Raw genomic sequence first — 57,671 nt, 5'->3', positions numbered from 1 at the left:
GAAGGCCACCAGCAGGCCGTTGGTATAGCTTTGCCACATAACAGTTACTCCGCGTTGGCTGCGAGATCGCGCAGCACTTGCATGGCGCGTTCGGCGTCAGCCTGACCGACAAACAAATGGTCGTGGTAATAGCCGGCAATCACGTTGCAACTGATGTCGGCCTTGCCCAGTGCGGTGGCGAATGCGGCGGTCAGGCCGACGGCTTCCAGCGCCGAATGCACGTTCAAGGTGATCCAGGCCGCGACATAGTCGAAGCTGAAACCGGCACGCTCGGCGTGGGAGCGTTCGAGAATCACCGTCAGGCCTTCCTTTTCACGGAAACTTCCGACAACTTCCAGGCCGCTCGGCAACTGTCCGTCGCGCAAGGTGCAGAACACATATTCGCCGGCATTGAGCTGCGGGCTCATGCTGCGCAACAGGGTGGACAACGAGGTTTCGCCAGCCATGGGGGTGGTCCTTGATAAAGAGTGCTTGCTGGCTATTCTCCGGGTACACGCTGTATAAGAAAAACCAATAGTGCTGATCGCTCATTAGGAAAACTGATGTTCGACTACAAATTGCTTTCCGCTCTGGCCGCCGTGGTCGAGCAGGCCGGATTCGAACGGGCGGCGCAGGTGCTGGGCCTTTCGCAATCGGCGATTTCCCAGCGGATCAAACTGCTGGAGGCGCGGGTCGGCCAGCCGGTGCTGGTGCGCGGGACACCGCCGTCACCCACCGAGATCGGCCGGCGCCTGCTCAACCATGTGCAGCAAGTGCGCCTGCTCGAACGGGATCTGCAGACGCTGGTGCCGGCGCTGGACGAAGAGGGCCTGCCGGAACGGCTGCGCATCGCCCTCAACGCCGACAGCCTCGCCACCTGGTGGGCCGAGGCCGTAGGCGACTTCTGCGCCGAACAACACCTGTTGCTGGACTTGATCGTCGAAGACCAGACCGTCGGCCTCAAGCGCATGCGTGCCGGTGAAGTAGCCGCATGCCTGTGTGCCAGTGAACGACCGGTGGCGGGCGCCCGCAGCGTGTTGCTTGGCGCCATGCGTTATCGGGCGCTGGCCAGCCCGGCGTTCATCGAGCGGCATTTCCCCGATGGCGTGCGGGCCGAACAACTACCGCGCACTCCGGCGCTGGTGTTTGGCCCGGACGACTTTCTGCAACATCGCTACCTTGCGTCCCTCGGCGTCGATGGTGGTTTCGAACATCATTTGTGCCCGTCGTCCGAAGGCTTCATCCGTTTGACGGAAGCCGGGCTCGGCTGGGGCCTGGTGCCGGAATTACAGGTGCGCGAGCAACTGGAACGCGGCGTGTTGCGCGAACTGTTGCCAGATAAACCGATCGACGTGCCGCTGTACTGGCATCATTGGCGCAATGGCGGCCAGTTGCTGGGGTCGTTGACCGAGCAATTGGTGCGTTCGTCGTCGCAATGGCTGGTGGCCTGAAAGCAGCTACGAGCGTCAAGCTGCAAGCGGCAAGTAAAGCGCTTGCGTACTGTTTTTACCTTGCAGCTCGAAGCTTGAAGCTTGCAGCTGGTTTTGTTGGAGCTCTACATGAAAATTCTGGTCACCGGCGCAAGCGGCTTCATTGGCGGACGCTTTGCGCGTTTTGCCCTGGAGCAGGGCCTGGACGTGCGGGTCAACGGCCGCCGGGCCGAAGGCGTCGAGCATCTGGTGCGTCGCGGCGCCGAGTTCGTCCAGGGCGACCTGAGTGACCCGGACCTGGTGCGTGCACTCTGCACCGACGTCGAAGCCGTGGTGCATTGCGCCGGTGCGGTCGGGCTGTGGGGGCGCTATCAGGACTTTCATCAGGGCAATGTGCAGGTCACTGAAAACGTGGTCGAAGCCTGCCTCAAGCAACGGGTGCGGCGCCTGGTGCACCTGTCGTCGCCATCGATCTACTTTGACGGCCGCGATCACCTCGGCCTGACCGAAGAGCAGGTGCCCAAGCGTTTCAAACATCATTACGCAGCAACCAAGTATCTGGCCGAGCAAAAGGTCTTCGGCGCCCAGGAATTCGGCCTCGAAACCCTGGCCCTGCGCCCGCGTTTCGTCACCGGCGCCGGCGACATGAGCATCTTCCCGCGCCTGCTGAACATGCAACGCAAGGGGCGTCTGGCAATCATCGGCAATGGCTTGAACAAGGTCGACTTCACCAGCGTGCACAATCTCAACGAAGCGTTGCTGAGCAGTCTGCTGGCGGCTGGTTCGGCGCTGGGCAAGGCCTACAACATCAGCAACGGCGCCCCGGTGCCGCTGTGGGATGTGGTCAATTACGTGATGCGCAAGATGGAAGTCCCACAGGTCACCAAGTACCGGTCCTACGGGCTGGCCTACAGTGTGGCGGCGCTCAACGAAGGCGCATGTAAGCTCTGGCCGGGACGTCCCGAACCGACCCTGTCGCGCCTGGGCATGCAGGTGATGAACAAAAATTTCACCCTCGACATCAGTCGCGCCCGGCATTATCTGGACTACGATCCGAAAGTCAGTCTCTGGACGGCCCTCGATGAGTTCTGTGGCTGGTGGAAAGCCCAGGACATTCGTTGATACGAACTGCTGAACCCCGCGGCGGGTTGGGGGTCAATCCCTGCGGCTGCGGGGTTTATACTGCGCCGCAATCAGCCATTACCGGGTTTCACAAAGGTTGCCTCAATGTCCATGCGTAACGATGCCCACGACGATTTCGACGATGTTCCGAGCCTGCGCGCCGACACACTCGATGACGACGATTTCCCGACCAGCGCCCGCACCTCCGTGCACTCGCGCACACCGCCGGTGGTCAAGGTCAAGACTGCCAGTACCGGGCCGTTGTGGGCACTGGTTGGCGCGTTGTTCTTCGCCTTCATCGGCTTGGCCTGGTGGAGTTTCCAGCAAATTTCGCTGATGGAGCAGCAACTGGTGGCGACTCAGGAAAGCTTCGCGCGGATCAGTGAAGAAGCTGCGGGGCGCCTGCAGGACATTTCCGGCAAGGTCGTGGCCAGTCAGACCAACGTCAACACCGACAGTGAAGCGCTGAAACTGCAGATCAAGCAGTTGCAAAGCGCACTGCAGGATCAGAGCAAACAGCAGCAGGGTGTGGCCGGGCAGGCGACGGATCTGGACAAGCGCCTCGCGCAGATGACCGCCCAGACTACTGAGCAACAGAACGCCAACACTCAATTGCAGGCTCAGGTCAAAGCCCTGAGTGCAGAGCTGGCGACGCTGAAAAGCACACCGGCCGATACCAGCAAGGTCGACGCGCAACTCAAGGGCTTCGACGCGCAGTTCAAGAGCCTCGGTGCCGACATCACGGCGCTGAAGAAACAAGGCAGTTCGAACGCCGCCATCGAGCGTCTGGAGCAGGAAATCGTCGTGCTCAAGAGCGAGCAGGACAATCGTCCCGCCGCTGCCCAGGGCGGCTCCAGCACCGCCGAGTTCGATGCGTTCCGCGGGCAGATGACCCGCAACATCAACACCCTGCAGGCGCAGATCCAGAACCTGCAACAGCAGATCAACGCCCGGCCGTGAGCCCCTTCTGTGGCGAGGGAGTTTGCTCCCTCGCCGCAACCCCTCGCAACATTCAGAAGCTTTCTGAATATCCATACCAGCCTTCAGGCCGTCTACGCTCTTGAAACACCAACAAGAACGAGGGATGCGTCATGGGGTTTGTGCAAAAACTGGCCTGGCTCGGCGCGGTGCTGTTGTTGAGTTTCGGACAGGCCAACGCGGCCACGGAAAAGGACGACAGCAAGGCTGCCATCGCCCTGCTGGAAAAGGCTCTGGCCTACTATCACGACAACGGCGACAAGGCGTTCGCGGCATTCAGCCGCCAGGGTGAATTCGTCGACAAGGATCGCTACGTGTTCGTGGTCGATACCAAGGGCGTGATGCTCGCCAGCGGCGGGCCGTCCTCGGCGTTGATCGGCCGGGATGTGAGCGAAGTGCTTGGCCCGGATTTGCAGAAGGCGTTCAAGGACGCGTTGAAAGTGCCGGAAGGCAACGGCATCCAGCAGGCCGAGTACCGTTGGCAGAACCAGGCCGACGGCAAGGTCGAGCGCAAACATGTGTTCTATCAGCGCATCGGTCAGCGGATTCTGGCGGTCGGTTACTACTTGCCACGCGCGTCGGCGGCGCAGGCGAAATCATTGCTCGACAAAGCCGCCACCGATCTGACCAAAGACGAAAAGGGCACGCTGACGGCGATCAACTCGCTCAAGGGCGGTTACCTGCAGGATGACCTGTATGTGTTCGTGGTGGATCTGAACACCCAGCGCTACGTCGCCCATGGCACCAACCTGCGGTTGATCAACACCGACTTCGCCAAGGTCAAGGACCCTGAAGGCAAACCGGTGGGTGAGCCGATTCTGTCGATGATCGGCAAGCAGGATGAGGGCGAATACGAATACCGCTGGAAGAACCCGGTGACCGGCAAGGTCGAGGACAAACATGCCTACCTGAAGAAGGTTGGCGGGTTCCTGGTGGCGGTCGGTTATTACAGCGCTTGATCCCTGTGGCTCCCACGCATTGCGTGGGAGCCAATGCATCCGTCAGCGGGCGCCATGCTCACGCCCGCGCAACAAGCGGTTCGGCATGGCAATCGCCGCCGCCAGCCCGAGCAGCGACACCCCGGCGCTGACCATCAGCAAATGCCGGAACGTCACCAGCAACTCGGCGCGCAAGGCATTCTGTGCATCGCCGGGCGCCGCGTTCAGACCATCGAGCAGCACGTTGCCGGAGTGTCCTTCGCTGATCAGCGATGCGCCGGTCAGGTGGGCAAAGCTTGAGTCCTGCAACAACGCCAGCAGCAGCGCCGACATCAACGCCACGCCCACCGCGCCGCCCAACGAGCGGAACAGGTTGGTGGTGCTGGTGGCGACGCCAATGTCTTTTGTTCCACCGAGTTTTGCGTGCCGACCAGCGAGGTCGGGAACTGCATGCCGCCGGCGATGCCGCTGAGCAACATGAACAGGCTGCTGACCAGCGTCGCATCGGGCGGGCTGAAGGCCATGCCGAGGATCGAGATCGGCATCAGCAGCGCGCCGGTGAGAATCTGTGGTTTGTAGCGCCCGGTAATCGACGTGCGGCGCCCGGCGAAATAGGCGCCGATCGGCAGGCCCATTGCCAGCGGGAGCAAGTGGAGCGCCGCGCTGTCGGCGCCGGCACCGGTCACGCTCTGGAAGCGCAACGGCATCAACACAATCAACGAAATTGCCTGGAAGCTGCAGAAGAAAATCGTGCACCAGCACAGCAGGGCGTTGCGATTGGTGAACAGGTGCATTGGCAGCAACGGTTCACGGGCGCGGCGTTCATGCCAGACGAACACCGCCAGCACCGCCACCGCGCAAGCGAACAGACCGAGCACTTCACGGCTGCGCCACGCATGACCCTGGCCGACCTGAGTGATCGCCAGCAACAGCGCCGTCAGGCCGATGATCATCAGCAGTGTGCCAAGGTAATCGATGACCGGTTTGCGCTGGGGAATCGGCAGGCCGACCAGATTGCGTCGCGCCACCCAATACGCGCCGAGGCCCAGCGGCAGGTTGATCAGGAACACCCAGCGCCACGACAGATACTCGGTCATGTAGCCGCCGAGGACCGGGCCAGCCACGCTGGCCACCGCATACATGCTGCTGAAGTAACCCTGATAGCGCCCGCGCTCACGGGGCGGCACGATGTCGCCGATGATCGCCTGGCTCACCGAGATCATCCCGCCAGCGCCGATGCCCTGGAAAATCCGCGCCAGCACCAGTTGTTCCATGCTCTGGGCCATGCCGCAGAACAGTGAGGCGAGGGTGAACAGGCCCATGCCGAACAGCATCAGTTTGCGCCGCCCGTACAGGTCACCGAGCTTGCCGTAGATCGGCACCGCCACGGTCATCGCCACCATGTAACCGGAAATCACCCAGGCCAGCAGGCTGACGTCCTTGAATTGCGCGGAGATGGCCGGCATGGAAACGGCGACGATGGTCTGGTCCAGCGCGCCAAGGAAGATCGCCAGCATCAGCGCGACCAGCACGCTGCGAATGGCCGGTTTGGGCGTTTCGGGGTGGTTGAGATTGGTCACGGGCAAAACCTGCGGGCAGTGAGGGTCCCGCAGATCGTCAGGCGAGCGGGGATGCTCGCCAGTGTAAGTCGGTAGCAGGCTATTCGATAGCCTCATAAGGAAGTCCGACGTAATTTTCTGCAATGGTTTTTTGTCCCGCTTCTGAACTGACAAAGTAGTCCAGTTCCGAGGCACTGATGCGCTGACTGAAATCGTCGTGCTCATCGAAACGGTGCAGCATCGAAGTCATCCACCAGGAAAACCGCTCGGCTTTCCACACCCGGCGCAGGCAGATTTGCGAATACTTCTCCAGCAAGTCCGTGCGACCTTCGCGGTAAACCTTCAGCAAAATCCTGAACAGCGTGCTGACATCGCTGGCCGCCAGATTCAAACCCTTGGCCCCGGTCGGCGGAACGATATGCGCCGCGTCTCCCACCAGAAACATGCGCCCGTACTGCATCGGCTCGACCACAAAACTGCGCAGCGGCGCGATGCTTTTTTCAATCGACGGACCGGTCACCAGTTTCTGCGCCAGATCCTCCGGCAGACGATTGCGCAGTTCATCCCAGAAGCGTTCATCCGACCAGTCGTCGACGTTCTCTTCAGCCGGCACTTGCAGGTAATAACGGGTGCGGGTCGCCGAACGCATGCTGCACAGGGCGAAGCCGCGTTCGTGGCGGGCGTAGACCAGTTCATCGTGAATCGGTGGCGTGTCGGCGAGTATCCCCAGCCAGCCGAACGGATAGACCCGTTCGAAAATCTTCAGGCATTCGGCTGGAATCGACTGACGCGCCACGCCGTGGAAACCGTCGCAACCGGCGATGTAATCGCAATCGACGCGCCAGGTTTCGCCGTCCTTTTCAAACGTGACGAAGGCCTCGTCGCTTTTCATGCCACAGGGAACGACATCGCGTGCTTCGTAGATGGTCTGTCCACCGGTCTCCCGACGAGCGGACATCAGGTCGCGGGTGACCTCGGTCTGGCCATAGACCATCACGGTTTTTCCACCGGTCAGCGCCTGCAGATCGATGTGTACCCGACGCCCGTCGAGGGCCAGTTCGAACCCACCATGGACCAGCCCTTCGGCGTCCATCCGCTGACCCACGCCAGCCTCGCGCAACAGCTCTACCATGCCCTGTTCAAGGACCCCGGCGCGGATTCGGCCGAGCACATAGTCAGGTGTCTGGCGTTCAAGAATCAGGGTGTCGATGCCGGCGTTGTGCAGCAGTTGGCCGAGCAATAATCCGGACGGACCGGCGCCAATGATGGCGACTTGGGTTTTCAGCGTTTTCATTGTTTTTATGACTCGCAAGCTTCACGCGACAACGGCCGGTGAATGATTTTCAGGATTCGAGTGCTTGCATTTTTCCCTTGCGGGTCTGTCAATTGAAGGTGAAAACTGAGCCGATACCTGTACATTCTGCCAATCGGTGCGATTATCGCCCGCAACCTTCGAGGCCTGGATTGAAGTGATGAACAAGCCTGACCTGCCTTCGATTCCGGTGTTCAAGCTCTACGGTGAAAGCCTGGACTGGCCGACCCCTGACTTGCTGCACTGTGAAACCATTTCCAAACGCAGCCGCGAACATCAATGGGAAATCAAACCCCACCGCCACGCCGATTTGTGCCAGTTGCTCTTCGTATTCAAAGGTCAGGCAGAGCTTGAAATCGAAGGTCAACGCACGCAACTGAACGAAGCCGCTATCCAGATCCTGCCGCCGCTATCGGTGCATGGATTCCGTTTTTCCGAGGACGTCGAAGGATTCGTCGTCACCCTCGCCACACCGTTGATCAACCATTTGCAGGCGCAGCTGGGCAGCGCGGTGCAGGCCCTGGCCCAGGCCGAAAGCTATCCGGCGGGGCAGGACGCGGATTACCTCAACAGTCTGTTTGCCGCATTGCAGGCCGAGTACAACGGCCATCAACCGGCGCGGGAAATGCTCATGCATTCGCTGGTCAGCGTGATCATGGTCTGGGTCAGCCGTCAGGCGATCCGCCGGCATAACGCGAGCCAACGCCCGCAGCGCCAGCGCGAGTACCTCAACGGTTTTATCCAGTTGGTTGAAGAAACATACCGCCAGCATGTGAAGGTCGAGGACCTGGCTCATCGTCTGGGCATTTCCGTCTCGCACCTCAACGGCACCTGCCGCGAACTGGCGGGGCAGCCGGCGTTGCAGATCATGCACGAGCGTCAGTTGCTGGAAGCCAAGCGTCTGCTGACGTACACCAGCATGACGATTTACGAGATGTCCGAGGTATTGGGTTTTTCCGATCCGACCAACTTCACGCGCCTGTTCCGGCGCCGGGTGGGGATCTCGCCAAAGGCGTTCCGCGACCGCTTGAAGGCCGAGCAGAACGACGACGCCTGACGTCCTGTATCAGCGCAGGGCGTTGAGGGTGGCGTTGTGAGGGATGCAGCGTTCGAAGTTGCAGCTCGCGTACTCACGGGGCAGTTGCCGCAACTGCTCCACGCGCCATGCCGCGGTGCCGTATAGCGCCAGCGTGGCCGCGCAGGTGATGAAAATCGCGAGGTATCTTCTTGTTCTGGTGCTCATGATCATGGCGTTGACCTCTGAACGAATACCCTTGGGTACTACTTTCAGCATAGGCCAGAGGGAGCAGCTGCAAGCTTCGAGTTGAGAGCTTCAAGATTGAAGCGGGACGCAACGGGCTGTTCGCTTGCAGCTTACGGCTTGTCGCTTGCAACTGCCTTATCCCATTGCGGATTTTCGGGAAAGCGCAGTACCAGGAAATCCAGCATGCTGCGCAGTGCCGCCGGCATGTGCTTGCGTGAGGCGTACACCGCGTAGATGTTCATCCGCCGAGGTTCGGCGTTGGGCAGCAGGCGCACCAGTTCACCGCTGTGAATATGCACGCCGGCCTGATAGGTCGGCAGCATCGCCACCCCGGCGCCGGCCAGTGTGGCGCGCAGCAGGGTGCTGGCCTCGTTGGCGCTGATGTTGCCCTGCACCGGCACTGAAACCGGTTCGCCATCCTCTTCGAAATGCCACAGGCTCTTGCCGAAATAAGAGTGGGTCAGGCAGTTGTGCCGGCTCAGATCTTCTACCCGTTGCGGTTGTGGATGTTCCTGCAGATAGGCGGGAGCGGCGCAGACCACCGAGCGGCAGACCGTCAGGCGGCGGGCGATCAGGTTGGGGTCGAGGTCGTTGCTGGTGCGAATCGCGAGGTCGATGCGCTCGTCCACCAGGTTCACCGTGCGATCGAGCATTTGCAGGTCGATGTTCACCCCCGGATACGCTTTGACGAACGCCGCCATGGCATCGGCCAGTTGCGCCTGGCCGAACGAGGTGCTGACGCTGATCCGCAGCAGACCCCGTGGCGCATCGTCGGGTTCGCTGACGGCGGCCTGCATGTCGCTCGACAATTCCAGCATCTGCCGACAGCGCGGCAGGATCTCGTTGCCGGCCGCAGTCAGGCTCAGCTTGCGCGTGGTGCGGTGCATCAGGCGCGCGCCGACCCAGTCTTCCAGTTCCGCCAGATACCGCGACACCACCGGCCGGGAAAGATCCAGGTGATCGGCCGCCGCCGACTGGCTGCCCAGATCCACCACCGTGACAAACACCCGCATTGCTTGGAGACGATCCATGATTTGCCCGCTTTCAGAAACAAACTATGTTTAAGCATCGCATTTTTTGTAATGAGTCTGGCAACTAAGCTCTGTCCCCATCGCCAAGCACGGCATTCGAACAGCGGAGCAACCCATGATCGGCTTCATCACTCTCAAGCGCGTTTTACTGGCCACCGCCACCCTCGGCTTTGCTGCTCACGCGGCGGCTGCGAACCTGAGCCTCGACGTTTACAACCCGGGCACCAACGCGATCTTCCCGGTGACCTCGGTGCTGGTCAGCGGCGAGAAGGACGCGATTCTGGTAGACGCGCAGTTCGGCAAGTCCCAGGCCGAGCAAGTGGTGGAAAAGATCCGCGCCAGCGGCAAGCAACTGACCACCATCTACATCAGCCACGGTGACCCGGATTACTACTTCGGTCTCGACACCCTGACAAAAGCCTTCCCGAATGCCAAGGTGCTGGCCTCGCAGCCGACCGTTGATCACATCAAGCAAACCGTCGACGGCAAACTCGCATTCTGGGGCCCGAAAATGGGCGCCGACATGCCGGCCAAAACCATCGTGCCGGGCGTGCTCAAGGGCGACAGCCTGATGCTAGAAGGGCAGAAGCTGCAGGTGGTCGGCCTGGAAGGCAAGCAACCGGATCGCAGCTTTGTGTGGATTCCTTCGCTGAAAGCTGTGGTGGGTGGTGTCGTCGTTGCCGAGAACATCCACGTCTGGATGGCCGATACCCAGACTGCACAATCCCACGCCGACTGGCTGGAAACCCTGCACTCGATCGAGACCCTGAAACCGAAAACCGTGGTGCCGGGTCACTACTTGGGTGACAGCGCCCGTTCGCTGGCTGCCGTGAAGTTCACCGCCGATTACATCAAGGCCTTCGACGAGGAAACCGCCAAGGCCAAGGACTCTGCCGCGCTGATCGCCGCAATGAAAAAACGCTACCCGAAACTGGGCGAAGAAAGCTCCCTGGAGCTGAGCGCCAAAGTCGCCAAGGGCGAAATGAAGTGGTAACCCGATTCTGAAAAACGCAGCACTCTCAAGCCAACTGGAGAATGTCATGAGCAAGATCGCAATCATTGGTGCCACCGGCCGTGCCGGCAGCCAATTGCTGGAAGAAGCCCTGCGTCGCGGCCACAGCGTCACCGCCATCGCCCGGGATACCTCGAAGATCGGCGCCCGTGCCGATGTGGTCAGCAAGAACGTCGACGTGCTGGATGCCGCCGCGCTGCAAGCGGCAGTCGCCGGTAACGATGTGGTGATCAGCGCCGCGCATTTCGCCACGGTGCCGGCCAGCGCGCTGATCGGCCCGGTGAAACAGGCCGGGGTGAAACGCTTGCTGGTGGTCGGCGGTGCCGGTTCGCTGCTGCTGCCGGACGGCACCCGCGTGATCGACAGCGCCGGTTTCCCGGCCGAGTACAAGGCCGAGGCCAGTGCCGGTGCGGCGTTTCTTGATGCCCTGCGTCAGGAGAAGGAACTGGACTGGACATTCCTGTCGCCGTCGGCGCTGTTCTTCGAAGGCGAGCGCACCGGCAAATTCCGGGTCGGCAAGGATGACTTGCTGGTGAGCGCCGAAGGCCAGAGCTCGATCAGCTTTGCCGACTACGCGATTGCGCTGATCGACGAAGTGGAAACGCCGAAGCATTCGCGTCAGCGGTTTACTGTCGGTTATTGAGGGGTTGGGTGGTTTTCGGGATTTGTGTCTGATCCGAAAGCCGGCCCTCACCCTAACCCTCTCCCGGAGGGAGAGGGGACTGATCGTGGATTTCTTTGGAGTTACATCGACCTGAAAGGTCGCACCGAATCCATAATCGCCCAGATTTTTCAGGTCGATGTATTACGTAAGACACCTCGGTCAGTTCCCTCTCCCTCTGGGAGAGGGTTAGGGTGAGGGCAAGGCGTCACCGCGTATGAGCCTGCTCAACCAACCACCCCATCAACTCCTGCAATTTCGCCGACGGCTCCGACGCCGGCGCCACGATGTAATAGCCCAATCCTGTCTTAACCTTCAGATCGAACGGCATCACCAGTCGTCCGGCGTTCAAGTCATCGCCGATCAACGACCAGTCTCCAATCGCCACCCCGGTCCCGTGGGACGCCATCGACATCGCCTGATCCAGCGTCTCGAAATGCTGACCGCTGCTGATGTTGCTCAAGTGCAGTTCGGCAGCTTCAAGCCATAGCGTCCAGTCGTCATCGGTGTGAGTCGGATGCAGCAGCAGGTGTTGTTGCAAGTCTGCCGGCGTGTGCAGTGCCGGGCCACCGTTGAGCAGCGTTGGCGAACAGACCGGCGTCAGTTGTTCATCGAACAGATGCAGCGTGGCAGGGGAGTCGTGGGGCGCGGTGCCGTAGATCACTGCGGCGTCGAACTGCTCGCGATGAAAGTCCACGCCGTGTTGCAACGACGCCGTGAGTTTCACCGGCACGTCCGGGCGCTCGCGCTGCCATTGCAACAGGCGTGGCAACAACCAACGCATCACGCAGCTCGGGGCCTTGAGTTGCAGGGTCTCGCGCTTGGCACCGATCTGCTCCATCGAGTCGCCGATCAGGCTGAACACCTGCTGCACCCGTGGCAGCCATTCGCGACCTTCGGCCGTCAGTTCCAGGCCCCGGGCCAGGCGAATGAACAGCTCATAACCCAGATGCTCCTCCAGCCCGGCGATCTGCCGGCTCACCGCACCTTGGGTGATGTGCAACTGCTCGGCGGCCCGGGTGAAGTTGCAGCACTGCGCGGTGATCAGAAACGTGTGCAGGGCGGGCAGGGGAGGCAGTCGTTTCATGTGGATCCAAGGTATGACGTGAGGACATGGCTAGTATGAGCTTTTATCGATTGTTGCGGCTACGGGTCGCCCGTTTCAATGAGGCCAATCACCGGTTCCCTCAAGGCCCGGTGCCTCAACGAACAAGAAGGGCAAAGACATGGCGACGTGTGGCGAAGTACTGGTCAAGTTACTCGAAGGTTACGGGGTCGAGCAGGTGTTCGGCATTCCCGGGGTGCATACCGTGGAGCTGTATCGCGGGCTGGCCCGTTCGAGCATCAACCATGTGACTCCACGTCACGAGCAAGGCGCCGGTTTCATGGCCGACGGCTACGCCCGCACCAGCGGCAAACCGGGTGTGTGCTTCATCATCACCGGCCCGGGCATGACCAACATCACCACGGCCATGGGCCAGGCTTACGCCGATTCGATCCCGATGCTGGTGATCTCCAGCGTGCAGTCGCGCAGCCAATTGGGCGGCGGTCGCGGCAAGCTGCATGAACTGCCGAACCAGAGTGCACTGGTCGGTGGCGTGGCGGCGTTCTCCCACACGCTGATGTCGGCGTCCGAATTACCGGGCGTATTGGCCCGTGCTTTCGCGCTGTTCCAGGCCGGACGTCCGCGTCCGGTGCACATCGAAATTCCGCTGGACGTGCTGGTCGAAGAGGCCGACGAGCTGCTGAGCAGCGTGCCGGTCAACATCGACCGCGCCGGTGCCGCGCCGGCCGCCGTGAGCCGCATGACCGAACTGTTGGCCGGCGCCCAGCGTCCGCTGATCCTCGCCGGTGGCGGCGCCATCGACGCGGCTGCCGAGCTCACCGAACTGGCTGAATTGCTCGACGCGCCGGTTGCCCTGACCATCAACGCCAAAGGCATGTTGTCGTCCAGCCATCCGCTGCTGATCGGTTCGACCCAGAGCCTGGTCGCGACCCGCGCCTTGGTGGCGGATGCCGACGTGGTGCTGGCGATCGGCACCGAACTGGCGGAAACCGACTACGACGTCACCTTCGCCGGCGGCTTCGAAATCCCCGGCAAGCTGTTGCGCGTCGATATCGACCCAGATCAGACCGTGCGCAACTACCCGCCACACGTGGCGCTGGTCGCCGACTCGCGAAACGCGGCGCAAGCGCTGCTCAGCGCGCTGTCGCACAAGCCGCTGGCCGAGCGCCGCAACGATTGGGGCCAGGTACGCGCCGCCCGTCTGCGTGAAGACCTGGCCGCAACCTGGGACGCGCCGACCCTGGCCCAGACCCGTTTCCTCGAAACCGTGCTGCACGAACTGCCGAATGCGGTGTTTGTCGGCGACTCCACGCAACCGGTGTACACCGGCAACCTCACGTTCAACCCGGAGCGTCCGCGCCGCTGGTTCAACTCGTCCACCGGTTACGGCACCCTCGGTTACGCCTTGCCGGCGGCAATTGGCGCGTGGCTCGGCGGCCACCTCGAACACGGCGCCCGTCCGCCGGTGGTGTGTCTGATCGGTGACGGCGGTCTGCAATTCACCCTGCCGGAACTGGCCAGCGCCGTGGAAGCGCGCACGCCGGTGATCATCCTGCTGTGGAATAACCAGGGTTACGAAGAGATCAAGAAATACATGGTCAACCGCGCCATCGAACCGGTCGGCGTGGACATCTACACCCCGGACTTCATCGGTGTGGCCAAGGCCCTGGGGTGCGCGGCGGAAGCGATCAGCTCCGCCGAACACCTGCGCGGTGCATTGCGTGCCGCCACTGATCGTCAGGGCCCGACCCTGATCGAAATCGACCAGACCCAATGGATGAAGGCGGTGGCCAAATGATCAATTTCCCGACCACACTCGACGGCCTGTACATCAACGGCCAATGGTCCGCCGGTCGCGAACACCTGCGCGTGATCAACCCGGCCACAGAAGCGCTGCTGACCACGGTCAATGGCGGTGACGAAAGCGCCGTCAATCAAGCTGTAGCGGCTGCGACTGAAGCCTTCAAGGACTGGTCGAAAACCACCGGTGCCGAGCGCGGCGCGATCCTGCGCAACATCGCCAATGGCGTGCGCAACGGTCGTGATCACTTGATGAAGTTGCAGTCGAGCAACAACGGCAAACCGCAGTTCGAAGCGGGCATCGATGTCGATGACGTGATCGCCACCTTCGAGTACTACGCCGAACTCGCCGAAGGCCTCGATGCGAAACAGGACAGCGATGTGCCGCTGCCCAGCGACGACTTCAGCGCGCGCTTGCGCCGCGAGCCGTGCGGTGTGGTCGGGCTGATCGTGCCGTGGAACTTCCCGATGGTCACCACCGCGTGGAAACTCGCGCCAGCCTTGGCCGCCGGTTGCTGCGTGGTGCTCAAACCGTCGGAAGTCACGCCGCTGCCGGAGCTGGAACTGGCAGCAATCATCGCCGAGTCCGGCCTGCCCAAAGGCGTGTTCAACCTCGTCTGTGGCACGGGGCTGGCGGTCGGTGCGCCGCTGTCGGCGGACCCGCGCATCGCCAAGATTTCCTTCACCGGCAGCAACGCCGTCGGTGTGCAAGTGATGCAGCGTGCCGCCGAATCCGTGAAGGGCGTGAGCCTGGAACTGGGCGGCAAATCCTCGCTGCTGATCCTGGAAGATGCCGACCTTGATCTCGCAGTAGAGCTGGCTTGCGGCGGCGGTTTCTTCAATGCCGGGCAGATGTGCTCGGCCACCAGCCGGGTGCTGGTCGCCGATGAGCTGGCCGATGAATTCCTGATTCGTTTGCAGGCCCGTGCGGAAAAAATCCGTGTGGCCGACCCGTTCGATCCTGAAGTCGAGATGGGCGCGCTGGTCAATCAGGCGCAGTACCAACGTGTGCTCGGTCACATCGACCGTGGCCTGAGCGCTGGTGCCAAGCTGATCTGTGGCGGCAATCGTCCCGCCGATCTGCCGCGCGGATATTTCTTGCAGCCGACGATCTTCACCGAAGTGCCCCTCGACAGTGCGCTGTGGTGTGAAGAGATCTTCGGCCCGGTGATTTGCGTGCGCAGTTTCGCTTCGGAAGCGGAGGCGATTGCCCTGGCCAACGACAGTCAGTTCGGTCTGGTCGCCAGTGTGGTCACGCGCAATGCCGAGACCGCGGATCGGGTCGCCAACGCCTTGCAGGCGGGGCTGGTGTGGCTCAACGCACCGCAGGTGATCTTTCCGCAGACGGCGTGGGGCGGCTACAAACAGAGCAGCATCGGCCGCGAGTTGGGGCCGTGGGGCCTGGCGGCATTCCAGGAAATCAAGCACGTGATCCGCGCACTCTGAATGCCCGAAAAAGGTCAGCGCATGCCTCGCAACGAGGCATGCGCCGGCGTCATGGCTCCAATGAGTTTTTATCGATAGTCAGGTGTTTTGCACGACCTCAGGATGAACCCGCTGATCACGCTCAAACCCTTTGAAACCGGGGGCTTGAGCGGTTCCGATCACGCACGGCAAGGGTTGCGGTCAATCTCATACTTACAAGAATAATGGGAGTCCCAAATGGGCGAGCACGATCTGAACAGGCGTCAATTCATCAAAACCGTCGGCGTGGCCTCGGTGGCAGCGGCGGCCATGAGCATGCCCTTCATCCGGGCCAGTGCCAGCGACACCCGTTTTGCCGGCAAGACCCTGCGCCTGCTGACCTGGTCCGATGACACAGGCCTGGCCGCACTGCGCAACATCGCTGCAACGTTCGAAGCCAAGACCGGCGCCAAAGTGATTGCCGACCGCACCGGCAGTACGTCGGAAATGGTCGCCAAACTCAAGGCCGGCGGTGATCGTCCGCAGTACGACATCATTACCCTGGCCGGGGTCGGCGCCGAAGGTCTGGCCGCTGCCGGACTGCTGGAAAAACCCGATCTCAACCGTATTCCCAACCTGATCGACGTCCCGGAAAAATACCGCACCGGGGCCAACGGTCACGGCATCGGTTACCTGCTGTGGTGCAACAGTCTGGTCTACAGCACCCGCACCCAGAAGGAAGCGCCGGACAGTTACGCCGCGCTGTGGGACGCCGATCTGGCACCGAACATTTTCCTGCCACCGCCGAACTGGACCGAGGCGATGGACCTGATCATCATCGCCGCCAAACTGGCCGGTGGTGACGAGCACAACATCGAACCGGGCTTCAAGAAGCTCGCCGAACTCAAGGAACGCGTGGTGACCCTGGGCGAAAACCCCAACCAGATCGCCGAGCTGTTCCGCACCGGCTCCCTAGACATGGGCGGCCTCTACGCCCCGGCGTTTTTCCCCAAGCAGATCCGCGATCCGAACTACGGCCTCGGCGCCACGTTCGGCATGAAGGAAGGTTTCTACACCGACCTGATGCTCTCGGTAATGCCGAAGAACCGTCCGGGCGACACCGACCTGGCCTACGCCTTCATCGACCACTCCCTCGACCCGCTGGTGCAGGGCAAGATGGCCGAAGACATCTTCAACGGCCCGGTCAACGCCAAGGCGATCATCTCCGCCGAAGCGCGCAAGAGCCCGTTCATCCTCACCCCGGAGCAGATCGCGGAGAAGGCGATCATGCACGACAACGCCTTCCTGGCGACCGTGCATGACCAGTGGATTCGTCGCTACACGGAAATTTTTTCTTCCTGATCCGAAACACCACAAATCCAATGTGGGAGCGGGCTTGCTCGCGAATGCGTCGGCACATCCAACATCAATGTGACTGATACACCGCTTTCGCGGGCAAGCCCGCTCCCACAGGGTTCGCGGTGGTTTGGAGATCTGTGTTTGTCTGCTGCTTTCCATTGACGAGATCATTGCTATGGAACATCAATCCCTGACCCAACCGGTCGGCGCGGGTGACGTGCGCCCGGTGCGCGGTGTTTCACCGACTGCGCGGGCGTGGTTTTTCCTCACGCCGTCGATGCTGTTTCTCGGCGTGCTGATTGCCGCCAGCCTGCTGGTGCTGCGCATGAGCGTCGGCACCAAGGGGGCGGAGTGGTCCGGTTTCAGCCTGGCCAGTTACGCGCAGTTGCTCGAACCCTACTACCTCAAATCGCTGTTGCTGACCTTGCGTCTGGCGCTGATCAGCGCGGTGATCGCCGTGGTGCTGGCGATCCCGGTGGCGTACACCATGTCGCGCCTGACCTCGCCATTCGTGCGGCGGATCTTTCTGGCGGCGGTGCTGTTGCCGTTGCTGGTCAACCTGTTGCTGCAAAGCTACGGCTGGCTGGTGATCCTCGGCCCCGGCGGCATGCTCAACCAGACCCTGATGGGCCTCGGTCTGATCAAGCGGCCGATCATGTTGCTGTACAACCAGAACGGCGTGTTGATGGGTCTGGTACAGACCGCGTTCCCGCTGGCCGTGCTGCCGATTGCCAGCGCCATGCGCGGTGTCGCCCGCAGCTACGAAGAAGCCGCCGCGACCCTTGGTGCCAGTCGTTTTCAGGTGTTCCGTCAGGTGGTGTTGCCGATGAGTCTGCCGGGGATTATCACCGGCGCGACTCTGGTGTTTGCCTACAACGCCAGCAGCTTTGTGGTGCCGTTGCTGCTCGGCGGTCGACGTGTGCCGATGCTCGCGGTGATGGTGCATGACCAGATCGCCCCGCTGATGAACTGGCCCGCCGCGTCCGCCGCCGGGGTGGTGCTGATCGTCACCACCCTGGCGATCATGACCTTGTCCGAATACATCACCGGCCGCCGTCGCCGTCTGCTGGAGGCTTCGCAATGAGTGCCCTGATCAAGAAGCGCCAGTCGCTGTTGCCGGGCGATACCGGAAAGTTCGCCGGCATTCTTTCCGGGATCATCTTGTTCCTGGCGGTGTTGCCGATCCTGACCATGATCGTGATGTCGTTCAGCGGCGCGTCGAACCTCGACTTCCCGCCGAGCAGCTACAGCCTGCAGTGGTACAAGGCGGCGTGGCACACCTTCGTCTCGCCGGACGCCAGCGATGTGCTGAGCCTCGGCCAGGCCATGGGCACCAGTCTGCTGGTGTCGTGCCTGACGATGATTTTCGCCACGCTGATCGCGGTGCCGGCGGCTTATGCGCTGACCCGTTGCGAGTTCCGTGGCAAGGGTGTGGCGCTGCAACTGATGTCGCTGCCGCTGGTGTTTCCGATGGTGGTGCTGGGGCTGGCCTTGCTGCTGGTATTCGACAGTCTGCCGTTCCACATGACTACGTCGCGTCTGGTGATTGCCCACGTGATTCTGGCGCTGCCGTTCGTGGTGAAGAACTGCACGGCGGCCATGCTTTCCATCGGCAGTGAAGTCGAAGAGGCGGCGCAGATGCTCGGCGCTTCGCCGCTGCGGGCGATTGTCGATGTGGTGGTGCCGTTGATGAAATCGGGGATTCTGGCGGGGATGCTGCTGGCGTTCATCGTCTCGTTCAACGAATTCACCGTGACCTATTTCCTCTACACCATCGACGTCATGACCGTGCCGATCTGGATGTACAGCCGCACCGTGTCATCGCTCGACCCTACCGTGTTCTCGTTTGCCGTGCTGATCGTGCTGATCGACTTCGTCCTGATCTGGGCGCTGGAGAAGCTGGTGGGCGAGGGCGGCGTTTCCTTTTGATTGTGAGGTGCAAGATGACTGGACTGATTCTGGAAAACGTCGAGAAACACTACGGCTCGGCCTGCGCGGTAAAAGACGTCAACCTGCATTTGCCCGAGGGCAAACTGGTGTGCTTCCTCGGCCCGTCGGGCTGCGGCAAGACCACCTTGCTGCGAATGATCGCCGGGCTGGAAACCCTCACCGGCGGCGAAATCCGCCTGGACGGCGAAGACATCGGCCACACCCCGGCGCACCTGCGCAACTTCGGCATGGTGTTCCAGTCGCTGGCACTGTTCCCGCACATGACCGTGGGCGAGAACATCGCCTATCCGCTGAAACTGCGGGGCGTGAGCAAGGCTGATCAACAGGCGCGGGTAGTGGAGTTGCTGGAACTGATCCAGCTGCAAGCGATGATCGACCGTCCGGTGGCGAAACTCTCCGGCGGTCAGCGTCAACGGGTGGCGATTGCCCGGGCGATTGCCTCGCACCCGAAAATCCTGTTGCTCGACGAACCTCTGTCGGCGCTGGACGCCAAATTGCGCGAGTCGATGCAGGTGGAAATCCGCCAACTGCAACAACGCCTGAACATCACCACGATCATGGTCACCCACGACCAGCGCGAGGCCATGACCATGGCCGATATCGTGGTGGTCCTCGGTGAACATCGGGTGCAGCAGGTGGGCACGCCGATTGAAATCTATCGGCACCCGGCCAACGAATTCGTCGCGGACTTTATCGGCTCCGGCAATATCTTCCCGGCCACCGCACTGGGCGATGGCAAGGTCGTGCTGCCCGGCGGTGATGCCCTGCAAGTGCCTATCTGCAGCAGCATCGTGGTCGGGCAGAAAGTCAAAATGCTGATCCGCCCGGAAGACCTGCAACTGTCGGCGCCCCAGGCCACGGCGGGCAATCGTCTGCTGGGCAAGGTGACGTTCGTGCGCGATATCGGCGCGACCATCGAGACCACGGTGGAATGTTCCGGGGTGACCTTCACGGCGCTGAGCACGCCGTGTCAGGGCATCGGGCTGGGGATCGGGCATCCGGTGTCGGTGACGTTGCCGAGTGAGGCCTGTCGGGTGCTCGGCGCCTGATCAGACACTCAGCCGAAGGCGCGCCAGATCCCTTAGTGGCGGCGCGCCGAACAACCGGCTGTACTCGCGGCTGAACTGCGACGGGCTTTCATAACCCACCCGATACCCCGCCGCCGAAGCTTCCAGCCCCTCAGCCAACATCAAACGCCGCGCCTCCTGCAGACGCAGCTGCTTCTGATACTGCAACGGACTCATCGCCGTCATCGCCTTGAAGCGGTGATGCAGGGTCGAGACGCTGAGGTTCACTTCCTTCGCCAGATCATCGATGCGCAACGGCTGTTCGAAGTTGCCGTTGAGCCATTTGATCGCCTGGCTGATGCGGTGGCTCTGGCTGTTGGCGATGGCGATTTCGTACAGCCGATGGCCCTGCGGGCTGCGCAGCAGGCGATAGAGAATTTCCCGGCGGATCAGCGGCGCGAGCATGGCGATGTCTTTCGGCGTGTCGAGCAGTCGGGCCAGGCGCAACACCGCATCGAGCATCGCGCTGTCGATCCTTTCCACATACAGACCGCGCCCGGTCGGCCGGGTCGGCACGCCCATGGGGCCGGCATCGGCGATCAGCGCGGTGATTTCCGCAGGGTCGATGTCCAGGCGCACGGCGAGGATCGGCTCCTCGGGCGAGACATTCACCACCCGCCCGCTCAACGGCATCGAGACCGAGACCACCAGATAATTCAGCGGATCGTAATTGAAGTACTCGTCCGCCAGCCGCACCTCCTTGCGACCCTGGGCCATGATGCACAGCGCCGGTTGCGCGAGCACCGGGGCGAAATCGTGGGATTTGGTGTGGCGCGACATGAACAGCGAGCCGACGGCGGTGGCATAACTGCCATCTTCGGAGGTGTTGCGACGAATGATCGTCGCCAGTTCCTCGCGCTGTTTTTCCATGTCAGCTGCCATGTCGGCATCGGGCGGCGCCTGAAAACGATCGAATGACGTCATGCACAGCCTCCTCGGCAAGGGATGGAATGGGAGCAGAGCATAAGTTTGTGCAAGCGCAAGCGGTAGACACATCCTGCGAAATGCTTGCCTGATCCTGCATGGCGTTGTGTGCCTGCCCAGACATGACAGGGCGCATCCCGGCAAACTTGCTCGAAACCGGTGTGACAGGACGGTGACAGCAATTCACGATCTGTTACAGGTCTGAATGACAGTCTCGCAGGATTGTGCAACGCGACGGCAGGAATCGACTAACGGCGAGCATTGCCCGGCCCTTAACCTTGGATCCTGTCGCAGCCCGTCCCCGGCTGCCACGCGACTCCTGGGAGGGTTGAACATGTCCAAGCAGATTCCCGTCAGTCATATGGCCTTCGTTCGAGCGCGCGCCGGGCGCTCGGCGGAACTCGGCATGCGCCTCAGCGCGTTGATCGAACCATCCCGCGCCGCCGCCGGTTGCCTGAGCTTTTCCTTGCAGCATTCGCAGTGTGATCCGGAGCTGTGGCTGGTTTCCGGTTTCTGGAATAACCAGCAGTCAATGACCGCTTACTTCAGCAGCCCGTCGATGGAAGTGTTTGCCGAGCTGGTGCAGGACCTGGTGGTCAACAGCCTGGATTTCCACACGTTTAAAGACGTGTCGGCAGCGCAGGCGCTGGGCCAGAGTTGCGCGCCGATACACAAACTCGCCGGTTGAGGGTTTAATGGCCGGCCTATCTGACTGAGCCAGGACCTGCGACATGGCACGTAAAGAGTTCGAACACTTCGAAGCGGTTTCCGCTGTAGTCCCCGTCGAATTGGGCAGCAACAAGGGTTATTTCGCGGCAATCGCGGTTAAGGCCCTGGTTGACGGCGGTGCGCCACGCTTTCACAAACTGTTGAATGACCAGGTATTCCCTGGCGCCATTGCCGCCGATGAAGCGGCCATCAATGAGCTGGACAAGCTCAAGGGCGTCACTGATGACGCCGAGCTGATCTGGTAACTCCGTTTACTTGACGGCGCCCGGGCGCCACATCTTGAACAATGCCTCCGGCCCCAGCTGGAAGTAATCCGCCGGCCCGCCGCCGCGCAGAATCGGTTCTGCGGCGGCGGTGTCGTAGATCCCGTCCTTCAACAGCCATTTGGCAATGTGCACGGCGACCACCTCACCGAGCACCAGCCAGCTCGGCACCGTCTCGCCGTCGGCGCGCTGCAACTGAATGATCTGGGTGACCTTGCACTCGAAGGACACCGGGCTTTCGGCCACGCGCGGCACGGCAATCACCTTCGACGCCACCGGCGTCAGACCCGCCAGTTCGAACTCGTTGACCTCCGGCGCGACCGCCGCGCAGCTCTGGTTCATCTGCTCGGCCAGTGGGCGGGTGGCGAGGTTCCAGACGAACTCGCCGGTCTGCTCGATGTTGTTCAGGCTGTCTTTGCGCCCGACGCTGGAGAACCCGATGATCGGCGGAATGTAGTTGAACGCGTTGAAAAAGCTGTAGGGCGCCAGATTCAACCGGCCCTCGGCATCCTGCGAAGAAATCCAGCCGATGGGACGCGGACCGACAATCGCGTTGAACGGATCGTGGGGCAGACCGTGGCCGTTGGCCGGTTCGTAGAAATGGATGTCATCGGGCATGGCGGGGTGTTCCTGAAGGCTTTTATAAGCGGCCAATAGTGCAAGCCCGGTCCGCGAAGATCAAATCCCGACCTTTGGAAATGAACAAGCCCGGCAATGGCCGGGCTTTGGTGTCTGCATTCTGCCGATCAGCTGATGGCAGCGGCGGTACCGGTTTTATCAAAACCGTCGGCAGCGATGGCAGCAGCAGTGCCGGTTTTATCGAAACCGTCGGCAGCGATGGCAGCAGCGGTGCCGGTCTTGTCGAAACCGTCGGCTGCGATGGCAGCAGCAGTACCGGTCTTGTCGAAGCCATCGGCAGCAACGGCTTTGCCGACGTTGGTTTTATCGAAACCATCGGCAGCGTAGGCGCCCGAGTGGCTGGTTTCGATGGCGGCGCTGGCGCCGTTGATGAAATCGGCGGATTTGGTTTTGTCCGAACCATCGGCGGCGAAGGTGTTGGCAGCCAGTACGGACAGGGTCAGGGCGATGATCAGTTTGGTTTTCATGGTCGTTCTCCAGATTCGATATTCGTTGGCGGTGTGTCTTGCATGGAGTTCATGCTACGCCAACTAAATTGATTAAAAAGCGCAAAATAATGCTAAAAACAATCGATTAACTTGATATTAAGGGCGGCGCATTGAATTCGTCTCGTCGTGGGAGCGAGCGACGCGCAGTCAATCGATCAGGTAGGTGCAGGATGCGGCAGGGGCATTAACCGGTGATTAATCGCCGCTTTTGGCGTGTGTGACAGATTTTTCATACATTCCCGACCGGTTTTTCACCCGCGTAACGCCAGTCTGCCGGCGGCCAGAAAACCAAGAACCGGCCGTCACACACTGGAGCTTTACCTGCAATGAACAAACTGCCTCAAATCACCCTGGCCTTCTGGGTCATGAAAATCTGCGCGACGACCCTGGGGGAAACCGCGGGGGATTTGCTGTCGATGACCCTCAACGTCGGCTACGCCATGAGCTCGCTGATCCTGATCAGCGTGTTCGTCCTGACGCTGGTCACGCAACTGATGTCCAAGACTTACAAGCCGCTGCTGTACTGGATCGTGATCCTGTCGACCAGCACCGCCGGCACCACCATGTCCGACTTCATGGACCGCACGCTGGAGCTGGGTTACGCCACCGGTTCCATGATCCTGATCGCGATCCTGCTGGCGATCTTCGCGGCGTGGCGCCTGAGCGGCGACTCGCTTAACGTCACCAAGGTGCAGAGCTTTCGCGGCGAGATGTTCTACTGGATGGCGATCCTGTTCTCCAACACCCTGGGCACCGCGCTCGGCGATTACCTGGCGGACGACTCGGGCCTGGGCTTTGCCGGTGGCGCGCTGTTGATCGGCTCGGCGATTGCGGTGGTGGTACTGCTCAAGTACTTCACGAAGATTTCGTCGGTGGCGCTGTTCTGGGTGGCGTTCGTGCTGACCCGGCCGTTTGGCGCGACCCTGGGCGACTTGATGACCAAGTCCCACGAGAAAGGCGGACTGGACTTCGGCACCATCGGTTCGTCGGCGGTGCTGGCAGGGATTCTGCTGGTGATGATCGTGGGCGCGTCTTATGCGCAGAAGCGCTATGGCAGCAAACAGGGCGTTGCCGAGTTGTCCTGATGGGGAAATCGGACAGGTAAGAAACGCGCGAAGGTCTTGCACCTTCGCGCGTTTTTTTTTGCGATCAGTCAGTGACGATGCGCGAATGTTTCTGGGTGTCTTTCATGGTGATGTACACCAGCAGGGACACCGCGATGCACGCGGTCACGTACCAGTAGTAACCGGTTTCCATGCCGATGCTCTTGAACCACAGCGCGATGTATTCGGCGGTGCCGCCGAAGATCGACACGGTCAGTGCATACGGCAGGCCGACGCCCAGGGCGCGGATTTCGGTCGGGAACAGCTCGGCCTTCACCACGGCGTTGATCGAGGTGTAGCCGCTGACGATGATCAGCGCCGCCATGATCAGGAAGAACGCGCCCCACCAGGTCTGGATGGTGTGCAGGGTCATCAGGATCGGCACGGTGAAGATCGTGCCCAGCACGCCGAAGGCGATCAGGATCGGACGACGGCCGATCTTGTCGGACAGGCCGCCGATGATCGGTTGCAGGCACATGAACAGGAACAGTGTGGCAGCGGAAATGGTGGTGGAGTCGGAGATGCTCATGCCGACGGTGTTCACCAGGTATTTCTGCATGTAGGTGGTGTAGGTGTAGAACGCCAGCGTCCCGCCCATGGTCAGGCCGACCACGGTGAGCAGTTCCTTCGGATGGCGCAGCAAGGTGCGCATGGCGCTTTCCTTGGACTTTTCCTTCTTGGTGAACGACTCGGTTTCTTCCATGCCGCGACGCAGGTACAGCGCGACGATGGCGCACAGCGCGCCGATGGCGAACGGAATGCGCCAGCCCCAGGCGTACAGTTGCTCGGTGGTGAGCATGTTCTGCAGCACGATCAACACGCCCAGCGCGATGAGCTGGCCGGAGATCAGGGTCACGTACTGGAAGCTGGAGAAGAAGCCGCGACGCTCCTTGGTCGCCATCTCCGACAGGTAAGTGGCCGAGGTGCCGTATTCGCCACCGACCGACAGGCCTTGCAGCAGACGGGCGAACACCAGCAGGATCGGTGCGCCGATGCCGATGGTTTCGTAGTTCGGGCTCAGGGCAATCAGCAGGGAGCCGAAGCACATCAGGTACACCGAGGCCATCAGTGCCTTTTTACGACCGACCTTGTCGGCGTACAGGCCCATCAGCCAACCACCGATCGGGCGCATCAGAAAGCCCACGGCGAAGATCGCGGCGGTGTTCATCAATTGCGCAGTGGTGGAACCGGCGGGGAAGAAAGTCTTGGCGAAGTACAGCGAGAAGGCGGCATAGACGTACCAGTCGTACCACTCGACCATGTTGCCGACTGAACCGCTGAAGATCGACTTGATGCGACTGGCGGTGGTTTTTTCTTTGACCGGCACGGCAGCCGACCCAAGAGGCAGGGCGTTGGAGTTATCCATTGAAGGATCCTTCGTTTAATTGTTTTTGTGGAGCGCGTTGAAACGCAGCCTGCGGGGGCTATAGCAGGAGCTGTGCCAACGGGGGGAGGGCCGGTTTAGAGGGGGTGGGGCGATGGGGTGAGCGGAAATCCGCTTATTGATGAGTGTTTGTGAGCGGAAAGTTGCTTATTGGGGCGCAGATCAAGAGCCCCCTCACCCTAGCCCTCTCCCGGGGGAGAGGGGACTGACCGAGTTGTACTTTGGAGGTATATCGACCTGAGATATTGAGTCGAACGCAGATTTAGAAAAGCATGAAGATCAGCTCCCTTCCCCCTCGCCCCCCCTGGGGGAGAGGGTTGGGGTGAGGGGGATGGATTTCAGCCACACCAAAATTCTGCAGCCGAACTCACTCAGCCAAAAACATCTCCCGACTCAACCCATGCCGCTGCATCTTTTCATTGAAAGTGCGCCGGGGGAGTTGCAGCTCTTCAAGTACGGCTTTCACATCCCCCTTGTGCCGTGTCAAAGCAGCCCGCAGACACTGCGCCTCAAACGCCTCCTGCTGCGCCGCCAGCGACTGCCCCGGATCGATGCCCTGCACCGGTTCATCCAGCCCCAGCACCTGCCGCTCGGCAACGTTCGCCAACTCGCGCACATTGCCCGGCCAGTCATGGCTGAGCAGGTGGCTCAACTGCGCACCACTGAGCGGCGGGAACGTGCGGCCCAAGCGCTGGGCGGCGCTCTGGGCGAAGGATTCGAACAATAACGGAATATCTTCCCGACGATCACGCAGCGGCGGCAGGCGCAGTTCGGCGACGTTCAGGCGATACGCCAGGTCCTCGCGAAAGCGTCCGGCCCGGGCTTCGTCCAGCAAATCCGGTTTGGTCGCCGCGACGATCCGCAAATCCACGCGAATGCTCTGGTTCGACCCCAACCGCTCGAGCTTTTGCTCCTGCAACACCCGTAGCAGTTTCACCTGCTGGGCCAGCGGCATGCTTTCGATTTCATCGAGAAACAGCGTGCCGCCATCGGCGTATTCCAGCTTGCCGATGCGCTTGCCGGAGGCTCCGGTGAACGCGCCGCTTTCATGCCCGAACAACTCGGCTTCGAACAACTGCTCGGGGATCGCCGCGCAGTTCAGCGCCACGAAGGGTTTGTCGGCGCGGGGGCCGAAGTCGTGCAGGCAGCGGGCGACCAGTTCCTTGCCGCTGCCGGTTTCGCCACGGATCAGCACGTTGACCGGCAGCGTCGCCAAGTCCAGCACCTGGCGGCGCAAGGTCTGCAAGCCACGAGATACACCGAGCAGCGTGGCATCAAGTTTCGCGCGATTGTCGGCCTGCTCGTGCAGGGCGCGGTTTTCCAGCACCAGCCGGCGCTTGTCCAACGCCCGGCGCAGGCTGCCGAGCAGGGTCTCGGGGCTGAAGGGTTTTTCCAGAAAATCGTAGGCGCCGTCGCGCATGGCTTCGACCGCCATCGGCACATCGCCGTGGCCGGTGAGCAGAATCACCGGCAGGTCGGTATCCCGGCGCTGTACTTCGGCCAGCAGTTCAAGACCGCTGAGGCCGGGCATGCGCACATCGCTGAGAATCACCCCGGCAAAATGTTTCGGCAGCGCCGCCAGACATTCCTCGGCGCGGCTGAACAGCTGCACCTCGAAACCGGACAGGCTCAGCCACTGTTCGACGGCACTGCGAATACTGCTTTCGTCATCGACCACCATCACGCGGTTGAGCATCAGAGGTGCGCCTCCAGATCGATTGGCAGGGTCAGGCTGAACACCGCGCCGTTGTCGCCGTTCTCGGCGCTCAGGCGCCCGCCGGATTCGTGGACGATGGCGAAGGATACTGCCAGTCCGAGACCGAGGCCGTCACCCACCGGTTTGGTGGTGAAGAACGGATCGAACACCTGACCCAGATGTTCTTCGGCGATGCCGCCGCCATTGTCGATAACGCTCAGGCGCCACAGTTGTTCGTCGGCTTCCAGGCGGATTTCCAGGCGCTTGCAAGGTTTGCCCTGCATCGCATCGAGGGCGTTGCGCAGCAGGTTGATCAGCACCTGTTCGAGACGGATCGCATCGCCGCGCACCCAGGCCGGACGGGTCAGGTGCAGCACCAGACTGACCTGTTCGTCGCGCATCCTCGCATCGAGCAATTGCAAGGCCTGATCGACCACCGTCGACAGGTCCAGCCGCTCGCGCAAACCGCTGGGGCTTTTGCGCGCGAAAGTTTTCAAATGACCGGTGAGGGCCGCCATGCGCGTGAGCATTTCATCCACCGGTTTGAGCGCCTTGTAGGCGTCATCGACCCGACCGTGATCGAGCAGCAGCCTCAGCGTTGCAAGCTGCATGCGCTGGGCGGTCAGCGGCTGATTGATTTCGTGGGCCAGCGCGGCGGACATCTGCCCGAGGGCCGCGAGTTTTGCCGATTGCACCAGACCATCCTGCGCAGTGCGCAAATCCCGGGTACGTTCCTCGACCAGTTGCTCAAGCTCTTCGCGGCTGCGCTGGCGCATCTTCGCCAGACGCCAGCGCTGGTTGAGGAACAACAACAGGAACACCAGCGCCAGCCACACCCCGGCGGCGGCGAGCCCGGCATTGCGCTGGTCTTCGAATGACAGTTGCGGACGGCGCAGCAGGTGCAGGGTCCAGCCTTCGGCGGTCAGCGGCAGGGATTCCCACAGGTAATCCGCCGTGCCTTGCGGAGCCTCGACACGGCGCAGATCACTGTTGTCGTCGAAGCGGCGCAGCGACAGATGAGTCAGCGGCACCAGCGACTGTTTGTCGTATTGGCGGGTAGCCTTGATCTCTCGGTAATCGGCCGGGGTCAGCGGATGCAACAGGCGATAGCGCCACTCGGGCTGGTTGGCGATGAAGACGATGCCCCGAGCATCGCTGACCAGCAGGGTGTCGTTGCCATGGCTCCATTCGCGTTCGAGCTCGGGGAATTCGAGCTTGACCACCATCGCCCCGAGGAACTCGCCGTTGTCACCGAGTACGGCGCTGGACAGGAAATACCCGGGAATCCCGCTGGTCACGCCGACCGCGTAGAAACGTCCGGTGCCCTGGGTGCGGGTCTGACTGAAGTACGGGCGAAAGCCGTAGTTGTGGCCGACGTAACTGCTGGGCAAACGCCAGTTACTGGCGGCCACCGCAAGGCCTGTGTGGTCGAGCAGTTCAAGGGTCGAGGACTGTGCGGCGCCGTTGATCTTTTCCAGCTTCAGGTTCAGCGCCGCTTGCTGTTCGGTATCGACCGGGCCGGCCAGCGCCGCACGCAATTGCGGGTCCAGCGCCAGCACGGCGGGCAGGGCGCGGTAGCGGTCGATCAGGGTGTGCAGCGAGTTGGCGTACAGCGCCAGCTGTTGATTGGCCCGTGCGGCGTCTTCTTCCAGTGCCTGGCGTTCGGCGTGGCGGATAGCAAGTGTCGCGGCGAGGGCAGCGCCGGCGATGATCAGCAGGGTATACAACGACAGACGCAAGGTACGGGAAGTCGGCAGCATGCTGAAAAACTGAGGGGAAATGGGGCAGGCACCATACCATGAGGCGCTGTGCTTCGCGCATTATCCCCCGCCGGATTGGCCCTGAACTTGACCCTGAACCTGGGCCTGGCTACGCAGTTCGGGTGAACCAGTTGCCGGAGCGCTGTTTGGACGGGTGAGCCATGCGTCGCAAGTACTGATTGTCCGTAGTGCCCATCTCTTTGTAGGCGGCCAGACCACGCTGGGCGTGAGCGATTTCATATCGGGTGGCTGCGGTTTGCCGGCGCAACCTCGAACGGGTGATCGGTGCCAGCGTTTCTTTTGTGGTCATGTTGTTAACATTCGGCAGCACATCGGCTGGATAGAGGACGTCTGTGCCCATTGCATTGAAAGCGTTTTCCATCCATGCCGAACGCTCTTCGAGCGCGGTCTGCCAGTCACTGAGCATTGTCTCGATTTTTCCGACCTTGGCCGGGTCCAGGCGGTTCTTGATGTCTTCGACTTCGATAGCCAGGGCAAACATATTGATTGCGCCGGAAATGATCGAAATCCATGTGGCCATAACCCTGTTCATAATGAACTCTGAATTGAGGATTTTGTCGAGCGCCGGTGTGCCTCGCTCATTCATGAAATCGCTGAAGTTACGAATATCCCCGACGGCCTGCTTGATTCCCAGGTCGTGATCAATCGCATCAACGGACCTCTTCGAGGTTTTCGGAATCATCCCGTCGCCGATGAGACCGACAGCCTTCAGGGGGACTTCCGCCATCGCGCCGGATACATCTCCGCCGATGTTTCCTCCGATCAGCCCTCCGGTGGTCAAATAGGGTGGAAGAGTGATTTCATGTGGCATTACCATGTCAACTTGCGCACCCCCGATCAACCCGGCTTCATAGCCGATGGGGCCCTTTACGCCTTCCACCCCAGCTTTGGTCAACAGCGCTTTTTTGAAGCCTTTCTGGTGAATGATGTTGTGGAGCTGTGCATTGGTTTGCTCCGCATATCCACTCACGTAGCCCAGGAAGCCCGCGTATAACATGATGGTGGCTTCGGCTCTGGTTCCTCCCGACGGATCAACGTAACGCAGCGGATTATTTCCGACAAACGCATACCGGTTCTGCCCGTCCGCATCCCCGGCCGGATCGGCGCTCACCCAGCGACACAACCAGGGCGCGTAATATCGCACCCCGTAGTAATAAAGCCCGGTGACATCCATTTCCTTGCCCGAATAGCGGGTGAGCTTGTAGTCCGCTTCGATCAGCGAGCGGGCAGCCATCGTCGCGGTGTTGCCGAATGCGTAGTAGCTTTCGCGGCTGATCACCTGCGCCCGTTGATCAATCTCCGTAACGCTCGATCCCAAATGGTTGGAATGGGAATAACACAACCGATCTGCATCGATACCAGGCGGTTTGCCGGTGACCCAGTGCAGGCACGTCACCTCGCCGATGCCGGTGGCGACGGTGATCTTGTGCAATTCTTCTCCGCTGCTTCGGGTGCGGATTTCCAGACTCCCCACGTAATGCACTTCAGCAACATGGTTGACGGTGCTTGTGTGGGTTTCATGGCGTTTGTAGACCCTTGCACCCTGGCTGTAGTGATACAGCTCCTGATCGGGCGGACCGCTGGCGTGCTCCACGAGGATCAGCGACTCCAGTTGATTGCGGCTGTTCCAGTGCATTGGCTGGCCGGGTTGCAGGGCCTGCAGATTACCGGCACGGTCGAACAGGGCCCTGAAGTCAGGTGTCGGGTCCCCCGCTTTCCGGCGCACACCACGATTGCTGGCAGGGTCGATGAACATCTCGCGGGTATGGGTGTTGCCGTCGCGCACGTGGGTCAGTTTTTTCAGGTTGTTGCCGTCGTCGTATTCGAAAGACTCGACATAGTTGCGTCGGTCATTGGGATCGGTGGGTTGCGGCCGACCGGGGTTGTCCGCGGGCGGGGCGTCGCTGTAACCGGTGGCGCGGGTCAGGCGGTACACCGAGTCATAGTCAAATGTGCGTTCACCGTCGACCCGCTGGTTGCGGAAAAACGTCGGTGTGTAGGTGTGATCGACAATGCAGATGGTATTGCCCACCAAGTCGTATTCATACTCGAAATCCTGAACCGCCGGCTCCGAAGCCTTTTGCGCATATTGTCGAAGCAGACGTCCGTCGGCTTCGCGGTAATGCCAGCGGCTGGTCACACCGTTGCCGAGCCGTTGTTCGGTGATCCGGCCGGCGGCGTTGTAATCCGCGCCGTTCAGGATCGGCTTGATACTTTGCCCGCTGAGTTGCAGTTGCACCTGAGCAAGCTGCCCGGCGATGTCGAAGGTTGATTGCTGGACATGCCCGCCGGCGTCGGTGGTTTGCAGCAGTGCACCGATGGCGCTGAAACGCTGATGGCCGGCGCAGATCTTGCCATCCTCGAAGGTGCGGACTTCTTCCGTTGACTGGCCACGCATGTTGAAGCTGTTGAATTGCACCGTACCCGATGGATCGCTCAGCGCCGTCATTTGTCCGCGCAGGTTGTGCCTCGGATCGGCCGAAGCCGTTTCATAGCTGAACGTTTCGAAGCCGGTTACCCCGTTTTCTGTGACGCTGCGCAGACGCAGTTGCGGGTCGTAGCTCATCTCCCGGTGATTGCGGTTCGCATCCCAATGCTGCAAAAGCTCGCCGCCGAGTCCTGGCAGGACCGTGTCTTCGCCAGCGTCGACGTTCCGGGCCTTGACCGCTATGCCATCTAACCTGAACACGGTTGTTGTATTGGGCGTGGCCAGACGCGGGTCCTGCTGTGCAACCAGATGGCCGACAACGTCATATTGCAATCGGTTGATGAGCGCTCGCACTTCCTCGCCGGCCACTGTGCGCAGGTACTCGACTTGTCTGATGGCTTCGCCGCGAGGGCCGATTACCGACAGTGTCGGTGTGAGATGGTGCACGCGGGCGTTCATGGCTTGATCCGCTTCGCGGGTCTTGCGGGCGCCGGTCTTTTCGCGGGCCTGGCTGGTGGCGAGTCGTCCGTGTCGTTGTAGTCATAATTGAGCTCGAGCCAGGGATGCAGAACGGCGAACGCCAGATGACCGAGCGCATTGATCGTCTGGATCGGCCGTCCCAGGGCGTCGTAGAACATCCGGTCGTGGTAACCGTGCAGGCGCATCGCGCTGTCATTGATGCAGCGATGGCTGTTGAGGAAATAGGGCCGGTAGACCCGGATGGTTTCGCCCTTGTGGTTGTATTCCACACGACTCTGCACCCGCCAGCGCTGAAGGGCCGGCAGTTCAATCGGCTTGCCATCGGCGTCAGTCGCGAGGCCGTCCTCGGCCGTGGCGACAAAGGCATCGCCCGGCGGGACGAGCTGTTTGTTTTGCAACTCGCGGCCAAAGCCGTCGACGTAGCTGATTCTCATCTGAATCTGTTGCCGCGGATCGTAGTGGTAACGGTCGGCAACCAGCATCAGGATATGCACCGGTTGCCTGCTGATGGTGCGGATGATCTTGAGCAGGGCCTGTTCGCTGGCCGTGCGTTTTTTGCGCTGGTTCAGCCAGCGCAGCGCCGAGGCGCGGATGTGGCCGTCGGGCAGGATCAAGCCCTTGGCGATCCATTCCTTTCTTTTGCGCAACAGGGTTTGGCGCGGGAGTGCGGGCATCCAGCTGAACAGTTCGGTGCGTACTGCGCTGGCGGCGGATGCCACTACGTTTTTCGGATGGGCGAGGGCGTATTCGACGCTCAGGTCAGACTGCGGCGGGTAGGCGGACAAAGACGCGAATCCGGCCGGCAATCCTTCTTCGGTGCCATGAAAACTGAGCACCATGGGCTGGCCGCCTGCGTCATAAAGAACTTCCTGAATGTTCTCGTTGGGATCGGTGATACTGAGCGGCTGCAGGGTCTGCATGTCGTAGATCACAGACGTTACACAGCCGTCCGGCAGGGTGATGGCAATGGTCAGCAGGTGGTCTGCGTCCCAGGTGATGTGCGTCACGCCATGGCTGGCGGTCTGTTGCACCTCGGTGATGTGGTAAAAACCGCTGGCATTGGCGTAGGTGAAAAAGCCGCTTTGCGCTGACCACAGGTTTTGCAGCAGATCCTGTTCAGGATCGTCCGGAAAGAACAGCTTCATGGGCGAGTAGCCGATCTTTGTCAGCTCGTCCCGAATGACTATCGGGACGTCGTCGTAGGCCTCCAGGGCTTTTTTGTCGAACACGGCCTGCTCGGTCGGCCCGGCCAGCGGCGGGTAGAGCATCTTGCCAGCGGATTCCAGATACGTGTGTTGCGAGAGTGAGGTCAGCTCCCGTGCGGCTGTCCACTCGAGGCTGTCTTTATACCGGTCGAAGTTTTCGAAACTGATGTCCGCCGCTTGCAGTCCGCCCGGCAGAGCACCCTTTGGCAGCATCATTGCGTTGCTGCGCTGGCGCCAGGGCAAGCCGAGCAGCCAGTGGCCGTCAGTGGTCAGGTGAATGAAGGCAGCGCGTGTTTCCGTCAGATAAAAGTACCGTTGCTGTTCATCGTGACCGTCTACCCAGGCCCGAAGCTGGTCTTCTCGATCGAAGGGCGGTTTGTCCGTCTCGGTGCGACGGCGAGCGCAGGCGACCGTAAAACCGTGAGTCGGATGGCCGTACTCGTCCCATTCCAGATAGACCAAGTGCTCGCAACGCGGATCGTCCATGAACCGTTCGTAGTGGTGGTTGCGGGTTTCCAGTTCCAGCACTAACAGACTGGACGGATTTTCCTTGACCACTCGAACCAGGTAGCGTGATTCGCTCAGGGAGAACAGACGCGCCGGGGCGGGGTCGTCTGCCTGAGACACCTCGCTGCGCAGTAGACGACCGGCCAGGGCGTAGGCGATCTCGTGATCATCGTCGGCCTTGCGCCGCTTGCGAATACTTTCCTTGCGGCGTTTCGCCTCGAACGTTGAACGGAGGGTCCTTCCCAGCGAATTGATTTCGCCGTCGAGTTCGCAGACGCCTTTCAAGTCAGGATCGATGCATCTGCCGGTATGGAACCAGTGAGTCGTCCGCATCGGTGCCGTATGGCCGCTTTCAGCCTTGCCCGGCTCCAGTTCACTGTCGGTCTGGCAGACTTTGCCGAAACCGCGAAATTCACGTTCGTAACCGTCGTAGTAGCCTTCGAAATATTCGTGGAACTGCATCAGGTAATTGCCGGTGATTTCATCGTCCTGACGCAACCAGTGAAGCACCATCTGGGGAAATGGCAGAAGGCAGACCGGACGCCGGCGTGTCATCAGTTCCAGACGTTTTTCATCCAGCCAGAATTGCGCACTGCTGCGATGTTGCAGTGTGGCGCTGTAGCCCATGTTGTTATTGCAACCGGTAAGCAGGTACGGCCGTTCCCTGACGAAGTGATACACCCAGTGCTGCGGTGTCATGTGCGGTTTGGTGAACAGCAGGCTGGCGCAGCCAATGCCTTGCAGATCAGCGAAGGTCACCTGGCAGAGGTTGTCGTAGCGAATGCCGTCGGGCCACGCAACGATGCGCGGGACTTGCTCAAAGGCATTGCCCCCGTAATTCCAGTAGATCTCGAAGTGATCGGAACACAGACGGATCAACGCCGCTGCACCGGAGCCATCGAGATCGGCGAAGCGAATCTGATCGGCATTGAAATGCGTGTACTCGAAGGGTAGCGTGCTGATCGCAATCCGTTTACCGAAATGGCCGTGGCCCAGATTGGCCCAGGTTTCGATCCCGTCGTGACGAACCCGGCACAGGCCCGAGAGGTCACTGGCATGCAGGTTGCCGAACATCACAAGCTCGGTGCGGGCGTCGCTGAACAGCGGTAAACGATCCGGGGTATGCGGCACATCCTTGCCGGGTGCGAATCCTTTCTCCCGCACATTGGCGTACACCCGCACGCTGTTCGGGCCGATCAGGGCCATGGAATCCAGGCCATCACCGCTCAAGTCGCCGAGTTGCGCCAGTTGATGGAAATACTCCACGGGAAACTGGCTGAATGGCTTGAACAACGACCAGGTGCCATCCGGGTTGAGCGTGTAATACCCGCTGCCACCGGGCTGCGCGACGACCCAGTCCAGGCGCCCGTCACCGGTGAGGTCGGTGAGGATCTGCACCACCGGTTTGCTGCTGTCGGCGTTCGGAATCAGCGGCAGCAGTGTCCAGGGGCCGTAGACGATTTCGTCCGTGCCGGGCGCTCCGCGCAAGGGCTCGCGGTAATACCAGGCGCCGTCGTACTGGCAGAGAAAACCGGGCAGGCCTTCGCCGTAAAGATCGACGCAATGGTAGGGCTGGCCGTCGTTGAGGCCGGGCATTTGATCAAGTGACAGGAACGGTTCGGGGGTGGTGTAGAGCTCCAGCGCTCTATAAAAGTACTCCAGGGGCGGCATGTGCTTGACGCGACCTGTAGCGTCGTAACTCATGTAGTGCGCGGCTTTCAGGTGGTTGTAGCGGTGCTCTGTGGGTTCGTGCTCCAGCAGCAGTCGATTGACCAGCACCGGAGTGGGGCCGGTGTGGTTGAACAACAGAAACTGCCGGCACAGGCGCCGGGTCCCGATTTCAAAGCCATAACGATGTATACGAAACGGGTCGGAACGCACCGTCCAGGCATCCTCGTTGTCGGCATACGGTGGAACATCGTCATATCCGGCGACGCGTTCGCCGTAGTCAACGATCAGTCGGAACTTCCAGTCCAGTAACGCCGGTTGCGCGTGATCCAGACAATACAGATCGGTACTGGCGGTCTTGTTGCAATAACAGACCTGCCGCAGGTAACGCTGGGCACTGTAGTCAAAACGGGCGTCGGTGACTTTGCCGTCAGCTTTGTGCTCGTAATAGATGTTTTCGCCCACAGAGTTCCTGACTTCCACCAGCAACCACGCTGCGATAAGGGTCGGGTCCGCCGGGTCATGGATGCAGGCATCCAGGGTGTTGCCGTAGCAATACTGAGAGCCGTCGGCGCCAAAGACCACCCAGAATCGATGGCCGCCACCGGTGGGGGTCCAGAGCTCGTAGCGGGTGAAGGTCGTTTCCAGGCGTGGAATGTAGAGCACCACGGAATAGGTTTTGGCGTTCCTGCCTTTACCGCGTGTACGCTTTTTGACCTTGATCTTGCCGCGGGCCGTCAGCTCGGGCCGCAGGTCGGTGCCATCCGCTTGCATGACATCGGAGGCCTCGTATTTCGGCACACCCTTGCTGGTTTTGCGCGAGATGGCGGGCAGCGGCAGATCCCAGCCGAGCCCGCATTTGCCATTGCCCGCGTTACCGTCGTAGACCAGTTGCAACTCGGGATTGAGCGTGCGCGCATTCAGGATCGGGAGGGGCAGGGTGTAAGAACGCTGCCCGGTCGCACCGATCTCCCCCAACTGCGTCCGTTCGTTGCAATGGACGCAGTCTTGGCAATGGAGGGAGGAGTGACGAGCGCATCTGCATCCGGGGTCATGGCGTCGCAACCTGAAGATGTCGAGGTGTCACGCTAGCAGAGCGGCATGCGCCAGACACCTGTCAGATCTGACAGGTGCCGACTGACGGCAGGCGAAAAAAAACCGGGCGGTCATCGCTGACCGCCCGGTTTTTCACAAGCAGGTGAAGCGCTTACTGCACTTCCACCGCCAGGCTTTCGCTGATCTTCTGTTGCCAGATCGCAGGACCGGTGATGTGTACCGATTCACCTTTGCTGTCCACCGCGACGGTGACCGGCATGTCCTTGACCTCGAACTCGTAGATCGCTTCCATGCCCAGCTCGGCGAACGCCAGCACCTTGGACTTCTTGATCGCCTGCGCCACCAGGTAAGCGGCACCGCCGACGGCCATCAGGTACACAGCCTTGTTGTCCTTGATCGCGTCGATGGCGGTCGGGCCGCGCTCGGACTTGCCGATCATGCCCAGCAGGCCGGTCTGCTCGAGGATCTGACGGGTGAACTTGTCCATCCGCGTGGCGGTGGTCGGGCCAGCCGGGCCAACCACTTCGTCACCGACCGGATCAACCGGGCCGACGTAGTAGATGAAGCGACCCTTGAGGTCCACCGGCAGGGTTTCGCCCTTGTTCAGCATCTCGACCATGCGCTTGTGCGCGGCGTCGCGACCGGTGAGCATCTTGCCGTTGAGCAGGACGGTTTCGCCCGGCTTCCAGCTCTGCACGTCTTCCGGGGTCAGGGTGTCGAGGTTGACGCGACGGGCCGACGGGCCGGCTTCCCAGACGATTTCCGGGTAGGCGTCCAGCGGTGGCGCCTCCAGCGAAGCAGGGCCGGAACCGTCGAGCACGAAGTGCGCGTGACGGGTGGCAGCGCAGTTCGGGATCATGCACACCGGCAAGGAGGCGGCGTGGGTCGGGTAATCCATGATCTTCACGTCGAGCACGGTGGTCAGGCCACCGAGGCCCTGGGCGCCGATGCCCAGCTGGTTGACCTTCTCGAACAGCTCCAGACGCATTTCTTCGATACGGTTCTGCGGGCCACGGGCCTTCAGCTCGTGAATGTCGATGGATTCCATCAACACTTCTTTCGCCATCACAGCGGCTTTCTCGGCGGTACCGCCGATGCCGATGCCCAGCATGCCCGGCGGGCACCAGCCGGCGCCCATGGTCGGAACGGTCTTCAGCACCCAGTCGACGATCGAGTCGGACGGGTTGAGCATGGCCATTTTCGACTTGTTCTCGGAACCGCCGCCCTTGGCCGCCACGTCCACTTCCACGGTGTTGCCCGGGACGATGGAGTAGTGGATGACCGCCGGGGTGTTGTCCTTGGTGTTTTTACGAGCGCCCGCCGGGTCGGCGAGGATCGAGGCGCGCAGGACGTTTTCCGGCAGGTTGTAGGCGCGGCGCACGCCTTCGTTGATCATGTCGTCCAGGCTCATGGTCGCGCCATCCCAACGCACGTCCATGCCCACACGCACGAACACGGTCACGATGCCGGTGTCCTGGCAGATCGGCCGGTGGCCGGTGGCGCACATGCGCGAGTTGATCAGGATCTGCGCCATCGAGTCACGGGCCGCTGGCGATTCTTCGCGCAGGTAGGCTTCGTGCATCGCCTGGATGAAGTCTACGGGGTGGTAGTAGGAAATGAACTGCAGGGCGTCGGCAACGCTCTGAATCAGGTCGTCTTGCTTGATCACGGTCATGAGTCGCGCTCCTCTAAAAGACGGGAACATTCTTTAAGGGCAGCTGAAAGTTGCGAGCTTCGAGTGGCAAGCTGAAGCGGTGCATACCGCTTTGAACTTGCAGCTCGAAGCTCGGAGCTCGAAGCTGCCCTTCAGGGTCGGCACGCCGGGGCTGCTGGCGCGACGCTAAAAAGGCGCGGCAGTATACCGCGCCTCCCCGGTGGTGACACGCGCCGGCAGTCATTCGTTGGTCGCATGGTTCGGGGAATATCTGGAGTCATTGTTTGCACTTTTAGACCGCTGCCCTCACCCCAACCCTCTCCCGGAGGGAGAGGGAGCTGATTTGCGTTGTTTCGAGACGTGTGTCCGGCGCGCTGTTTGGGGGCCGTGAAGGCCGACAAAAAATCACGCGTGGCCGGTGCTTTTGGCGAGCGCTCCGGGAACCCGGGAGGGGCGGGCTCAAGGGCTTTTTTGACGCCAAATATCCGGCCCGAAAATCAATGGTCATTTATCGACTGGGCCACTAAAGTGGCAGCCGGTCTGTAGAGTAGGACACTCGGTCAGCCTCTTATCGCACGGTGAGTCAACGATTGACCCATAACGCCATTCAACGTCTTTTGCTCAAACGCTTCGCCCTCGCTGCAGCCACCTACGGATTGGCCTTGCTGCTGCTGTGGCTGGCGTATTTCACCGGACACTACGAAGATTCGCTGGCAGGCGTCGCCGTCGGCAGCGCCCTGGTGGTCATCAGCCAGGCGACCCTGTTCGCGGTGTTTTTCTCGGGCGCCAACCTGCGCTTCTCCGACCCGAGCCTGACCGAAGCGCAAGTGTTGCTCGGCCTCGGCTGGCAGACGTGGCTGATCGCGCATCTGCAAGAAGCCCGGGGCGAGTTCCTGGTCTTCTATGTGCTGATCCTGCTGTTCGGCCTGTTCCATCTGTCGCGGCGGGCCTTCGTGCGCTGCGCGATGCTGGTGTTCTTCAGCTTCTGCGCCATCACGCTGTGGGACGGTTACCACTTCCGGCTGCACGATCCGGCACTGTCCGCGTTGCAGGCCTGCATCCTGCTGATCGTGCTGGCCTGGCTGGTGATCTACGCACGCTTCGTCCAGACCTCACGGCAACGCATGCGCCAGCGCCGCTTTGCCTTGCAGGCGCATCAGGACACGTTGCGCGGGATGATGCGCCAGCTCGAGGATCTGGTGGCCACCGACGAACTGACCGGGCTGTTCAACCGCCGGCATTTTCTGCGCCTGGCCACCCGCGAATTGAATGCGATGGAGGCGGACGTGGTACATGGCCTGGCGCTGATCGACCTCGACCACTTCAAACGTATCAACGACCTGCACGGCCATGCCGCCGGCGATCAGGTGTTGCAGGCGTTCGCCGGCGTGGCCGGTGCCTGTCTGCGCGACGGCGATGTGCTGGCGCGTTATGGTGGTGAGGAATTCGTGGTGCTGCTGCCCGATTGCAACGCCGAACGCCTGACCGCCTGCTGCGAGCGGTTGCGCATCGCTTTCACCGACGTCGAACTGGTGGGCCTGAATGTGAAAAACCTGAGCCTGTCCGCCGGCATGACCCTGCTGGAGCTGGGCGATGATCTGGACGACGCCTTGCAGCGCGCCGATCAGGCGCTGTACCGGGCCAAGCGCGACGGGCGCAACCGTTGCGCTGCCGCGTGGGAGAACGTCGATGCCTGAACTGCGGGTCGGTGAACGACAGTGGTCGGTGGCGGCGGGCAGCAACCTGCTCGATGCCCTCAACCGCAACGGTGTGGCGGTGCCTTACAGCTGCCGCGCCGGCAGTTGCCATGCGTGCCTGGTGCAATGCGTGCAAGGCTTGCCCGCCGACAGTCGCCCGGATGCCTTGAGCGCCGAGCAGCGTGACCAGGGCTGGCGGCTGGCCTGTCAGTGTCAGGTGATCGAAGACTTGCAGGTGCACACTTTCGATCCGGTCACCGATGGTCGCCCGGCCACCGTCGAAGCGCTGGACTGGCTCGGCGACAGCGTGTTGCGTCTGCGCCTGACACCTCAGCGACCGTTGCGCTACAGCGCCGGCCAGCATCTGGTGTTGTGGGCAGGTCACATTGCGCGGCCGTATTCGCTGGCGAGCCTGCCGGAAGAAGACCGTTTTCTTGAATTCCACCTCGATTGCCGCCAGCCCGGCGAATTCAGCGATGCCGCCCGGCGCTTGCAGATCGGCGACCCGATCCGCCTCGGCGAGCTGCGTGGTGGCGCGCTGCATTACGACCCGGACTGGCACGACCGGCCGCTGTGGCTGCTCGCCGCCGGCACCGGCCTCGGCCCGTTGTTCGGTGTGCTGCGTGAAGCCTTGCGTCAGGATCATCGGGGCGCCATTCGCGTCATTCATCTGGCCCATGATGCCGCTGGGCATTACCTGGCCAAACCCCTTGCCGCACTGGCCGCGCAGCGGGAAAACCTCAGCGTCGAACTGTGGACGGCGGCCGAGTTGCCGGGCGCTTTGGCGCAACTGCGCCTTGTCTCCCGACAAACCCTGGCTTTAGTCTGCGGTTCGACTGCCAGCGTCGACGCGTTTGCCAAGCGTCTGTTCCTGGCCGGACTGCCGCGCAATCAACTGCTGGCCGATGTCTTCCTGAGCCGTGGTTGAGCGCTGATCTTTCAGACGCGAGACCTGCTATGCCCGAAGCCATCCTGCTGCACCGCGAACGCGGTTTGCTGACCCTGCGCCTCAACCGCCCCGACAAGAAAAACGCCCTGACCCGCGCCATGTACAGCCAGTTGGCCGAGGCGCTCAAGCAAGCCAATCACGATCCCGAGATCAACGCCGTGCTGATCACCGGCAGCGCCGAGTGCTTCACCGCCGGCAACGATATTGCCGACTTCATCCAGCAACCGCCGAGCGATCTCGACAGCCCGGTGTTTCACTTCATGCTCGAACTCCTCGAATGCCGCAAACCGGTGATCGCCGCCGTGGCCGGGGCGGCGGTGGGGATCGGCACCACATTGTTGCTGCATTGCGATCTGGTGTACGTGGCGCGGGATGCGCGGTTGCGCATGCCCTTCGTCAATCTCGGGTTGTGCCCGGAATTCGGTTCCAGCCTGATCCTGCCGCGCTTGCTTGGGCAGGCCAAAGCGTCGGAGCTGTTGCTGCTCGGTGAAGGCTTCACCGGTGAGCAGGCAGCGCAATGGGGAATCGCCACCGAGGCGCTGGGCAGTGGCGAAGCCGCGTTGGCCAAGGCGCGGGAGATGGCGTTGCGGTTTGACGAATTGCCGTCCGAGGCGGTGCGCATCAGCAAACAATTGATGCGGGCGCCGGATCGCGAGTTGATTCGCAAGGTGATCGAGGAAGAGGGCGCGCTGTTCACCCAGCGGTTGCGCTCGCCGGAGGCGTTGGCGGCGTTGACCGGGTTCATCAAACGCCATTAACGAAAAAAGCCCCGCCATTCACATGGCGGGGCTTTTGTTTTTCAGCAACCGGTCACTCAGACCTGCGGGTCGCCCACGTGCAGGATCTTCATGCCGTTGGTGCCGCCGGTGGTGTGGTAGCTGTCGCCCTTGGTCAGGATGACCCAGTCGCCTTTCTCCACCACGCCGCGCTTGACCAGCTCGTCGATGGCTTTCTGGCTGACTTCGTTCGGGGCCAGCGAAGCCGGGTCGAACGGCACGGTGTACACGCCACGGAACATCGCCGCGCGGGCCTGGGCTTCGCGGTGCGGGGTGAAGCAGTAGATCGGCACCGACGAACGGATACGCGACATGATCAGCGGGGTGTAGCCACTTTCGGTCAGCGCGATGATCGCCTTGACGCCCGGGAAGTGGTTGGCGGTGTACATGGTCGCCAGCGCAATGCTCTCGTCGCAGCGCTCGAATTCCTTGCCGATACGGTGGCTGGAAGTCTTGCTGGTCGGGTGCTTTTCAGCGCCGACGCAGATGCGCGCCATCGCCTGCACGGCTTCCAGCGGGTAAGCGCCGGCAGCGGATTCGGCCGACAGCATCACGGCGTCGGTGTAGTCGAGCACGGCGTTGGCCACGTCGGACACTTCGGCGCGGGTCGGCATCGGGTTCTGGATCATCGACTCCATCATCTGGGTCGCCACGATCACTGCCTTGTTGTGGCGGCGTGCGTGCAGAATGATTTTCTTCTGGATGCCCACCAGCTCGGCGTCGCCGATTTCCACGCCCAGGTCACCACGGGCAACCATGACGGCGTCGGAAGCCTTGATCAGACCGTCGAGGGTTTCGTCGTCGGCTACGGCTTCGGCGCGTTCGATCTTCGCCACCAGCCAGGCGGTGCCGCCGGCTTCGTCGCGCAGTTGACGGGCGTAGTTCATGTCGGCGGCGTCACGCGGGAAGGACACGGCGAGGTAGTCGACTTCCATTTCAGCGGCGAGCTTGATGTCGGCCTTGTCTTTCTCGGTCAGGGCCGGTGCGGTCAGGCCGCCACCGCGACGGTTGATGCCTTTGTGGTCGGACAGCGGACCGCCGATGGTCACCACGCAGTTCAGCTCGGTCGCAGTGGCGGTCTCAACGCGCATGACCACACGGCCGTCGTCGAGCAGCAGCTCGTCGCCCACGCCGCAGTCCTTGACCAGGTCCGGGTAGTCGATGCCGACCACTTGCTGGTTGCCTTCGGTCAGCGGATGGCTGGTGGAGAAGGTGAACTTGTCACCGATCTTCAGCTCGATGCGCTTGTTGGCGAATTTGGCGATACGGATTTTCGGGCCTTGCAGGTCACCCAGCAGGGCGACGAAGCGGCCGTGCTTGGCAGCCAGGTCACGCACCAGCTTCGCGCGAGCCTTGTGCTCGTCGGGGGTGCCGTGGGAGAAGTTCAGACGGGCGACGTCCAGGCCAGCCAGAATCAGCTGTTCGAGAACTTCCGGCGAGTTACTGGCCGGGCCAAGGGTAGCGACGATTTTGGTACGACGGACGGACATGCAAAGACTCCTCAGGTTCAAGCGCCAGCGAAGGCTACTATGCTCGAAGGGTGTAGTCATTGTTCGTTTGCACTACTTACGATTTTCTTTTTTGAACGCGACAATCGGCGCAAACGGCTCTGAAGATTTCTCACAAGGGGTCGATACAGAGCACAAGACAGGAGAACCCCCATGCGATTGTTGCCCATTGCCGCCCTTGCCCTCAGCGTCCTCGCTGCTTCGGGCTGCACCCGTTGGTCGATGAATCATCATCTGAACAACGCCTACAGCGCCTATGACCGGGGCAATTGCGAGCAAGTGATGCTCGAACTGTCCAAGGTCGAACGCGCCAGCCGCGCCCGCCCCTACGTGTGGCCGGAAGTGTCGATGATGCGCGGTCAGTGCCTGGAACGGCAAAAAATGTTTGTCGACGCGGCGCAGACCTACCAGTTCATCATCGCCTCGTACCCCAACAGCGAATACGCCTACCGCGCCCGTGCGCGCCTGGAAACTCTGCAGAGCCTGGGCCACTACCCGACCCGCAGTGCCGCCGTGGTGCCACCCGCCCGCTTCTGATGGCGGTTGTCATACAAAAGCTGGCCGGCTGTATAAGGTGAGCTATAGTCGAATGACACCGGTGCAGATGCACTCTGTACCGGCGCAACACCTGCGACTGGCATGAGCAGTAAGTGGCGAGCGCCACACCGGAAGCGGGGAGAGCGGGCCTGTCGGGCAGGTTCGTTCCGAAGCACAGTGCGGCCCGTTTGCCGGGCCCTGCATGGCGATACGCTCATGTTTACCGACCGTCGAATCGAACGGCACCAGTTGCCGTATTTTCTGCGAGTGTTCAACAGCGTCACCGACAAACCCATCGGCTTTCTGGGCAACGTCTCCGAAGACGGGCTGATGCTCATCAGCCAGTTGCCGATGATGATTGGTGCCGAATTCAAATTGCGTCTGAAGATCCCCGTGGGCGATGGCTGCCAGCAGGTGATCGACCTCTGCGCCTGCTGTTTGTGGTGCCATGAAGACGCCACGCCCCGACATTACGACGCCGGCTTCAGCCTGTTTCGCACGCCGCCGGAATACGGGCAACTGGTCGAGGCGTTGAAACAGTACTTCAGTTTTCAGCCGTTGCCGGCTTCGGCCTGACAAACCAAAAGGGTCATGACCTGTCGCAGGTCATGACCCTTTTTGTTACGCGCCTATCGCAATCGCCCGCTCGTTATCCAGCGTCTTTTCCGCCAGCAGCAATCCCATCTCGCTCAACTGATAGATCGCCATCGCCAGGTGCCGCGGCTTGTCGTCCAGGCTGTCGGCCAGGTCCAGCAGCAGAATGCTCACCGACGAGAAAGTCTCGTAGGTCTGGATGGCGATCGCCTCGGAATTGATCTCGGGATCGACCTTGAACATCTGCATGCCGCGATCTACGGAGTTGCGTGGTTTTTCGGCCGTGGGATTGAGGTAGAAGTCGAGGGCCCTGTGGGCTGCGTCGTGGAGCTTCTTTGAATCGATTGAAGCGTAGGGGGAGACCGGATCGGGTTGATCGGTCGGGTCCTTTGGATCGGTGTCCGTAGGGGGGGGGATTTGTAACTGGCTTCTTCATGTATTTCGTACTCGTCGTTAGGGCCACCATCTGGCTCGCGACTAAACGAGAAAAGGGTGGCGGCTGTAAGCAGGTTAGTCGACCGGGAGTACGTACCGGTGCGCCCGAGGGCGCCCTGCGAACAGCCACCATCGAGTGCGGGGATAGGGAATACCCGACTGGATGACGCTTATGCGCAACGTACTAAAGACCCCGGGCGACTAAACCCGGCCGCTGATTGGCAGCGACACGGATCAAGTTACGGGGCAACGCCAAGGCGCACAAGCCGGCGGATTCTGAGGGATTTGTAGGCAATGGCACAAGGCATCGTAGCCCGTTGTTACGACTTGCAGGACGCTGCCGGTGCGGGCCGTGGGAAGAGTTACCGCTTGTCGGGACTGTCAGAAGTGTCAGGTGTTGCGCTTCAAGGTATTGGATTCAATGGATGGGCAAATGTTTGTGCGTGAATTACCACCTTTAACCACCATGGAGCCAGTTATGAATACATCAGATGATGTTGGAGATGAGGCTAAGGGCGAGTCACCACATGACCAAGAGGTAACTGGCGAACCTGGAAATACTGTAGTAGCGATAGAGCAAACAGAGAATGGTGTATTGATCACGCACGATATCTATGCCGAAAACGGCGAGTATTGGGCGTACTTGCGCGTTGAGTACTCGTACAATGAGGATGGTCGATCTTTCGTATGCAATGCGACGCACTACAAAGCCAAGAGCAATGGCCGGACCAAAGGAAACGTATGGATGCAGGTTGCCCTGACGGGGAGTGTATGGAATCCGACCGAGTTGACGAATGACAATGCCAGGCAGACTGGCAATTGGGAGCCCATCAGTGGAGGTAAAAGCATCCCAGCCGATACCAAGAGCGTAACAATCGGATTTGGTTACTTGTACGACAGAGCGGGTGTATCGGATGTCTGGATGACAGGGTCTTTGACAGTAGACTTCAAACCTCACCCGCCCAGCATCAACCCAATCAAGAATTTTTCCGCCTCACCAGTGCGTGTAACCGGTACTCGAGGAATTTCCGGGTTCACCCTGCTCGTTCACAGAAGTTTCGACTATGTGACGGCCACTGCCAGGATTGCCGCAGACGGCACCTGGTCGGCTGATCTTCAACTTCCTGCAGGTACAAAACAACTGAGTATTAATTCTCACCAGTTCAAGGGGGCAATTGAGTCCCTCCCTTCCAAGGGTTTTGATCTGTATCTAGCTGCTCTTACTTCACCGGCAGCAGGCACAATAGTGCCTTTAAAAGATCTCGTCTTCAGTGGAATCGCCGGGCCCGGTACTTCAATGAAAGTTGTCCTGGGAGGCGTCGGAACTCCCCTGTCTGTCACGGCCAATACAGGAACGGGAAGCAATTGGCAGGCATCTGCGCTGGCAAACCTGACTCTGGGCAGTGGCAATTTGTGGGTGACGGCTGAAATCGATGGCGTGCAGAATTACACCAATGAATACACCATTCAGATATTGGGCTATCCGGTCATTACCGACCCTCAATCGCCCGTACCGCTGGGCTTCACACTGACAGGCCGTAACCGTCTGCCCGGTGCCACACTGACTGCATTCCTGGGCTCCTCGAACATGGTAGTGGGATCGGCGGTGGCGGCGGATACGGATACCTTTTCCATCATGACAAACAATCTGGATCCGGGCGCTCACGCGCTCACGGTGGAGCAGTTCCATTCAGGCAAGGGGTCCGGTCGTAGCGCGGCCGTCACATTCAATGTCAAACCAGAACCGCCTGTGGTTACTTCCACCACCACAGGTGAACGGGTCAAACTGCATGGCACCGGTTTTAGGGGCGGACAAGTCCATTTTTATCAGCCCGGGGTAGAGGACCCCCCATTGTTCAGTGTTGCTATCAAGCCTGACGGCACATTTGAATACGATGTACCGCTGACTCAGTTGCCGGGGCCTCTTCATTACTCCTGCCGGCAAAGTGTTGCCGGCGTTGGGTCGGCGCGTATTTACAGTGACGGGTGGGTTCAGTTGCGTACCAATGTCCCTGCACCAGTGCCCACACAACTGACCAGCGCTCGAGACGGCCAGAAGCTGGTGATTTCAGGGAGAGGGTCGAGGTGGGGTACGACTGCGGGAACAGTGGTCATTTTCAATAATGATCAGGACATGCGGCCAGCTGTACCCGCCGTCGAAGTGCCAGTAAATCTAGCCTGGAATACTCGATCCACCGCCGATGTTGCACCTGGAAATTACAATCGACTGACCGCCAAAATGTGGGCCAATGGTATCTGGTCGCAACCTGTGCCGGTCCCGGCGGTAATCATCCCGTCGCCCCCGCCGGTACTCACCCCCATCACCGCACCTACCGGCCAACGTCCGCAGATCAGAGGCACTATGTGGAGTGGCTCGAAGGTCGAGGTACAAATCAATGGAGGGCCAGCCAAAACCGCTACTACAACGGGTGACAGTTTCTATCTGGACGCCACGTCGGATTGGGACCCTGCTACTTACACGGTCAGCGTGACAGCAGAATTCGGTGGGCAAAAGTCCACCCCCTCCACACAATCGTTCACCGTTCGCGCACCGCAGCCGAAAATCCTTACCACCGGACCGGTTCCGCTCCAGGCAACCATCACCGGCGAAGGCTGGAAGGGCTGCCGGGTCAGGATCTTCACGACCATCGGCAATCAGGAGCTGGGTGCAGATAACGTGAAGTCCGACGGCAAGTTCGAGATCGCCCTGTTGAAACAGGCTGCGGGTGATCAGACCCTGTATGCCGTGCAGTATGAGTCGGGCAATCCTGCAAACGCATCCGTCGATAGTGAACGTGTGACGGTGAAATTCGATATACCAACGGCCGACGTCACAGTTCCGCCCGAGGGCGGCACGACGCCGCGGGTATCGACGTTCAGCGGCACAACGACTGCACGCAGCGGTACCGTCGAGTTGTGGTTTGGAGGCGCGCCGCTCCGCACCAATATTGCGATAACCAACGGCACCTGGAGCGCGCCCGGTATCAATCTGGCCACAGGGCCTAAAGCAGTAAATGTTTATATTCGTGATGGTAGTGATCTCAGCGCCGCGACCATTCGCAACGTGAAAGTGGTGCCTGAGAAACTGAAGATCGATTCACCTCTGACGAATCAGTACATCGGTCGTCAATTGTGGATTTCCGGGGTCGGTGCATTCCCGGGCGATCAGGTCGTTGTCCAGCGATTGGGAGCTCCGTTCAACTTTCCTCCCGTCACCGTGAACAAACATGGCCAATGGTCGGCGAACGTCGAACACAATATGGTCTTCGGCAACACCATCGCTGCCATTGCGCGAGCCGGTGCGGGGCTGGATTCCGTCGTGTCGAGCCCGATCATCCCGAAGTTGCTGCATACAGCCCCCGATATCACACAGCCTCAGGCAGGTGACAGGGTCGGCCCGAAGCCGGTTTTCTCAGGACGGGCCAGACCAGGAGCGACGGTAACCATTGCTCAATGGTTCAACAACACGATCGTACTGGCGACGACCATGGCCCGTGCCGATGGCTACTGGGAGGCGCAAAGCACTGTTGCGTTGGCCGAGGGTGGGGGCTGGGTTCAGGTGCGCGATACGCTGAACAATATCCTTTCGGAATGGCGCAGGAGCGAGCGTTTCGAGGTGCGGCCGATGGCTGCTGCTCCCGCTGCGCCGTCCATTTAGCACCCTTGAACGTACACGACTACGGCTGAGCTTTTGACCGAAACCTTTCAGGCCCTCCATTGAGGGCCTTTTTTATTCCAGCTCTCGCATCGGGCATCAAAATCCCGACCAACGGTCGAAAAAACTGTCAGATCTGACAGTGGCTCACTTATCCAAATCAGCGCTAAATCAGCTTGAAGTCAACAAAGCCAACTCACGCCTCTTTGGCATTGGTTTTCCATTCAAGAGGAAGCGCCTGAATGAAAGCTTCGCAAACAAGCCCCGTGCATCAACTGGTCAGAGCCGTGCTGGGACAGGGCAAGAAACGTTTGTCTGTGCCGCGCAAGCTGGATCGTTACCTCGCGGAATTTTCCAGCGTATTCGACCTGATAAAACACAGTGCGAGCGAGTTGCAGGCATTCGGTTTGACACACTCGCAGGCCGAGAGCCTGCTGCTGCGTGGCAGGGCATTGGCGCTGCAGATCACCCGGTTGTACCGCCAGCAGGAACTGCGTGCGACGCTGGGACGCGGCAACAAAAAGGCGTTGGTGAGTTTGCCCACCTACGAACAATTGTTCACTCCCAATATTGACGAGTCGGCGCCAAAGGGCAGCCCGGAGCATCATGCCTCCCCGGTCGCCTATCTGGTCAGCCTGCGCGAATTTGTCCGTGACGAAATCGAGAAACACGCGGGCCCTGATGCTATTCCGTTGCAAGACCGACGCCCGGATGTCGATCAACTGTTGATTGATCCTGCGGCCATCAACGAAGAGAAGTCCCGGGTCGACATCCACAGTCGGATTATGGAATCGGTGCTTTCGAAAGCGTTGCCTCCCGAGTATTCAACGGTTCAGGAATTTTTGGGCTCGACACGTGTTCCCCTCAGCATGCCGTTCGAGACGGATGCTGTGAGCATCTGGCAGGTGGTGGATCAGGTTGTGACAACCCGCTCGCTGGGCGAAATCATTCGCAGGATGGACCGCGATTATCCGTATTTCATACGTCCGGGTGGTCGTGGGGGGCGCGATCACACGGCGTGGCAACTGTCTTTGCCGATGGGGCGTGAAGCGATGGCTTTGCAGCTCGAGAACTCGGTGTTTCCATTGAGTGCTGAACTGGCTTTTCTGTCTTCGGACAGGGTTGATCCACTGACGGGTTGCATCGATTCTGATCCGCAAAAAACCTCCACAGATTTTTATCGCAGGAACTATGGGCCGGCCATTTTCGACAATCAGGATCTTCGTCGGCTGGGGCTGTTCAAGATTGCGACCGGCCTCGCTCAGTCGGGGGTGGACGGCTTGCTGGCGTGGGATAAATTTACGCCCAAGCTGTCGCCCAACGTTCCTGCAATAGGCAATCCGGAGGAGCTTCTGACGGGAGAGGTTGCCGGGGCGCGTTACGTCAATGGCGGAGAGCAGCCGGCGATCGGGCTCGATATCGGAGAGATCGATATCAAGCATTTGCTGACGAATATCGGTGAGTTTCCGGTGGGCAGGCTTGAACACCGTGCCGAGCGCATTCACCGCAAGGTGCGTCTGGATCACATTCTGAAATTGCCAAGCCATGAGGTGGACAGGCTACTGGTTGCCGCAATGAACGCCGAGCAGCGCGCAGGCGCCAGTACATCCCTCTGGATTCGCCCCGCCACCCTGAGCTGCCTGGGCCTGTTCGTGGAACTGATCAACGTTCATGGCTGCACCGCCGAAGAGTGCGCGGGGTTGGTGGATGTGCTGTCGGTCCATGGGCAGAATGGATCAGCCGCATTCTTTGATCAGGTTTACAACGAACCTCTTCCCGTTAATGACCCGCTGCGCATCGATGGCAGCCCGTTGGCGATCATTCCGGTCACTGCAGCCGAGCAGCATAAGGTGCACCAGATTTGCACCGCGTTGCGTATCAATGGCGAAACCTGTCGCTACCTGAGCACCGTTATCGCCGAGGCCAAGGGCAAAACGACTTCCCTGGACTGCGATCTGCCTACGCTCTCGGCGTTGTGGCGTCTGGTACGGCTTGCCCGGCTGAGTGAGTTGACACCGATCGAGTACACCGCGCTGGCACAAACCCTCGGACTGACAGTCCAGCTGGCGACTGAGCCTGCAGTGTCCGAATCCGGGACCACGGAAGGCGCGGATGTGCTGAGCGCCATTCATGGGTTGATCGAGTGCGCGCAATGGGCCAATGAATTCAATCTGTCGGTGCTGTGGTTGGTGCAACACCTCAATCCTGTCGTTGTCCCGGCCGTGTGGACTGAAAGCCAGGAACAGTTTCTTCGGCAATTGGCCAGCCAGGCACAGTCGGTGCTGGTGCAACCTGCGACATTGCTGGCAGCAGGCGCACCGGTACGCTTTCCGCATAACGAACAGATCATCGATTGGTCGTCCTTGCTGAGGTCGCTGGTGGACGAACTCTGGCTGGTGATCGGTGAGTACGACCAGACAGAAGAGCGGTATCTGGCGTACGCCGAGGAACAATGCGAAGCCATCGCATTGTTTGTTTATCAGGATTCGGTCGATCCGACCCTGGAGGCGAAAAAGGCAAGCGTTGAAGGCGTTGCTGCTGTTGGTTCTGCTGCGTTGCCGCGATGAGCAGCGCACGATGGTTGAAGAGAACCTTGCGGTCTATCTGCGGATCGATGCATTACTGACCCGTCAGGTCCTGGCCTGGGCGCAGGGGCATCCCTACAGATTCCTGGCACAGGCACTGAGCATGCCTGCAGAGCGCAAGCGTTGGGCGTTGAAGAAAGCGCAGGAAGAACCTGATCAGTTTCTGCGACTGTTCGCCGAGGTCGAGCGCCGAGCCCGGATTGCCAGTACGCTCAACGTGAGTCCGACACTGCTGGAGATGCTCCAGGCAAACGAAAACTATCAGTGGTTCAGTCTTGGTGACCGCTACGAAATCTCGATCACTACCCTTTACTACCTGGCGATGTTCGGCCGAATGGTGGAGCAGGCCCGGGAGCCGGAAGAGAAGATTCTCGACTATTTCCTTCAGGTCAACCTTCTCGAGCCCGATCTGAGCGACGATGCGCGTCGGCTGGTGCGCGATGCGGCGGCTGACAAACTGGCCCGATTCTTCGGCTGCGGCATCAAGCATGTGCTGACGGTCGTCAGCCATTTGAAAGGTGAAGTTCAGGACAGCGACGAACTTCCGCTGCTACAGACTCTGCAAGAGCTTGATGTACTGCGACGCACACTTGAGCTGGCAGCCAAAGGGCTGGATGCCGGAGCCGTCGTCAGTCTTGGCAACCTGAATCCGCTGGATACCCAGGCGCAATACGCCAAGGCTGCGCGCAGTTCGCTGGAAAGTTACGATCGTTTCGTCAATCTGCAGACGCTACCGGAGTCGGCAGAAGTCGGCCAGAGCTACACCACCCTGTGCACAGTCGACAATCGCTACCTGATCGCGAACGTGGATCAGGAAGTTTCGGAGTTTCTACTGCAACTGAAGGATTTCTTCGGTGTTCCCCTCAAGGGTGTGCCGATTCAGTTCAAAACCGATATCGGCGTCGTGCTCACTCCCGAAGTCAGGACCGATAACCAGGGACGTGCGGTGGCGCGCCTGCAGGCCGGCAAAACAATGGGGGCCGCCCATATCAGCTACAACCTGCTGCTCAGCGATCCAGTCTACGGTCCGACGGTAACCATAGGGCCTGATATGGAATCCCTGAGGCCCGAGCCCGAGTTGAGCTCGAGACTCAAAACCATCCCGCCGGTTCTGGCAGGCAGGCAAGAAGAAGTCATGTTGTTCACTGAGGTACTCGACAAGTATGGCAACCGCCCCGCCAGATTTCCGCTGGAGTGGCGAACAACGCTTGGCGAGATACGGCCGCGCCAGACGGTCACCGACAAGGATGGCAAAAGCTTCGTGTGGGTATCCAGCCTTTCGGCAGGCTCCGCCCGGTATATGGTCGGGCCTGTCGATCGCTCCCATACCATGACGTTCGCCGATTCGCTGCTGTTCAAGGATTCGCCGCGGATCTTCGATGCCCCTTATGTTACCGAGGTAGCAAGGGAGGGCGTTCCATTGCCGGTGAGTTGCAAGGTCGTCGGACTCGATGGGTTGCCTTCCGTGGGGCAGGTGGTTTCGTGGAGGACGGAGCCTGCCACGATCACAAAAGATGAAACCACCGACCCATCAGGGATCGCTACGTTCTCTGTGCCCAGCCCTGCGGCCGGCCCTCTGACGATTTTCGCCAGGTTGGGCAGTGACGCCGAGGTCCGGCTCACAGTCGAGGTAATCGACACCGCCCAGATCGTGCTTTACTTGGCTAATCCTCCAATGGCGGTGATCGGCGCGCGTCCAACTTTATTGTGGGTAGATGTGGCGGATAAGCCGGGGGCAGATGGCAAGCCCATTGGGCTTTATCCGGTCGTCTGGAAAGTCGAATCGGTTCCTCCTGTCACCGATACCGTCCTGTCGGATGAGCAAGGTCGTTCCGTCTATCCGTTCGAGACATCAGCGGTCGGCACGTACACGGTGACCGCAACCCTGCAACACCATCCGACGCAAGTGCACAGCTTTACGGTTGAAGCCATCAAGGCGTTCGGATGGAACATCGTTCTGTTCACGCTGACACCTGACGGTGACGAGTTGAACCGCGAGCCGATTCTTCCGGCAGGCCCTGGGCGACTCGATTTGTTCAGAGGCACGCGCTATCGCATCGAGATCCAGCCGAGTGATCCTGCCTCCCTCAAAGACAGCCGCGGCGCTGCGGGGTGGAGTTCCCAGTACTCCACGAGGGCACTGGCCATGGACTTCCAGCCGCCCATGGCCGAGTCGTTCACCTATGGCGACACCCCTCACGTCATACAGCTCAGGACAGGAGACGTGCGCAACGGTGACTTCGAGATCAGTGTGCATGCCGACAAGTTACCGCAGGCCCTGGTGATTCCAGGAAGTCTGCGCAAACGACCGCTGGTACGACGCCGTTCAAATAAATCCTGAGATGACCCACTGCCCAAGGCCAGCTGCGGTCGGATTCCCACCGCGAGACAGGGAGAAAAACAATGCCTGCGTCCGTTGATACTTCGTTAAGAAAGCGTTATTTGAAGGCTATGGTCGACGTGGTGGTGGGGCACCGACTGGCCCCCTTCCCTTTCGCCATCCCTGCTACGGAAACGTTGAGCGACGTGCTGCTGACTGACCTTGAGGACGAGGCCAAGGCGCAAGCCACCGATGTTTCCTCAACGGTGCGCACGTTACAGCGGTACATCCATGGCGTTTATGGCGGTATGGAGCGCGGTTACAAAAATGTTTCTTTCGATCGGGACGACCAGGATTATTGGTGGAAAATCCTGAGCAATTACAGTTGGTGGTCGGCCAACGTGCTACTCAAGGTGCATGCGGCCAACTACATCGAGCCGCCATTACGCCTGAACAAAACCGAGCTGTTCCGTGTACTGGAAGGTGAGCTTATGCAGAGGCGTCTGACTGATGCTTCGGTGAAAGTGGCGCTCATGTCGTACACAAGTGGTTTCGAGAAGCTCAGTAATCTGGAGGTCAAGAGCTGTTATATCGACGGGACGAAAAACCGCAATGCACCTTATTACCTGGTGGCAAGGAGTCGCACGCAACCGTTCGACCATTACCTGCGCAAGGTCAAGGTCGAAGTGGACGAGCACAGTACAAAAATCAACCCGGCGAACTGGGAGGAGTGGCAAAAGTGCAACATCGCCACCACTGGCACGGTCGTCGATATCCGCGGTGTGGTGTGGCTTGGCCAGTTGGCGCTGGTCTGGTGTGAATGGATCGATCGCCAGGTCGATGGTAACGGCGTGGTGCAGTCGCCCTGGACCTTGAACATTAAATTGGCGTTCAAGTCGATCGACGAGACGTGGTCCGCTCCGTTGACGTTGCATAGCCGAAAATGTGAATCGGACGTTTCCGATGGTTGGCTGGCGGTATTTGCTGATGGTGATGGAAGCCCGAGCGATGATCGGCTGCGAGTGTGTTACACCAATCTTCACACCGCCGACAGGAACGGTACTCCCGGCGGTATCGAGATCCATGAAGTGCGCGATCATTTGATGAGAAGCGTGGAGGGCGATATTTCCACCTCGCTGGCGATGGTCTACGGACGCTTCAGGAATCGTAACGGCGTGCAACAGAAAATCGTGCCCGCCGATTATCCGAAAATCGAGATCAAGCCCGAGAATCCACCGGCTGACCCCATCCGTAGCGGACTGGCGGTTGATGTTGTCATCAGCAACGAAACGCGGCAGAACGGCGAAGCGTTTCAAGTGATGAGGGTACGTGGTCGCTGCACTACCGTGAGCGAAGCCGGGCGGGTTTTGCAGCGTTTGTCGATCAGCTGGAGAGCACTGCATGACGACACTTACACCCATGTCAGTATTCAATATGAGGACGATACGCACGTCACAATCACTCTGACGACGCGTCGACAACCTGTCGCTGTACATGATGTACGCCTCTCCACGGAAAGCGCTGAGTACGAGACTGTCCATTCGTTTGCTGTCACGGATTTCAAGGAAGTCGCACCAGGTGACAGAACCTGGACAGCGCAATCTGTCGTAAAACTCACAGACCCTGCATTGCGCTATCTCGTCGAAAGAACCTCGGAGGAGATCCGGGCCGGCGCCGGTTTTTCTGTCGACCCACTTGGGGTGGCGGCGGTCAACGATGACAATCGACTCGAACAGAAAGTTCTCTATGACGCCGTGCCGTTCAGCATAGGCCTCCAGAGTCCGACGCCGACCGACCCGGCCCCGTCGCAATTCATCGCCCCGATGGACGGAACCGTCACATCGCCGTGGGTTGTCTATGAAAGTTCTGTTTTTCCCGTCGACGCTGACATTCCGGTGGACTTCAGTGCGGATGGAGTGACAGTGACGTTCCTCGTAAAGCTGACGGCCCGGCCAAAGAGTTACCTGACCCCGACCATCGGTGAGACCAATGCTCGGGGCGCGCAATTTTTAAGCTTCAATGACTCGAGTCAGGCGCTCAAGCACCTTCGACTGGGCTCCCAGATTGCTGCGATTCTGACCAGCCGTGCGGCGGTATCGGTGGATGCGCTGATGGACTGGGATACCCAGCATGTCGAGGAAGACCCTCTGCCGGATGGCACTCGCGAACGGCACGGCTTCTTTTACGCTTGCAACGCCAGATACTTCTGGGAAGTGTTTTTTCATATACCGCATCTGGTGTTCTGGCGCCTGTCCGAAGAAGGTCGTTACCAGGAAGCACAACGCTGGCTGGAGTACATCTTTCACCCGTTGTCACCTGAAGTCGTGAAAAAGCCCGGCAGTACCCATATGAATGCGCGGCCGGCTTACTGGCTCTGCCGTCCGCTGGAAATCGATCATGTCGATTGCTCATATGAGCAACTGGCACCGACGGATCCCGATGCGCTCGGTTATTGCGCGCCGATTCACTTCATGATTGCGGTCTTCCTGCATTACATCCAGAACCTGATCGCAGAAGGCGACGATCTGTTCCGACGGCTTGATTACGACAGCATGGTCCGTGCCGGCCTGCTCTACAGCAAGGCCTGGAGAATGATCGGTGAAAAAAGTGGTACCGATACGGGTAGCACCTGGAAGTCGCAAACGCTGGATAAATTGCTGACGGCCATCGAAAGTCGGGATCCTCTTAAAGCGTTTGAGGCCAGGCTAAACCTTTCACTGGCTGACATGCCCATGTCGATGACGGGTAAACCGCAACTGGACTTGACCGGCAGTGGTGTCTTCAAGGCGGGGGTCAATGAGCGTCCTGCTGCTATTTGGGATTTACTCAAATCGCGTCTGGACAACTTGCGTTCGAACCGCTCGATCGACGGTTACGATCTGGTGCTGCCCCTTTTTTCACCGATGGGAGACCCTAGGGAACTGCTGATTGCTCAGGGGAATGGCACATTGGGCTCGTCACGCAGTCCGGGTGGCCAGGTACAGATCGTACCTTACCGATTTCAAACCGTCTACGAACTGGCGCGGGACGCCGTCGAGTTTCTGATCCAGCAGGAGGACCAATTGCGGTCGTGGCTGGAAATGCGTGACCGCAACAAGCTTGAAGAACTGCAGCATGAGCATTTGATGGGACTGGCCGAACATACCCGTTCGATTCACGAGGCAACCATCGCCCAGCTTGAGGCCACGGCCGCTTCTTTGCGCCAGAGCGAAAGCATGGTCAATGAACGGATGCAACATTACGAACGCCTGGTCAGGGAGGGGGTGTCCGCTGCCGAGAACAAAGTCATCGAAAAAAACCGCAACGCTCGTCATATTGCTGCGGGGGTCACGGGACTTGAAGTTCTTGGAGCGGAACTGGATGGACTGCCGAACATCGGCGGGACGGCATTTGGTGGCTTCAGGCTGGCGGCGATTCCCTACACAGGTGCTCGGTTACTTCAGTTGGTTGCCGAGGGGCAGAGAGGTGAAGCCGAGGAGGCCGGCATCAACGAGTCGTATCGTCGGCGCGGTGAAGAATGGACGCTTGAATACAATCAGTGCCGCAGCCAGGCACGGGTCTTGCGCGAACAGATATTGGCTCAGGAACACGGGATCAGGGCGGCCAGGGCCAGCCTGGAACTGTCGGAAACGGCCAATACCCAGTCAAAGGAAATTTACCGTTTCTACAAGGAACGCAGTACCGGCCCGGATTTGAGCAACTGGATCGTGGGGCAGATCAAGACTCTTCTTTACCAGCTCAATGACCTTTGCGTCAGTCTTTGTACGAATGCCGAACGCGCTCTGCAGTATGAAACGGGCGACTTCAAAACGAACATCATTCGTTCCGATGCCTGGAATGACACCCGCCATGGATTCACATCCGGTGCGGCATTGAAAATGGGCCTGTTACAACTGTCGGCCGCGCGGATCCAGCGGCATGAGCGTCAGATGGAAATCACGAAGACGTTCTCCCTGAGTCAGCTCGTGGGCGAAGATGAATGGAGCAACTTCATCACATCGGGAAGCCTGAGTTTCAGTTTGAAGGAAAGCCACTTCGCAAATGACTACCCGCAGCATTACTGCCGGCAGATAGTGGAGCTGACATGCACCTGCCCGGGGCTGTTGGGGCCATACGAGAATCTTTGCGCCATTCTGATGCAACTTGGCAGTTCGACAATGCTGCAACCGGATATCGACACGTTCAAATATCTGTACGATGACAGTGGCGAACCGACTCCGGGGGCACTGGTGCAGAACCTGCGGCCCTATCAACAGATAGGTCTGTCTCGCGGCGTGGATGACAACGGTATTGTCGATCGGGCACCCAGTGATCGCCTGCTGCCTTTTGAAGGCACCGGTGTCCATGGGAACTATAAAATTACGTTTCCCAGGCCAACCAGGGACAGTCAGGCCAACCTGTTGCAGTCTTTGACTGATTTTATTTTGACCGTGAGTTATCGCGCTCGCGATGGCGGCCCGCTTTTCGGTAGTGCTGTAGAAGCCGTGCTTGCAGCTCCGCGTCAGCCACCGAAAAAACGCCTGGCCACTCAGGCAGGGAAGGTACGGCCATGAACCATAACTTTCTTGAAAATGGTGACTTCACCAATGATTTGGCTCCTTGGGAAACCAATGATTTGGGTTCGGTAAATCACAACATTGATAAGTGGAACGGTAACGATGTCCACCTGATGGTTGCC

Annotated in this window: 43 protein-coding genes and 1 pseudogene (2 of these 44 only partly in view); 26 read left to right on the top strand and 18 right to left on the bottom strand. The window is 60.3% G+C overall.

Going from position 1 to position 57,671, the window contains the following annotated elements; genetic code table 11:
- Positions 1-39, bottom strand: partial view of a LysE/ArgO family amino acid transporter gene (locus R1A29_RS22580; RefSeq protein ID WP_085709557.1) — the 5' portion only. 564 nt of this gene lie to the left of the window's left edge; the window shows 39 of its 603 coding nt (coding positions 1-39); it begins with the start codon at positions 37-39; its stop codon lies beyond the left edge, outside the window.
- Positions 40-44: 5 nt separating this feature from the next.
- On the bottom strand, positions 45-446 hold the full coding sequence (locus tag R1A29_RS22575; protein WP_438299640.1) for an ACT domain-containing protein: 402 nt from the start codon (positions 444-446) through the stop codon (positions 45-47).
- Positions 447-542: 96 nt separating this feature from the next.
- Here R1A29_RS22575 and R1A29_RS22570 point away from each other — a divergent pair, with 96 nt between their 5' ends.
- The 4 genes from R1A29_RS22570 (at position 543) to R1A29_RS22555 (ending at position 4,468) form a co-directional block, all read left to right on the top strand.
- Positions 543-1,430 (top strand): LysR family transcriptional regulator ArgP, encoded by an 888-nt coding sequence (locus R1A29_RS22570; protein ID WP_438299639.1) that lies wholly within the window; start codon positions 543-545, stop codon positions 1,428-1,430.
- 108 nt (positions 1,431-1,538) lie between these two features.
- Positions 1,539-2,531, top strand: a complete 993-nt coding sequence (locus tag R1A29_RS22565; RefSeq protein ID WP_438299638.1) for an NAD-dependent epimerase/dehydratase family protein — start codon at positions 1,539-1,541, stop codon at positions 2,529-2,531.
- A 105-nt stretch (positions 2,532-2,636) separates the two neighbouring features.
- Positions 2,637-3,491 carry an ATPase gene (locus R1A29_RS22560; RefSeq protein ID WP_438299637.1) on the top strand — a complete coding sequence of 285 codons (855 nt, stop codon included), beginning with the start codon at positions 2,637-2,639 and terminating at the stop codon, positions 3,489-3,491.
- 131 nt (positions 3,492-3,622) lie between these two features.
- Positions 3,623-4,468, top strand: coding sequence for a cache domain-containing protein (locus R1A29_RS22555; RefSeq protein ID WP_438299636.1), 846 nt, complete (start codon positions 3,623-3,625; stop codon positions 4,466-4,468).
- A gap of 42 nt (positions 4,469-4,510) precedes the next feature.
- On the opposite strand, the pseudogene R1A29_RS22550 reads toward R1A29_RS22555, so the two are convergent.
- Both R1A29_RS22550 and pobA read right to left on the bottom strand, forming a co-directional pair.
- Positions 4,511-6,027 (bottom strand): annotated as a pseudogene (locus R1A29_RS22550) (MDR family MFS transporter).
- 79 nt (positions 6,028-6,106) lie between these two features.
- Positions 6,107-7,291 (bottom strand): 4-hydroxybenzoate 3-monooxygenase, encoded by a 1,185-nt coding sequence (gene pobA / locus R1A29_RS22545; RefSeq protein ID WP_438302081.1) that lies wholly within the window; start codon positions 7,289-7,291, stop codon positions 6,107-6,109.
- Positions 7,292-7,478: 187 nt separating this feature from the next.
- On the opposite strand from pobA, the gene R1A29_RS22540 reads away from it, so the two are divergent.
- Positions 7,479-8,375, top strand: a complete 897-nt coding sequence (locus R1A29_RS22540; RefSeq protein WP_438299635.1) for a helix-turn-helix domain-containing protein — start codon at positions 7,479-7,481, stop codon at positions 8,373-8,375.
- A gap of 9 nt (positions 8,376-8,384) precedes the next feature.
- On the opposite strand, the gene R1A29_RS22535 is transcribed toward R1A29_RS22540, so the two are convergent.
- Together R1A29_RS22535 and R1A29_RS22530 are read right to left on the bottom strand one after the other, a co-directional pair.
- Positions 8,385-8,561, bottom strand: coding sequence for a hypothetical protein (locus R1A29_RS22535; protein ID WP_167443786.1), 177 nt, complete (start codon positions 8,559-8,561; stop codon positions 8,385-8,387).
- A gap of 131 nt (positions 8,562-8,692) precedes the next feature.
- Complete coding sequence (locus tag R1A29_RS22530) at positions 8,693-9,613, bottom strand: LysR family transcriptional regulator (protein WP_438299634.1); 921 nt, start codon at positions 9,611-9,613, stop codon at positions 8,693-8,695.
- A 115-nt stretch (positions 9,614-9,728) separates the two neighbouring features.
- Between R1A29_RS22530 and R1A29_RS22525 the strand changes: the two genes are divergently transcribed.
- Positions 9,729-10,607: an MBL fold metallo-hydrolase gene (locus tag R1A29_RS22525; protein ID WP_438299633.1), complete on the top strand. Its 879-nt coding sequence runs from the start codon at positions 9,729-9,731 to the stop codon at positions 10,605-10,607.
- A gap of 46 nt (positions 10,608-10,653) precedes the next feature.
- Positions 10,654-11,268, top strand: coding sequence for an NAD(P)-dependent oxidoreductase (locus R1A29_RS22520; RefSeq protein WP_438299632.1), 615 nt, complete (start codon positions 10,654-10,656; stop codon positions 11,266-11,268).
- 226 nt (positions 11,269-11,494) lie between these two features.
- Here R1A29_RS22520 and R1A29_RS22515 read toward each other — a convergent pair whose 3' ends face one another.
- Positions 11,495-12,373 carry a LysR substrate-binding domain-containing protein gene (locus R1A29_RS22515; RefSeq protein ID WP_085709569.1) on the bottom strand — a complete coding sequence of 293 codons (879 nt, stop codon included), beginning with the start codon at positions 12,371-12,373 and terminating at the stop codon, positions 11,495-11,497.
- Between the two features lie 139 nt (positions 12,374-12,512).
- Here R1A29_RS22515 and R1A29_RS22510 point away from each other — a divergent pair, with 139 nt between their 5' ends.
- The 6 genes from R1A29_RS22510 to R1A29_RS22485 all read left to right on the top strand — a co-directional run bounded on the left by R1A29_RS22510 (position 12,513) and on the right by R1A29_RS22485 (position 19,914).
- The gene (locus tag R1A29_RS22510) at positions 12,513-14,150 is read left to right on the top strand and encodes a 5-guanidino-2-oxopentanoate decarboxylase (protein WP_438299631.1); all 1,638 of its coding nucleotides are present in this window, start codon (positions 12,513-12,515) and stop codon (positions 14,148-14,150) included.
- The gene (locus tag R1A29_RS22505; protein WP_438299630.1) at positions 14,147-15,598 is read left to right on the top strand and encodes an aldehyde dehydrogenase family protein; all 1,452 of its coding nucleotides are present in this window, start codon (positions 14,147-14,149) and stop codon (positions 15,596-15,598) included. The genes R1A29_RS22510 and R1A29_RS22505 overlap by 4 nt, the downstream gene beginning before the upstream one ends.
- Positions 15,599-15,814: 216 nt before the next feature.
- Positions 15,815-16,918, top strand: coding sequence for an ABC transporter substrate-binding protein (locus tag R1A29_RS22500; protein ID WP_085730221.1), 1,104 nt, complete (start codon positions 15,815-15,817; stop codon positions 16,916-16,918).
- Between the two features lie 172 nt (positions 16,919-17,090).
- A complete protein-coding gene (locus tag R1A29_RS22495) occupies positions 17,091-17,999 on the top strand; it encodes an ABC transporter permease (RefSeq protein WP_438299629.1) in 909 nt (302 codons plus the stop codon).
- Complete coding sequence (locus tag R1A29_RS22490; RefSeq protein ID WP_007960165.1) at positions 17,996-18,844, top strand: ABC transporter permease; 849 nt, start codon at positions 17,996-17,998, stop codon at positions 18,842-18,844. The genes R1A29_RS22495 and R1A29_RS22490 overlap by 4 nt, the downstream gene beginning before the upstream one ends.
- 14 nt (positions 18,845-18,858) lie before the next feature.
- Positions 18,859-19,914: an ABC transporter ATP-binding protein gene (locus tag R1A29_RS22485; protein ID WP_096818382.1), complete on the top strand. Its 1,056-nt coding sequence runs from the start codon at positions 18,859-18,861 to the stop codon at positions 19,912-19,914.
- Here R1A29_RS22485 and R1A29_RS22480 read toward each other — a convergent pair whose 3' ends face one another.
- A complete protein-coding gene (locus tag R1A29_RS22480) occupies positions 19,915-20,856 on the bottom strand; it encodes an AraC family transcriptional regulator (protein WP_438299628.1) in 942 nt (313 codons plus the stop codon).
- A gap of 334 nt (positions 20,857-21,190) precedes the next feature.
- Between R1A29_RS22480 and R1A29_RS22475 the strand changes: the two genes are divergently transcribed.
- Together R1A29_RS22475 and R1A29_RS22470 are read left to right on the top strand one after the other, a co-directional pair.
- On the top strand, positions 21,191-21,544 hold the full coding sequence (locus R1A29_RS22475; protein WP_085709576.1) for a putative quinol monooxygenase: 354 nt from the start codon (positions 21,191-21,193) through the stop codon (positions 21,542-21,544).
- A gap of 43 nt (positions 21,545-21,587) precedes the next feature.
- Positions 21,588-21,830 (top strand): hypothetical protein, encoded by a 243-nt coding sequence (locus R1A29_RS22470; protein ID WP_065258578.1) that lies wholly within the window; start codon positions 21,588-21,590, stop codon positions 21,828-21,830.
- Between the two features lie 6 nt (positions 21,831-21,836).
- Here R1A29_RS22470 and R1A29_RS22465 read toward each other — a convergent pair whose 3' ends face one another.
- Together R1A29_RS22465 and R1A29_RS22460 are read right to left on the bottom strand one after the other, a co-directional pair.
- Positions 21,837-22,466: a flavin reductase family protein gene (locus tag R1A29_RS22465; RefSeq protein ID WP_085709577.1), complete on the bottom strand. Its 630-nt coding sequence runs from the start codon at positions 22,464-22,466 to the stop codon at positions 21,837-21,839.
- Between the two features lie 128 nt (positions 22,467-22,594).
- A complete protein-coding gene (locus R1A29_RS22460; protein WP_438299627.1) occupies positions 22,595-22,954 on the bottom strand; it encodes a hypothetical protein in 360 nt (119 codons plus the stop codon).
- A gap of 347 nt (positions 22,955-23,301) precedes the next feature.
- On the opposite strand from R1A29_RS22460, the gene R1A29_RS22455 reads away from it, so the two are divergent.
- Complete coding sequence (locus tag R1A29_RS22455; protein ID WP_192552273.1) at positions 23,302-24,060, top strand: COG4705 family protein; 759 nt, start codon at positions 23,302-23,304, stop codon at positions 24,058-24,060.
- Between the two features lie 64 nt (positions 24,061-24,124).
- Here the strand turns inward: R1A29_RS22455 and R1A29_RS22450 are convergent, their stop codons facing one another.
- The 6 genes from R1A29_RS22450 to R1A29_RS22425 all read right to left on the bottom strand — a co-directional run bounded on the left by R1A29_RS22450 (position 24,125) and on the right by R1A29_RS22425 (position 37,958).
- Positions 24,125-25,444, bottom strand: a complete 1,320-nt coding sequence (locus R1A29_RS22450; protein ID WP_438299626.1) for an MFS transporter — start codon at positions 25,442-25,444, stop codon at positions 24,125-24,127.
- Between the two features lie 385 nt (positions 25,445-25,829).
- A complete protein-coding gene (locus tag R1A29_RS22445) occupies positions 25,830-27,158 on the bottom strand; it encodes a sigma-54-dependent transcriptional regulator (protein ID WP_438299625.1) in 1,329 nt (442 codons plus the stop codon).
- Positions 27,158-28,918 carry a sensor histidine kinase gene (locus R1A29_RS22440; protein WP_438299624.1) on the bottom strand — a complete coding sequence of 587 codons (1,761 nt, stop codon included), beginning with the start codon at positions 28,916-28,918 and terminating at the stop codon, positions 27,158-27,160. The genes R1A29_RS22445 and R1A29_RS22440 overlap by 1 nt, the downstream gene beginning before the upstream one ends.
- Positions 28,919-29,027: 109 nt before the next feature.
- A complete protein-coding gene (locus R1A29_RS22435) occupies positions 29,028-31,826 on the bottom strand; it encodes an RHS repeat-associated core domain-containing protein (RefSeq protein ID WP_438299623.1) in 2,799 nt (932 codons plus the stop codon).
- Complete coding sequence (locus tag R1A29_RS22430) at positions 31,823-36,205, bottom strand: SpvB/TcaC N-terminal domain-containing protein (protein WP_438299622.1); 4,383 nt, start codon at positions 36,203-36,205, stop codon at positions 31,823-31,825. Before R1A29_RS22430 ends, R1A29_RS22435 begins: the two co-directional genes overlap by 4 nt.
- A 229-nt stretch (positions 36,206-36,434) precedes the next feature.
- Complete coding sequence (locus R1A29_RS22425) at positions 36,435-37,958, bottom strand: fumarate hydratase (protein ID WP_007960181.1); 1,524 nt, start codon at positions 37,956-37,958, stop codon at positions 36,435-36,437.
- A 569-nt stretch (positions 37,959-38,527) separates the two neighbouring features.
- On the opposite strand from R1A29_RS22425, the gene R1A29_RS22420 reads away from it, so the two are divergent.
- The 3 genes from R1A29_RS22420 to R1A29_RS22410 are packed head-to-tail and all read left to right on the top strand — an operon-like array spanning position 38,528 to position 41,341.
- The gene (locus tag R1A29_RS22420; RefSeq protein ID WP_134827912.1) at positions 38,528-39,634 is read left to right on the top strand and encodes a GGDEF domain-containing protein; all 1,107 of its coding nucleotides are present in this window, start codon (positions 38,528-38,530) and stop codon (positions 39,632-39,634) included.
- Complete coding sequence (locus R1A29_RS22415) at positions 39,627-40,562, top strand: iron-sulfur-binding ferredoxin reductase (RefSeq protein WP_438299621.1); 936 nt, start codon at positions 39,627-39,629, stop codon at positions 40,560-40,562. The genes R1A29_RS22420 and R1A29_RS22415 overlap by 8 nt, the downstream gene beginning before the upstream one ends.
- 29 nt (positions 40,563-40,591) lie before the next feature.
- Positions 40,592-41,341, top strand: a complete 750-nt coding sequence (locus tag R1A29_RS22410; RefSeq protein ID WP_438299620.1) for an enoyl-CoA hydratase-related protein — start codon at positions 40,592-40,594, stop codon at positions 41,339-41,341.
- A gap of 56 nt (positions 41,342-41,397) precedes the next feature.
- On the opposite strand, the gene pyk is transcribed toward R1A29_RS22410, so the two are convergent.
- Entirely contained in the window at positions 41,398-42,849 is a 1,452-nt protein-coding gene (gene pyk, locus R1A29_RS22405) for a pyruvate kinase (protein ID WP_085697206.1), read from the bottom strand.
- Positions 42,850-43,020: 171 nt separating this feature from the next.
- On the opposite strand from pyk, the gene R1A29_RS22400 reads away from it, so the two are divergent.
- Both R1A29_RS22400 and R1A29_RS22395 read left to right on the top strand, forming a co-directional pair.
- The gene (locus R1A29_RS22400) at positions 43,021-43,404 is read left to right on the top strand and encodes a tetratricopeptide repeat protein (protein WP_085709591.1); all 384 of its coding nucleotides are present in this window, start codon (positions 43,021-43,023) and stop codon (positions 43,402-43,404) included.
- 216 nt (positions 43,405-43,620) lie between these two features.
- Positions 43,621-43,980: a PilZ domain-containing protein gene (locus tag R1A29_RS22395; RefSeq protein WP_432217578.1), complete on the top strand. Its 360-nt coding sequence runs from the start codon at positions 43,621-43,623 to the stop codon at positions 43,978-43,980.
- Between the two features lie 45 nt (positions 43,981-44,025).
- On the opposite strand, the gene R1A29_RS22390 is transcribed toward R1A29_RS22395, so the two are convergent.
- The gene (locus R1A29_RS22390) at positions 44,026-44,415 is read right to left on the bottom strand and encodes a DUF6124 family protein (RefSeq protein ID WP_438302080.1); all 390 of its coding nucleotides are present in this window, start codon (positions 44,413-44,415) and stop codon (positions 44,026-44,028) included.
- A gap of 496 nt (positions 44,416-44,911) precedes the next feature.
- On the opposite strand from R1A29_RS22390, the gene R1A29_RS22385 reads away from it, so the two are divergent.
- The 5 genes from R1A29_RS22385 to R1A29_RS22365 all read left to right on the top strand — a co-directional run.
- Complete coding sequence (locus R1A29_RS22385) at positions 44,912-48,091, top strand: hypothetical protein (RefSeq protein ID WP_438299619.1); 3,180 nt, start codon at positions 44,912-44,914, stop codon at positions 48,089-48,091.
- A gap of 239 nt (positions 48,092-48,330) precedes the next feature.
- On the top strand, positions 48,331-50,655 hold the full coding sequence (locus R1A29_RS22380; RefSeq protein WP_438299618.1) for a Tc toxin subunit A: 2,325 nt from the start codon (positions 48,331-48,333) through the stop codon (positions 50,653-50,655).
- Positions 50,612-53,014, top strand: a complete 2,403-nt coding sequence (locus tag R1A29_RS22375; RefSeq protein ID WP_438299617.1) for a hypothetical protein — start codon at positions 50,612-50,614, stop codon at positions 53,012-53,014. The genes R1A29_RS22380 and R1A29_RS22375 overlap by 44 nt, the downstream gene beginning before the upstream one ends.
- Positions 53,015-53,076: 62 nt before the next feature.
- Positions 53,077-57,546: a neuraminidase-like domain-containing protein gene (locus R1A29_RS22370; protein ID WP_438299616.1), complete on the top strand. Its 4,470-nt coding sequence runs from the start codon at positions 53,077-53,079 to the stop codon at positions 57,544-57,546.
- Positions 57,543-57,671, top strand: partial view of a hypothetical protein gene (locus R1A29_RS22365; protein WP_438299615.1) — the 5' end (the start) only. 2,664 nt of this gene lie beyond the right edge of the window; only the first 129 of its 2,793 coding nucleotides appear in the window; its start codon is at positions 57,543-57,545; its stop codon lies beyond the right edge, outside the window. The genes R1A29_RS22370 and R1A29_RS22365 overlap by 4 nt, the downstream gene beginning before the upstream one ends.

Origin of the sequence: Pseudomonas sp. NMS19W (assembly GCF_051554255.1) — a bacterium.
GTDB classification, from domain to species: domain Bacteria; phylum Pseudomonadota; class Gammaproteobacteria; order Pseudomonadales; family Pseudomonadaceae; genus Aquipseudomonas; species Aquipseudomonas kribbensis.
The sequence above is the reverse complement of the archived record's forward strand: the minus strand, read 5'-3'. Positions and strand labels throughout refer to the sequence as shown.

Coding starts and splice junctions, on each gene's coding strand:
- R1A29_RS22500 (WP_085730221.1), top strand. CDS start 15,815: ATGGGCGAGCACGATCTGAACAGGCGTCAATTCATCAAAACCGTCGGC.
- R1A29_RS22440 (WP_438299624.1), bottom strand. CDS start 28,918: ATGCTGCCGACTTCCCGTACCTTGCGTCTGTCGTTGTATACCCTGCTG.
- R1A29_RS22450 (WP_438299626.1), bottom strand. CDS start 25,444: ATGGATAACTCCAACGCCCTGCCTCTTGGGTCGGCTGCCGTGCCGGTC.
- R1A29_RS22530 (WP_438299634.1), bottom strand. CDS start 9,613: ATGGATCGTCTCCAAGCAATGCGGGTGTTTGTCACGGTGGTGGATCTG.
- R1A29_RS22395 (WP_432217578.1), top strand. CDS start 43,621: ATGTTTACCGACCGTCGAATCGAACGGCACCAGTTGCCGTATTTTCTG.
- R1A29_RS22535 (WP_167443786.1), bottom strand. CDS start 8,561: ATGAGCACCAGAACAAGAAGATACCTCGCGATTTTCATCACCTGCGCG.
- R1A29_RS22385 (WP_438299619.1), top strand. CDS start 44,912: ATGAATACATCAGATGATGTTGGAGATGAGGCTAAGGGCGAGTCACCA.
- R1A29_RS22485 (WP_096818382.1), top strand. CDS start 18,859: ATGACTGGACTGATTCTGGAAAACGTCGAGAAACACTACGGCTCGGCC.
- R1A29_RS22560 (WP_438299637.1), top strand. CDS start 2,637: ATGTCCATGCGTAACGATGCCCACGACGATTTCGACGATGTTCCGAGC.
- R1A29_RS22415 (WP_438299621.1), top strand. CDS start 39,627: ATGCCTGAACTGCGGGTCGGTGAACGACAGTGGTCGGTGGCGGCGGGC.
- R1A29_RS22435 (WP_438299623.1), bottom strand. CDS start 31,826: ATGAACGCCCGCGTGCACCATCTCACACCGACACTGTCGGTAATCGGC.
- R1A29_RS22490 (WP_007960165.1), top strand. CDS start 17,996: ATGAGTGCCCTGATCAAGAAGCGCCAGTCGCTGTTGCCGGGCGATACC.
- R1A29_RS22575 (WP_438299640.1), bottom strand. CDS start 446: ATGGCTGGCGAAACCTCGTTGTCCACCCTGTTGCGCAGCATGAGCCCG.
- R1A29_RS22410 (WP_438299620.1), top strand. CDS start 40,592: ATGCCCGAAGCCATCCTGCTGCACCGCGAACGCGGTTTGCTGACCCTG.
- R1A29_RS22425 (WP_007960181.1), bottom strand. CDS start 37,958: ATGACCGTGATCAAGCAAGACGACCTGATTCAGAGCGTTGCCGACGCC.
- R1A29_RS22445 (WP_438299625.1), bottom strand. CDS start 27,158: ATGCTCAACCGCGTGATGGTGGTCGATGACGAAAGCAGTATTCGCAGT.
- R1A29_RS22370 (WP_438299616.1), top strand. CDS start 53,077: ATGCCTGCGTCCGTTGATACTTCGTTAAGAAAGCGTTATTTGAAGGCT.
- R1A29_RS22475 (WP_085709576.1), top strand. CDS start 21,191: ATGTCCAAGCAGATTCCCGTCAGTCATATGGCCTTCGTTCGAGCGCGC.
- R1A29_RS22540 (WP_438299635.1), top strand. CDS start 7,479: ATGAACAAGCCTGACCTGCCTTCGATTCCGGTGTTCAAGCTCTACGGT.
- R1A29_RS22510 (WP_438299631.1), top strand. CDS start 12,513: ATGGCGACGTGTGGCGAAGTACTGGTCAAGTTACTCGAAGGTTACGGG.
- R1A29_RS22465 (WP_085709577.1), bottom strand. CDS start 22,466: ATGCCCGATGACATCCATTTCTACGAACCGGCCAACGGCCACGGTCTG.
- R1A29_RS22495 (WP_438299629.1), top strand. CDS start 17,091: ATGGAACATCAATCCCTGACCCAACCGGTCGGCGCGGGTGACGTGCGC.
- R1A29_RS22480 (WP_438299628.1), bottom strand. CDS start 20,856: ATGACGTCATTCGATCGTTTTCAGGCGCCGCCCGATGCCGACATGGCA.
- R1A29_RS22460 (WP_438299627.1), bottom strand. CDS start 22,954: ATGAAAACCAAACTGATCATCGCCCTGACCCTGTCCGTACTGGCTGCC.
- R1A29_RS22380 (WP_438299618.1), top strand. CDS start 48,331: ATGAAAGCTTCGCAAACAAGCCCCGTGCATCAACTGGTCAGAGCCGTG.
- R1A29_RS22505 (WP_438299630.1), top strand. CDS start 14,147: ATGATCAATTTCCCGACCACACTCGACGGCCTGTACATCAACGGCCAA.
- R1A29_RS22470 (WP_065258578.1), top strand. CDS start 21,588: ATGGCACGTAAAGAGTTCGAACACTTCGAAGCGGTTTCCGCTGTAGTC.
- R1A29_RS22400 (WP_085709591.1), top strand. CDS start 43,021: ATGCGATTGTTGCCCATTGCCGCCCTTGCCCTCAGCGTCCTCGCTGCT.
- R1A29_RS22515 (WP_085709569.1), bottom strand. CDS start 12,373: ATGAAACGACTGCCTCCCCTGCCCGCCCTGCACACGTTTCTGATCACC.
- R1A29_RS22525 (WP_438299633.1), top strand. CDS start 9,729: ATGATCGGCTTCATCACTCTCAAGCGCGTTTTACTGGCCACCGCCACC.
- R1A29_RS22565 (WP_438299638.1), top strand. CDS start 1,539: ATGAAAATTCTGGTCACCGGCGCAAGCGGCTTCATTGGCGGACGCTTT.
- R1A29_RS22520 (WP_438299632.1), top strand. CDS start 10,654: ATGAGCAAGATCGCAATCATTGGTGCCACCGGCCGTGCCGGCAGCCAA.
- pyk (WP_085697206.1), bottom strand. CDS start 42,849: ATGTCCGTCCGTCGTACCAAAATCGTCGCTACCCTTGGCCCGGCCAGT.
- R1A29_RS22555 (WP_438299636.1), top strand. CDS start 3,623: ATGGGGTTTGTGCAAAAACTGGCCTGGCTCGGCGCGGTGCTGTTGTTG.
- R1A29_RS22570 (WP_438299639.1), top strand. CDS start 543: ATGTTCGACTACAAATTGCTTTCCGCTCTGGCCGCCGTGGTCGAGCAG.
- R1A29_RS22455 (WP_192552273.1), top strand. CDS start 23,302: ATGAACAAACTGCCTCAAATCACCCTGGCCTTCTGGGTCATGAAAATC.